At 68.4% G+C, this 51,784-nt stretch carries 67 protein-coding genes (1 of these 67 cut by a window edge); 38 read left to right on the forward strand and 29 right to left on the reverse strand.

The features are described 5' to 3' along the window. Window positions 1–124 precede the first annotated feature (124 nt). On the reverse strand, window positions 125–328 hold the full coding sequence (locus tag Q8N10_RS07770) for a hypothetical protein (protein WP_304782425.1): 204 nt from the start codon (window positions 326–328) through the stop codon (window positions 125–127). Between the two features lie 154 nt (window positions 329–482). Here Q8N10_RS07770 and Q8N10_RS07775 point away from each other — a divergent pair, with 154 nt between their 5' ends. From Q8N10_RS07775 to Q8N10_RS07790, 4 genes are all read left to right on the forward strand, one after another. Next, window positions 483–917, forward strand: a complete 435-nt coding sequence (locus Q8N10_RS07775) for a hypothetical protein (protein ID WP_304782422.1) — start codon at window positions 483–485, stop codon at window positions 915–917. Window positions 918–1,108: 191 nt separating this feature from the next. Next, window positions 1,109–2,221, forward strand: a complete 1,113-nt coding sequence (locus Q8N10_RS07780) for a Fic family protein (RefSeq protein WP_304782420.1) — start codon at window positions 1,109–1,111, stop codon at window positions 2,219–2,221. A 161-nt stretch (window positions 2,222–2,382) separates the two neighbouring features. After that, window positions 2,383–3,708 carry a sodium:proton antiporter gene (locus Q8N10_RS07785; protein WP_304782417.1) on the forward strand — a complete coding sequence of 442 codons (1,326 nt, stop codon included), beginning with the start codon at window positions 2,383–2,385 and terminating at the stop codon, window positions 3,706–3,708. Between the two features lie 75 nt (window positions 3,709–3,783). Beyond that, window positions 3,784–5,235, forward strand: coding sequence for a hypothetical protein (locus Q8N10_RS07790; protein ID WP_304782414.1), 1,452 nt, complete (start codon window positions 3,784–3,786; stop codon window positions 5,233–5,235). Window positions 5,236–5,249: 14 nt separating this feature from the next. On the opposite strand, the gene Q8N10_RS07795 is transcribed toward Q8N10_RS07790, so the two are convergent. Continuing rightward, entirely contained in the window at window positions 5,250–5,609 is a 360-nt protein-coding gene (locus Q8N10_RS07795) for a hypothetical protein (protein WP_304782411.1), read from the reverse strand. Window positions 5,610–5,745: 136 nt separating this feature from the next. Between Q8N10_RS07795 and Q8N10_RS07800 the strand changes: the two genes are divergently transcribed. Next, entirely contained in the window at window positions 5,746–6,249 is a 504-nt protein-coding gene (locus Q8N10_RS07800; protein ID WP_304782408.1) for a GFA family protein, read from the forward strand. Window positions 6,250–6,268: 19 nt separating this feature from the next. After that, window positions 6,269–6,727 (forward strand): Rrf2 family transcriptional regulator, encoded by a 459-nt coding sequence (locus tag Q8N10_RS07805; protein ID WP_304782403.1) that lies wholly within the window; start codon window positions 6,269–6,271, stop codon window positions 6,725–6,727. 108 nt (window positions 6,728–6,835) lie between these two features. On the opposite strand, the gene Q8N10_RS07810 is transcribed toward Q8N10_RS07805, so the two are convergent. Continuing rightward, window positions 6,836–7,510 (reverse strand): NifU family protein, encoded by a 675-nt coding sequence (locus Q8N10_RS07810; RefSeq protein ID WP_304782400.1) that lies wholly within the window; start codon window positions 7,508–7,510, stop codon window positions 6,836–6,838. Between the two features lie 107 nt (window positions 7,511–7,617). Between Q8N10_RS07810 and Q8N10_RS07815 the strand changes: the two genes are divergently transcribed. Genes Q8N10_RS07815 through Q8N10_RS07825 form a run of 3 tightly spaced genes read left to right on the forward strand, consistent with a single transcriptional unit; the run spans window position 7,618 to window position 8,601 of the window. Next, entirely contained in the window at window positions 7,618–8,067 is a 450-nt protein-coding gene (locus Q8N10_RS07815) for a group III truncated hemoglobin (RefSeq protein WP_304782397.1), read from the forward strand. A 31-nt stretch (window positions 8,068–8,098) separates the two neighbouring features. Beyond that, window positions 8,099–8,257: a hypothetical protein gene (locus Q8N10_RS07820; RefSeq protein WP_304700797.1), complete on the forward strand. Its 159-nt coding sequence runs from the start codon at window positions 8,099–8,101 to the stop codon at window positions 8,255–8,257. Between the two features lie 29 nt (window positions 8,258–8,286). Then, complete coding sequence (locus tag Q8N10_RS07825) at window positions 8,287–8,601, forward strand: 2Fe-2S iron-sulfur cluster-binding protein (protein WP_371133896.1); 315 nt, start codon at window positions 8,287–8,289, stop codon at window positions 8,599–8,601. Between the two features lie 3 nt (window positions 8,602–8,604). Here the strand turns inward: Q8N10_RS07825 and Q8N10_RS07830 are convergent, their stop codons facing one another. From Q8N10_RS07830 to Q8N10_RS07840, 3 genes are read right to left on the reverse strand one after another with little or no spacing between them, the layout of a single operon-like run. Beyond that, window positions 8,605–9,762, reverse strand: a complete 1,158-nt coding sequence (locus Q8N10_RS07830) for a glutathionylspermidine synthase family protein (protein WP_304782394.1) — start codon at window positions 9,760–9,762, stop codon at window positions 8,605–8,607. Next, window positions 9,759–10,499 carry a PspA/IM30 family protein gene (locus Q8N10_RS07835; protein WP_304782391.1) on the reverse strand — a complete coding sequence of 247 codons (741 nt, stop codon included), beginning with the start codon at window positions 10,497–10,499 and terminating at the stop codon, window positions 9,759–9,761. The genes Q8N10_RS07830 and Q8N10_RS07835 overlap by 4 nt, the downstream gene beginning before the upstream one ends. 24 nt (window positions 10,500–10,523) lie before the next feature. After that, a complete protein-coding gene (locus Q8N10_RS07840; protein ID WP_304782388.1) occupies window positions 10,524–10,958 on the reverse strand; it encodes a YjfI family protein in 435 nt (144 codons plus the stop codon). Window positions 10,959–11,092: 134 nt separating this feature from the next. On the opposite strand from Q8N10_RS07840, the gene Q8N10_RS07845 reads away from it, so the two are divergent. From Q8N10_RS07845 to Q8N10_RS07855, 3 genes are read left to right on the forward strand one after another with little or no spacing between them, the layout of a single operon-like run. Next, entirely contained in the window at window positions 11,093–11,731 is a 639-nt protein-coding gene (locus Q8N10_RS07845) for a DUF2491 family protein (RefSeq protein WP_304782385.1), read from the forward strand. Window positions 11,732–11,749: 18 nt separating this feature from the next. Next, complete coding sequence (locus tag Q8N10_RS07850) at window positions 11,750–12,163, forward strand: DUF350 domain-containing protein (RefSeq protein ID WP_304782381.1); 414 nt, start codon at window positions 11,750–11,752, stop codon at window positions 12,161–12,163. A 7-nt stretch (window positions 12,164–12,170) separates the two neighbouring features. After that, on the forward strand, window positions 12,171–12,788 hold the full coding sequence (locus tag Q8N10_RS07855; RefSeq protein ID WP_304782378.1) for a DUF1190 domain-containing protein: 618 nt from the start codon (window positions 12,171–12,173) through the stop codon (window positions 12,786–12,788). A gap of 35 nt (window positions 12,789–12,823) precedes the next feature. Here Q8N10_RS07855 and Q8N10_RS07860 read toward each other — a convergent pair whose 3' ends face one another. The 3 genes from Q8N10_RS07860 to Q8N10_RS07870 are packed head-to-tail and all read right to left on the reverse strand — an operon-like array spanning window position 12,824 to window position 14,886. Beyond that, window positions 12,824–13,066: a type II toxin-antitoxin system prevent-host-death family antitoxin gene (locus tag Q8N10_RS07860; protein ID WP_304782375.1), complete on the reverse strand. Its 243-nt coding sequence runs from the start codon at window positions 13,064–13,066 to the stop codon at window positions 12,824–12,826. 59 nt (window positions 13,067–13,125) lie between these two features. Then, entirely contained in the window at window positions 13,126–13,932 is an 807-nt protein-coding gene (locus Q8N10_RS07865) for a transglutaminase family protein (protein WP_304782371.1), read from the reverse strand. A gap of 18 nt (window positions 13,933–13,950) precedes the next feature. Next, the gene (locus tag Q8N10_RS07870; protein WP_304782368.1) at window positions 13,951–14,886 is read right to left on the reverse strand and encodes a transglutaminase family protein; all 936 of its coding nucleotides are present in this window, start codon (window positions 14,884–14,886) and stop codon (window positions 13,951–13,953) included. Between the two features lie 44 nt (window positions 14,887–14,930). Between Q8N10_RS07870 and Q8N10_RS07875 the strand changes: the two genes are divergently transcribed. From Q8N10_RS07875 to Q8N10_RS07900, 6 genes are all read left to right on the forward strand, one after another. Continuing rightward, complete coding sequence (locus tag Q8N10_RS07875; protein ID WP_304782366.1) at window positions 14,931–15,671, forward strand: N-formylglutamate amidohydrolase; 741 nt, start codon at window positions 14,931–14,933, stop codon at window positions 15,669–15,671. Between the two features lie 170 nt (window positions 15,672–15,841). Beyond that, complete coding sequence (locus Q8N10_RS07880) at window positions 15,842–16,531, forward strand: alternative oxidase (protein ID WP_304782363.1); 690 nt, start codon at window positions 15,842–15,844, stop codon at window positions 16,529–16,531. A 38-nt stretch (window positions 16,532–16,569) separates the two neighbouring features. Continuing rightward, window positions 16,570–16,938: a response regulator transcription factor gene (locus tag Q8N10_RS07885; protein WP_304782360.1), complete on the forward strand. Its 369-nt coding sequence runs from the start codon at window positions 16,570–16,572 to the stop codon at window positions 16,936–16,938. After that, the gene (locus Q8N10_RS07890; protein WP_304782358.1) at window positions 16,935–17,360 is read left to right on the forward strand and encodes a group III truncated hemoglobin; all 426 of its coding nucleotides are present in this window, start codon (window positions 16,935–16,937) and stop codon (window positions 17,358–17,360) included. Before Q8N10_RS07885 ends, Q8N10_RS07890 begins: the two co-directional genes overlap by 4 nt. After that, window positions 17,357–17,512: a hypothetical protein gene (locus Q8N10_RS07895; protein ID WP_304782355.1), complete on the forward strand. Its 156-nt coding sequence runs from the start codon at window positions 17,357–17,359 to the stop codon at window positions 17,510–17,512. Before Q8N10_RS07890 ends, Q8N10_RS07895 begins: the two co-directional genes overlap by 4 nt. A gap of 108 nt (window positions 17,513–17,620) precedes the next feature. After that, window positions 17,621–18,307, forward strand: coding sequence for an MgtC/SapB family protein (locus Q8N10_RS07900; protein ID WP_304782352.1), 687 nt, complete (start codon window positions 17,621–17,623; stop codon window positions 18,305–18,307). A 17-nt stretch (window positions 18,308–18,324) separates the two neighbouring features. On the opposite strand, the gene Q8N10_RS07905 is transcribed toward Q8N10_RS07900, so the two are convergent. Next, on the reverse strand, window positions 18,325–18,948 hold the full coding sequence (locus Q8N10_RS07905; protein WP_304782349.1) for a glutathione S-transferase family protein: 624 nt from the start codon (window positions 18,946–18,948) through the stop codon (window positions 18,325–18,327). Between the two features lie 100 nt (window positions 18,949–19,048). Between Q8N10_RS07905 and Q8N10_RS07910 the strand changes: the two genes are divergently transcribed. The 5 genes from Q8N10_RS07910 (at window position 19,049) to trxC (ending at window position 23,463) form a co-directional block, all read left to right on the forward strand. Continuing rightward, complete coding sequence (locus Q8N10_RS07910) at window positions 19,049–20,422, forward strand: MFS transporter (protein WP_304782347.1); 1,374 nt, start codon at window positions 19,049–19,051, stop codon at window positions 20,420–20,422. Between the two features lie 108 nt (window positions 20,423–20,530). Next, entirely contained in the window at window positions 20,531–20,887 is a 357-nt protein-coding gene (locus Q8N10_RS07915) for a hypothetical protein (protein WP_304782344.1), read from the forward strand. Next, window positions 20,887–21,495 (forward strand): SOS response-associated peptidase family protein, encoded by a 609-nt coding sequence (locus Q8N10_RS07920; protein WP_304782341.1) that lies wholly within the window; start codon window positions 20,887–20,889, stop codon window positions 21,493–21,495. The genes Q8N10_RS07915 and Q8N10_RS07920 overlap by 1 nt, the downstream gene beginning before the upstream one ends. Window positions 21,496–21,602: 107 nt before the next feature. Next, window positions 21,603–22,949 (forward strand): hypothetical protein, encoded by a 1,347-nt coding sequence (locus Q8N10_RS07925; RefSeq protein WP_304782339.1) that lies wholly within the window; start codon window positions 21,603–21,605, stop codon window positions 22,947–22,949. 70 nt (window positions 22,950–23,019) lie between these two features. Further along, a complete protein-coding gene (gene trxC / locus Q8N10_RS07930; protein WP_304782337.1) occupies window positions 23,020–23,463 on the forward strand; it encodes a thioredoxin TrxC in 444 nt (147 codons plus the stop codon). Between the two features lie 109 nt (window positions 23,464–23,572). On the opposite strand, the gene Q8N10_RS07935 is transcribed toward trxC, so the two are convergent. The 3 genes from Q8N10_RS07935 to Q8N10_RS07945 all read right to left on the reverse strand — a co-directional run bounded on the left by Q8N10_RS07935 (window position 23,573) and on the right by Q8N10_RS07945 (window position 24,841). Beyond that, entirely contained in the window at window positions 23,573–24,025 is a 453-nt protein-coding gene (locus Q8N10_RS07935; RefSeq protein ID WP_304782335.1) for an Hpt domain-containing protein, read from the reverse strand. 69 nt (window positions 24,026–24,094) lie between these two features. Continuing rightward, a complete protein-coding gene (locus tag Q8N10_RS07940; RefSeq protein WP_304782333.1) occupies window positions 24,095–24,454 on the reverse strand; it encodes a cytochrome c in 360 nt (119 codons plus the stop codon). A 24-nt stretch (window positions 24,455–24,478) separates the two neighbouring features. Next, window positions 24,479–24,841, reverse strand: a complete 363-nt coding sequence (locus Q8N10_RS07945) for a DUF983 domain-containing protein (protein ID WP_304782331.1) — start codon at window positions 24,839–24,841, stop codon at window positions 24,479–24,481. Window positions 24,842–25,026: 185 nt separating this feature from the next. Here Q8N10_RS07945 and Q8N10_RS07950 point away from each other — a divergent pair, with 185 nt between their 5' ends. Beyond that, on the forward strand, window positions 25,027–26,400 hold the full coding sequence (locus Q8N10_RS07950; RefSeq protein WP_304782329.1) for a PLP-dependent aminotransferase family protein: 1,374 nt from the start codon (window positions 25,027–25,029) through the stop codon (window positions 26,398–26,400). Here Q8N10_RS07950 and Q8N10_RS07955 read toward each other — a convergent pair. Further along, window positions 26,397–27,314 carry a hypothetical protein gene (locus tag Q8N10_RS07955; RefSeq protein ID WP_304782326.1) on the reverse strand — a complete coding sequence of 306 codons (918 nt, stop codon included), beginning with the start codon at window positions 27,312–27,314 and terminating at the stop codon, window positions 26,397–26,399. The two genes, Q8N10_RS07950 and Q8N10_RS07955, sit on opposite strands and share 4 nt — an antisense overlap. Before the next feature lie 102 nt (window positions 27,315–27,416). Here Q8N10_RS07955 and Q8N10_RS07960 point away from each other — a divergent pair, with 102 nt between their 5' ends. After that, window positions 27,417–27,665 (forward strand): GlsB/YeaQ/YmgE family stress response membrane protein, encoded by a 249-nt coding sequence (locus tag Q8N10_RS07960; protein WP_304782323.1) that lies wholly within the window; start codon window positions 27,417–27,419, stop codon window positions 27,663–27,665. 42 nt (window positions 27,666–27,707) lie between these two features. On the opposite strand, the gene Q8N10_RS07965 is transcribed toward Q8N10_RS07960, so the two are convergent. Further along, window positions 27,708–27,992, reverse strand: a complete 285-nt coding sequence (locus Q8N10_RS07965) for a hypothetical protein (protein WP_304782321.1) — start codon at window positions 27,990–27,992, stop codon at window positions 27,708–27,710. 227 nt (window positions 27,993–28,219) lie between these two features. On the opposite strand from Q8N10_RS07965, the gene Q8N10_RS07970 reads away from it, so the two are divergent. The 7 genes from Q8N10_RS07970 to Q8N10_RS08000 all read left to right on the forward strand — a co-directional run bounded on the left by Q8N10_RS07970 (window position 28,220) and on the right by Q8N10_RS08000 (window position 36,138). Beyond that, the gene (locus tag Q8N10_RS07970; protein WP_304782318.1) at window positions 28,220–29,566 is read left to right on the forward strand and encodes an MFS transporter; all 1,347 of its coding nucleotides are present in this window, start codon (window positions 28,220–28,222) and stop codon (window positions 29,564–29,566) included. A 124-nt stretch (window positions 29,567–29,690) separates the two neighbouring features. Further along, entirely contained in the window at window positions 29,691–32,111 is a 2,421-nt protein-coding gene (locus tag Q8N10_RS07975) for a hypothetical protein (protein ID WP_304782315.1), read from the forward strand. 98 nt (window positions 32,112–32,209) lie between these two features. Next, on the forward strand, window positions 32,210–33,619 hold the full coding sequence (locus Q8N10_RS07980) for an alkaline phosphatase PhoX (protein ID WP_304782313.1): 1,410 nt from the start codon (window positions 32,210–32,212) through the stop codon (window positions 33,617–33,619). Window positions 33,620–33,764: 145 nt separating this feature from the next. Beyond that, window positions 33,765–34,037 carry a hypothetical protein gene (locus Q8N10_RS07985; RefSeq protein WP_304782310.1) on the forward strand — a complete coding sequence of 91 codons (273 nt, stop codon included), beginning with the start codon at window positions 33,765–33,767 and terminating at the stop codon, window positions 34,035–34,037. Window positions 34,038–34,105: 68 nt separating this feature from the next. Next, complete coding sequence (locus tag Q8N10_RS07990; protein WP_304782307.1) at window positions 34,106–34,300, forward strand: hypothetical protein; 195 nt, start codon at window positions 34,106–34,108, stop codon at window positions 34,298–34,300. Window positions 34,301–34,479: 179 nt separating this feature from the next. After that, window positions 34,480–35,025, forward strand: coding sequence for a hemerythrin domain-containing protein (locus Q8N10_RS07995; protein ID WP_304782304.1), 546 nt, complete (start codon window positions 34,480–34,482; stop codon window positions 35,023–35,025). Window positions 35,026–35,484: 459 nt separating this feature from the next. After that, a complete protein-coding gene (locus Q8N10_RS08000) occupies window positions 35,485–36,138 on the forward strand; it encodes a Crp/Fnr family transcriptional regulator (protein WP_304782300.1) in 654 nt (217 codons plus the stop codon). Between the two features lie 9 nt (window positions 36,139–36,147). Here Q8N10_RS08000 and Q8N10_RS08005 read toward each other — a convergent pair whose 3' ends face one another. The 3 genes from Q8N10_RS08005 to Q8N10_RS08015 all read right to left on the reverse strand — a co-directional run bounded on the left by Q8N10_RS08005 (window position 36,148) and on the right by Q8N10_RS08015 (window position 37,912). Next, entirely contained in the window at window positions 36,148–36,357 is a 210-nt protein-coding gene (locus tag Q8N10_RS08005; protein WP_304782297.1) for a hypothetical protein, read from the reverse strand. 105 nt (window positions 36,358–36,462) lie between these two features. Then, window positions 36,463–36,687, reverse strand: a complete 225-nt coding sequence (locus Q8N10_RS08010; RefSeq protein WP_304782294.1) for a hypothetical protein — start codon at window positions 36,685–36,687, stop codon at window positions 36,463–36,465. A 751-nt stretch (window positions 36,688–37,438) separates the two neighbouring features. After that, on the reverse strand, window positions 37,439–37,912 hold the full coding sequence (locus Q8N10_RS08015; protein ID WP_304782291.1) for a thermonuclease family protein: 474 nt from the start codon (window positions 37,910–37,912) through the stop codon (window positions 37,439–37,441). A gap of 281 nt (window positions 37,913–38,193) precedes the next feature. On the opposite strand from Q8N10_RS08015, the gene Q8N10_RS08020 reads away from it, so the two are divergent. Both Q8N10_RS08020 and purB read left to right on the forward strand, forming a co-directional pair. Next, window positions 38,194–39,702: an MFS transporter gene (locus Q8N10_RS08020; protein ID WP_304782288.1), complete on the forward strand. Its 1,509-nt coding sequence runs from the start codon at window positions 38,194–38,196 to the stop codon at window positions 39,700–39,702. 66 nt (window positions 39,703–39,768) lie between these two features. Beyond that, on the forward strand, window positions 39,769–41,097 hold the full coding sequence (gene purB, locus Q8N10_RS08025) for an adenylosuccinate lyase (protein ID WP_304782285.1): 1,329 nt from the start codon (window positions 39,769–39,771) through the stop codon (window positions 41,095–41,097). A gap of 6 nt (window positions 41,098–41,103) precedes the next feature. Here purB and Q8N10_RS08030 read toward each other — a convergent pair whose 3' ends face one another. The 10 genes from Q8N10_RS08030 to Q8N10_RS08075 form a co-directional block, all read right to left on the reverse strand. Next, entirely contained in the window at window positions 41,104–41,844 is a 741-nt protein-coding gene (locus Q8N10_RS08030; protein ID WP_304782282.1) for an ABC transporter ATP-binding protein, read from the reverse strand. Then, entirely contained in the window at window positions 41,841–42,632 is a 792-nt protein-coding gene (locus tag Q8N10_RS08035) for an ABC transporter permease (RefSeq protein WP_304782279.1), read from the reverse strand. Before Q8N10_RS08035 ends, Q8N10_RS08030 begins: the two co-directional genes overlap by 4 nt. A gap of 1 nt (window position 42,633) precedes the next feature. Beyond that, window positions 42,634–43,095 carry an outer membrane lipid asymmetry maintenance protein MlaD gene (mlaD, locus tag Q8N10_RS08040; protein WP_304782276.1) on the reverse strand — a complete coding sequence of 154 codons (462 nt, stop codon included), beginning with the start codon at window positions 43,093–43,095 and terminating at the stop codon, window positions 42,634–42,636. Window positions 43,096–43,104: 9 nt separating this feature from the next. Further along, the gene (locus tag Q8N10_RS08045) at window positions 43,105–43,743 is read right to left on the reverse strand and encodes a phospholipid-binding protein MlaC (protein WP_304782273.1); all 639 of its coding nucleotides are present in this window, start codon (window positions 43,741–43,743) and stop codon (window positions 43,105–43,107) included. 39 nt (window positions 43,744–43,782) lie between these two features. Continuing rightward, window positions 43,783–44,724 carry a VacJ family lipoprotein gene (locus Q8N10_RS08050; protein WP_304782269.1) on the reverse strand — a complete coding sequence of 314 codons (942 nt, stop codon included), beginning with the start codon at window positions 44,722–44,724 and terminating at the stop codon, window positions 43,783–43,785. A 131-nt stretch (window positions 44,725–44,855) separates the two neighbouring features. Beyond that, on the reverse strand, window positions 44,856–46,058 hold the full coding sequence (locus Q8N10_RS08055) for an ABC transporter permease (protein WP_304782266.1): 1,203 nt from the start codon (window positions 46,056–46,058) through the stop codon (window positions 44,856–44,858). Beyond that, on the reverse strand, window positions 46,058–46,768 hold the full coding sequence (locus Q8N10_RS08060; RefSeq protein ID WP_304782263.1) for an ABC transporter ATP-binding protein: 711 nt from the start codon (window positions 46,766–46,768) through the stop codon (window positions 46,058–46,060). Before Q8N10_RS08060 ends, Q8N10_RS08055 begins: the two co-directional genes overlap by 1 nt. Further along, window positions 46,765–48,066, reverse strand: a complete 1,302-nt coding sequence (locus tag Q8N10_RS08065) for an efflux RND transporter periplasmic adaptor subunit (RefSeq protein WP_304782261.1) — start codon at window positions 48,064–48,066, stop codon at window positions 46,765–46,767. Before Q8N10_RS08065 ends, Q8N10_RS08060 begins: the two co-directional genes overlap by 4 nt. Window positions 48,067–48,337: 271 nt before the next feature. Further along, window positions 48,338–48,766, reverse strand: a complete 429-nt coding sequence (locus tag Q8N10_RS08070) for a cupin domain-containing protein (RefSeq protein WP_304782258.1) — start codon at window positions 48,764–48,766, stop codon at window positions 48,338–48,340. Between the two features lie 71 nt (window positions 48,767–48,837). Continuing rightward, on the reverse strand, window positions 48,838–49,161 hold the full coding sequence (locus Q8N10_RS08075; RefSeq protein ID WP_304782254.1) for a DUF1476 domain-containing protein: 324 nt from the start codon (window positions 49,159–49,161) through the stop codon (window positions 48,838–48,840). Window positions 49,162–49,398: 237 nt separating this feature from the next. Here Q8N10_RS08075 and purC point away from each other — a divergent pair, with 237 nt between their 5' ends. Genes purC through purQ form a run of 4 tightly spaced genes read left to right on the forward strand, consistent with a single transcriptional unit; the run spans window position 49,399 to window position 51,478 of the window. Continuing rightward, window positions 49,399–50,157 carry a phosphoribosylaminoimidazolesuccinocarboxamide synthase gene (purC, locus tag Q8N10_RS08080; protein ID WP_304782251.1) on the forward strand — a complete coding sequence of 253 codons (759 nt, stop codon included), beginning with the start codon at window positions 49,399–49,401 and terminating at the stop codon, window positions 50,155–50,157. Then, complete coding sequence (gene purS / locus Q8N10_RS08085; protein ID WP_215339286.1) at window positions 50,157–50,396, forward strand: phosphoribosylformylglycinamidine synthase subunit PurS; 240 nt, start codon at window positions 50,157–50,159, stop codon at window positions 50,394–50,396. The genes purC and purS overlap by 1 nt, the downstream gene beginning before the upstream one ends. After that, a complete protein-coding gene (locus tag Q8N10_RS08090) occupies window positions 50,393–50,767 on the forward strand; it encodes a hypothetical protein (protein WP_305663888.1) in 375 nt (124 codons plus the stop codon). Before purS ends, Q8N10_RS08090 begins: the two co-directional genes overlap by 4 nt. 48 nt (window positions 50,768–50,815) lie before the next feature. Further along, on the forward strand, window positions 50,816–51,478 hold the full coding sequence (purQ, locus tag Q8N10_RS08095; RefSeq protein WP_304782242.1) for a phosphoribosylformylglycinamidine synthase subunit PurQ: 663 nt from the start codon (window positions 50,816–50,818) through the stop codon (window positions 51,476–51,478). Here the strand turns inward: purQ and Q8N10_RS08100 are convergent. Next, on the reverse strand, window positions 51,475–51,784 hold the 3' portion of the coding sequence (locus Q8N10_RS08100; protein WP_304782239.1) for a methylated-DNA--[protein]-cysteine S-methyltransferase. It continues 239 nt past the right edge of the window; only the last 310 of its 549 coding nucleotides appear in the window; its start codon lies beyond the right edge, outside the window; the stop codon is at window positions 51,475–51,477. The genes purQ and Q8N10_RS08100 overlap by 4 nt on opposite strands.

Below are 51,784 nucleotides of genomic sequence, written 5' to 3' on the forward strand. Positions count from 1 at the left end.
GGAAGGCTGCGTCCGCGCCCGGCGCCGTCTATGGGCCACCCTGGCCGCAACTCGCGGTGGCGGTCTCACGGTCGCACCAGAAGATTCCGAAATGCGAGGTCAGCGTCTATCGAGCGCCCCTGCTCTAGCGCCTCGATCCCGCCCAACCATTGCCCGGGAAATCATACGAAGCGACGACCTTTCGCTTCTTGTCCAGGATGCGGGCCGAGGTGGCTCCGAAAGGCTGAGCCATGACAAGCGCGTGCTGTTTGGCGGCTTCCAGCCCCAAGTCCGTCTTCTTCAATTGGCAGAGTTGCTCACCCTTGTAGAACTCGACCCAGTAGATCATGCCCAATAATATCGAGGGCGATTGCTGGAGCCAAGCCTGCTTGCGAGCGTCGAGATGACCCGATGGACGCCCTCCCAGGCCCCTCGCGCCGGGTGGACTTCGAGACCCTCCCAGCTCGCCGCCTCGACCAGGAGGCACAGGGCGATTTGGCCCGATGTCCAACGAATATCAGCTCCGGGTCCGCCGCGGCGACTTTGACTGGCAGTTCTCGGAACTGAACGTGCCGATCCGTTGGGCCGACGCCGAACCCAACCGCCCTCTCGACAGGCCGTTCAAGCCCACCAACAGGGCAACCATAATCCGCGCCATCGATCCGTCAGATCCGATGGCCGGGGTCGAGGGCCTGGAGGCCCGCTGGTGGATGGCGCATTTCTTCCACAAGGGGCCGGTCTCGGCCTGGAAGGCGATGTGCACCAACGCGCGCCTGGAGACCGTCGACACGACGGCCGTGTTCCGCGAGCCCTATAAGCGCGGGCGCGCGCTCATGTCGTTCTCCCAGCTTCATCGAATACGACGAGCCCCCAGGCTGGAAGAAGGGCGAGCCGAAGCGCCGCTAGCAAGTCAGTTGGACGCCGAAGGACGTGCATGATCGTGTCTAGTACTTCGCCGGCCTCTGGGACACTGCACATCGGGCTGGCTTTAGCGCTAACGATGATCGCTAAGGCGTCTAGGTCGTTGTTTGCGGAGAATGTGGGAATTAATCCCCGCAAAAGATGCGGCGATTAAGATTGAAGCTTGCGGTGAATATCAGTTATAATCTCCGCAAAAGACGCGGTGATTATGGCGACCTATATCCACGAACGAACTGACTGGCCAAACCTGACTTGGCGCAACGACGCGCTTGAAGAGCAGCTTGGCGCCGTTCGTCACCGCCAAGGCCGGCTAATCGGCAGAATGGAATCCTTAGGGCTAAGCCTGCGCCAAGAAGCCCATTTAAGGGCGCTAACCGAAGAGGTCACGAAGTCCAGTGAGATTGAAGGCGAGCATCTGGATCAAAAGCAGGTTCGCTCTTCGATCGCTCGCAAACTCGGAATGGATATCGCCGGGCTGACGCCGAGCGATCGAAACGTCGATGGCGTTGTCGAGATGCTCGTTGATGCGACGACCAACTTCGACAAATCGCTCACGAAGAAACGTCTCTTCACCTGGCACTCAGCGCTGTTTCCAACCGGCCGCAGCGGTCTCGAGAAAATCATCGTCGGCAAATGGCGCAATGACACAACAGGGCCGATGCAGGTTGTCTCAGGCGCGCGCAGTCAGCGCATTCATTTCGAAGCGCCGGCCGCGGAACGTCTCGACGACGAGATGGCCGCCTTCCTGAAATGGGTCGACGCAAAGCCTGACACGGATGCCGTCATCAAGGCCGGCATCGCCCATCTATGGTTCGTCACTATTCACCCGTTCCAAGATGGTAACGGCCGGATCGCGCGCGCCATCGCCGACATGTGCCTCGCGCGCTCGGAAAACAGCGGGCAGCGTTTCTACAGCATGTCCTCGCAGATCCGCGCGGACTCGAAGGCCTACTATGAAATCCTTGAAGCGACGCAGCGCGGCGACTGCGACGTCACCGGTTGGCTGACGTGGTTTCTGGAATGCCTGAACCGCGCGTTCGATCGAGCTGAAGGGATCCTGGGCGACGTTCTCGACAAGGCGGCTTTCTGGGAGGAGTTCGGGGACATCAAGATCAACGACCGCCAGCGCATCGTACTCAACCGGCTGCTCGACGGCTTCGAAGGCAAGCTCACCAGCTCAAAATATGCGACGCTCGCCAAGACATCGCCCGACACGGCGCTGCGCGACATCGAGGCGCTTATCAAGGAAGGCATGCTCTTCAAACAGCCAGGCGGCGGGCGCAGCACGAGCTATGCGATCGTCGAAATCGCTTGCAGATAAAATCAGCTCTCCAGGCGGCTATCACCCCGAGGCGCATTCCCCACGTACCAGGCGGCCTCCCAAACGCATCGGTTCACCTGCCACCTCATCGCCCGCCCTCAAGCGGCAGCGTTATCTTCGGAATTTCTGCAACAGACACTGCCCAGGCGGGTTAGGGCTGGATGCCAGCAGTTGAACCCAGCCTCTACATCCTTGCCTTGACAGGACTGGGTCTGCTGATCGCGCTTGTCGCGTGGCTGCCCCTGGCGTTGAAGCGCCTGCCCCTGTCGCTGCCGATCATTTGCATCGCCTTGGGCGCTGGCCTGTTCAGCCTGCCGCAGGTCGGCCTGCGCCCCCTGCCCTTCAGCTATCCGGAGATCACCGAGCGGTTCACCGAATTCGTGGTGATCATCGCCCTGATGGGGGCGGGCCTGAAGATTGATCGTGTCTTCCACGTCCGCCGCTGGGCCGTGACCTGGCGGCTCCTGGCCATCACCATGCCGCTCTCCATCGCCGCGATCGCCCTGCTAGGCGTTTGGGCCGGCCTGCCCTGGCTGGTCGCCCTGCTGCTTGGTGCAAGTCTCGCCCCCACCGACCCCGTGCTGGCAGCCGACGTCCAGGTGGGACCGCCCAAGACAGGTGAGGAGGACGAGGTTCGGTTCGGCCTGACGTCAGAAGCGGGCCTCAATGACGGCCTGGCCTTCCCCTTCGTCCACCTGGCCATCGTGCTGGCGCTTTCCAGCCAGACCGGAGAGCCCTGGCTGGTCGACTGGCTGAGCTACAACCTCGCCTGGAAGCTCGCCGCCGGGGTGCTGGGCGGTTGGGTCATCGGCAGGCTGTTCGGTTGGCTGACCTTCCGCATCCCGTCGGAGAGCAAGCTCGCCCGCACCGGCGACGGCCTGATCGCCATCGCCGCGACCTTCGTGTCCTACGGCGCAACGGAGATGCTGCACGGCTATGGGTTCCTGGCGGTGTTCGTGACCGCCCTGACCTTGCGCCACTCCCACCGCCAGCACGAATTCCACCGGGAAATGCACGACGTCACCGAACAGGTTGAGCGCCTGGCGATGATGGTGCTGCTGCTGCTGTTTGGCGGCGCGCTGGTGAGCGGACTGCTCAGGCCCCTGACCCTGGTCGATGTGGGGCTCGCCATCGCGGTGCTGCTCGTGGTCCGGCCGGCCGCCGGCCTGATCGGCATGATCGGCCTGAAGGCTGATCGGGGCGAAAAGCTCACCCTGGCCTTCTTCGGCATCCGTGGGGTCGGCTCGATCTACTATGTGGCCTACGCGCTCAACCACGCCGCCTTCCCGGACGCCGAGCGGCTGTGGGCCATCGTGGGCCTGATCATCCTGTTGTCGATCCTGATCCACGGCCTGACCGTCACGCCCATCATGCGCAAGCTCGACCGCAGCCAAGGCCGCGACCCGGACGCGCCCGAGCGCCCTGATGAGGAGCCCCCACCCGTCCTGGCCGATGCGCCCCCTGAAGGCCAGACCCGCGAAGCCTGACGCCGGCGTAACAGGTTCTGGCGCACGGCCAAGCTCCTGGCTATCGTGGCCCGGTATCTGTTGGGGGACAGAGTGATGGGAAATGCAGGCGAACGCCTGTCGGGGCGCCGAGGGTTGTTCGTCCTGGGTCTGGCCGCCTTCAGCATCGTGGCGACATCGGCCGACGCCGCCGCCAAGCGCCGGCGTCCCGCCGCCAAGCCTGCCCCCGCGCCGGCGGCGCCCATCGATCCCCACGCCACTGAGCGCGCGCAGATCGCCGGATGGCGTGACCGCCTGTTGTCCTCGACCTTCGCTCCGGAGCGCACCCTGGCCATCCTCGCTGACGGGACCATGCCGAGGTTCGGTCAGAAGGCCTGCGACAAGGAGGCGGCCCCCGCCACCGTGGCGCTGGAGATCAAGCCCAAGGCCGGGAAAGGCCGCCCCGGCGAAGACCATCGGATGATCGGCTACCGGGGCGACAGCGGCGCCTGGTGCATGGCCGCCGGCGTCGGGGTCATAACCTTCGCCGATGGGTCGCGCTGGCTGGGCCAGGTGTCGACGGTGGGCGACGGCGGCGGCGGCCGCAACTTCCTGCCGCGCCCCGACGGGCTGGGGGAGCTGATCGCCCAGGATGGCGCCCGAACGCCCCAGAAGGTGGCCGCCCGCGCGGACATCCTGTGGGGCTTTGATGTGCGCGAAGCCCTGCCTCCGCCCCCGCCGGGAGCCATACCCATCTCGCTGGCAGCCACGCCTCCGGCCTCGACAGCCATCGCCAAACCCCCGGCGAAGCCCGTCGAGAAGACTCCGGCCAAGCCCGTCGTGAAGCTCACGGCCAAGGCCCCGCCCGCTCCGGCTCCAGTTCCGGCTCCGACTCCGCCCGCCGCCGCGAAGTCGCCCATGGGTCTGCTGGCGGGCCTTGCGGCCGCAAAGTCCGCCGCGCCGCCTGCGGCGGGCCAGGACAAGCCGGCGATGGCCGGCATGTTTGGCCTGGTGGGGGGTGCGCCCTCGCGCGCCGCCGCGCCAAGTCCAGTCACCCCGGTGAAGCTGACGGCCGCCCCGCCTCCGGTCAGGGTTTCGCCGTCCCCGGCGGCCGCCAAGGCCGGCCCGGCGCAGGCGCGCCAGGCCTTTGACGTCGTCGACGGGACCACCGGCCTCTACATGTCCCCTTTCACCTCAGACGGCGTCACCTCGGCCTGGATCACCAAGTCCATGCAGGTGAAGGCCGCGGGGCAGATCGGCTCGATGGCCGGCAACTATCTTGGTCAGAAGGCGATGGAGCAGGTGCCCTTCGTCGGCGGTTTCCTGGGCAAGAAGGCGGGCGCGGCGGTCGGCCGCCAGGTGGCGCTCAGCGCCATCGGCGGCGAGGCGTTCCTGCGCTCATCGACCGACCTCTCCTTCAACAGCGCCGAGGCCCTGGTGGGCTGGACCCTGGCCAACCACGGGTCGCGCGAAGACATCGGTCAGGTCATGCAGGCGGTGATCGCCATCTATCCGGATGTCCAGACACCCTATCTGGTGGCGGCCCAGCAGATGAAGAAGAAGCCCTGAGACCGTGCCGTGGGCTAAGCTCGAGCTTCGGCCTCGGACCTGGCGCCGGCGACAGCAGCGAGGGCGCAGAGGGTCAGGATCGCGAACAGAACAAGGCCAAACAGTACCTGTCCGGCCGGGTGCAGCCAGTAGAGCAAAGTCATGAAGATCGTGGTCATCACGTTCGTCGCCAGGGCGAGACCCCGGCCAAGTCCAGTTGGCTCTCGCACGGCCAGCAGGTTGAGCAGGCCTATGGCGAACAGTCCTAATCCTGTTCCCGCGAACCAGAGCGCAGGGACAGTCAGGTCTGCATAGAGACGAGTTGTCATATAGATGTGACCAACAGCAAGCAGAAGCGCCGCCCAGGTTCCAATCCAATGCATCCGCGCGAACATGGCGTCATCCCTCTACCTTAGCCACCCACTGCGCCGCGTCCGACTGACTGGCCGCAGCAAGGGATTGTCTTGGACACGACTTGCGCAACGGCGCAATGACGGCGTGTTCCGCGCCGCCTGAAATTGAAAGACGCAAATGGCTCCCAATCCCACCAAAGACACCCGTCTCGCCTGTGAATGCGGCGCCGTGGAGTTCAGGGTGTCTGGGTCGCCGATTCTCGGGGCCGCGTGTCATTGCGGAGATTGCACCGCGGCGGCTGCGCAGTTTGAAGCCCTTGGGGGAGCCCAGTCCCTGCGCGACAGCGAAGGCGGCACGCCGTGCATCCTGTTTCGCAAGGATCAGGTCACCTGCCTGAAGGGCCACGACCATCTGCGCGACCATCGGCTTGACCCCCAATCGCTGACGCGGAGGGTCGTCGCCACCTGCTGTGAAAGCCCGATGTTCCTGGACTACGAGAAGGGGCACTGGTTCTCGGTGTACCGCGCCCGGCTGGGGCCGGACGCCCCGCAGCTTCAGATGCGCATACAGACCGGCAAGATGTCACGGCCCGCGGGACCCTTGCCGAGCTACACGGGCTATCCGCCCAGATTCGTGCTCAAGCTGATGGCCGCCCGTCTCGCCATGATGATGGGCCGGTGAACGCGAGCGCCCTTCGTCCATGCGACTGACCGTCTATACCGACTTCTCGCTGCGGGTGCTGATGTACGTGGCCCTGCATCGCGACCGCCTACCCACCATCGCCGAGATCGCCGCCAGCTACGGCATCTCCAGGAACCACCTCATGAAGGTGGTCTATGAGCTCGGCCTGGCCGGCTACATCGAGACGGTGCGGGGCAAGAACGGCGGCCTGCGCCTGGCCCGCGAGCCCGAGGCGATCATCCTGGGGGAGGTGGTGCGCCGCACCGAGCCCGACATGGCCCTGGTCCCCTGCTTCGATCCCGTCAATGGCGCCTGCGTCATCACCCCGGCCTGCAAGCTCCGCCGCGCCCTGCACGAGGCGCGCGCCGCCTTCCTCCAGGTCCTGGATGGCTACAGCCTGGCCGACCTGGTGGAGAACCAGGGCGCCCTGCAGGCCCTGTTGGCCCGGGGCCCGCCCGCCGAGATCTCCGACCCCTAGAGCATGTGAGGCGCAAGGCGCCGGTTCGCCGCCCGGACATGCTCTAGATTCAAGAAGTTAGACCCCTTTTTGTCCGATCAGGTTGATTCAACCTGATCCGGAAAGGGTCTAGACGCGCTCGGGCGTGATCGGCCGGCCCTGGTGGCTGAAGGCCGTGCGGGCTGGCGGTCCCGGTCGGCCGTCGAGGCGCGCGGGCCAGGCCTTCAGACGCTCGCCCACCGAGACGGTCGCCGACGGCTCGGCCTCGACCTCCTCCACCCCGGCCACCTCGGGCACGTAATACTGGACGATCCGCTGCACCCCGCCCTTCAGGGTCAGGCGCGCCGACGGGCAACCGCCGCAGGCGCCGCGCATGTGGATCCAGAGCACGCCGGCCTGGGAGTCAAAGCGATCGAACTCGATATCTCCGCCGTCGCGCGCCACGCCGGGCCGCACATGCCGGTCCAGCACGCCGCGGATCTCCGCCTCCAGATCGGTGTCGCCGGAGGTCTCGGACGCGCCCGCCGGCGCGGCGCCCCGTGGCGGCGCGCGGACCTCCCGTTCCAGGACGACGCTCAGGGCGGCGACGACCTCCGGGCCCAGCCGGGCCCAGGGCCGACCCTGGACCCGGGTCACAGTCACGAAGCCTGGCGCGACAAAGACCCCGCCGACCCCCGGAAGCGCCAAGAGCGCGACGGTCAGGACGCTTTCCAGAGCCTGGAGCCCCTCCCCGCCCCCGGCGTCCGCCGAGGGTGAGAACTTCATGGCGTCCGGATTGGGCGTCGGTTCGGTGGTGATGAACACGGTCGCTCCTGCCCGCAGGCGCGCGCGGCCGATCCGCGCGAGGCCTAGCCAGGGTTAAACCAGTATTGTAGATACATGTTCAAATCGCAACCTGAACAGATGCCCCCATGAGCTCCCCGTCCATTTCCGCGTCCTCTCCCCGCCACGGCCCCGGCGTGGCCGTGGGGGTCACCGAGGCGATGATCGGCGACCTGGTCCACGGCTTCTACGCCACGGTCCGGACCGACCCCACCCTGGGCCCGATCTTCAACCGGATCATCGGCGACGAGTGGGACGCCCACCTGGCCAAGCTCTGCGATTTCTGGTCCTCGGTGATGCTGATGACGGGCCGCTTCAGGGGCTCGCCCATGGTCGCCCACAGCAAGATCCCCGAGATCGCGCCGGCCCACTTCGTCCGCTGGCTGCACCTGTTCCGCCAGAGCGCTGAACGGCTGTGTCCGCCGCAGGCTGCAGCTCTGTTCGTCGCCAAGTCGGAGATGATCGCCCAGAGCCTGCAGTACGGGCTCGAGGCTGCCCGCGGCGAGCTTCCGCCCCTTACCGGCGCGACCCGATCATGACGCCCGCCCCCGCCCCATGGAAGGACTGACCATGCTCCATTTCCTGATGCTGCCCGCCAACGCCGTCTGCGACGCGCTTGGCGTCGTCGACGAGCACGAGCGCGGCATGATCCGCATGCTCATCAACATGCTGCTCTGGACCACCCTGGGCGCCGTGGTCTTTATGGTGGCCTGGGTGCTGGTGGTCTGATCCCCTCGACCGCTCACGGCGTCACCTTCATCACCCACCAGGGCGAAGCCTATCGCCTCCCCCTGCGTCCGGGATGGACGCTGATGAACCTGGCGCGGCTGGGCAAGGTCCCCGGCATCGACGGGGTCTGCGGCGGCAATTGCTGCTGCGTCACCTGCCATGTCCATGTCGACCCGGCCTGGCGCGCCCATGCGGGCGAGCCGTCGGCCATGGAGGAGTCCATGCTGGACTTCGCCAGCGACGTCGACGCCGGCTCGCGCCTGGCCTGCCAGATCAGGATCACCGAGGACCTGGCCGGCCTCGTGGTCCGCCTGCCGGAGCAGCAGTTGGTCCTGGGCCTCTGAGCCTCAGGCTTCGATGATGTGCGGGACGAACCGGGCCAGGTTCTTGGTGATCACGCTGTCGTCCTCCCGCACGCCCACCCCAGCCGGCTCGGCGCCGACGATCCAGGCCCCCACCACCGGCCGCTTGCCGTCGAAGTCCGGCGGCGGGTGATAGGCCTGCAGGATCGCCCCCTCGGCGCCATAGCCCTGGTCCAGCACCGGCTCATCACCGCCGACGACCTCGACATTGGCGCCCTCGCGGGAGAACAGCGGCTTGCGCACGTACCGGGGCCCAAGCGCGCTCGCGCCGGCGTCCCCCTCGAAATAGGCCTCCAGCAGATTGGGATGGCCCGGGTGGCGTTCCCAGAGCAGGGGCAGGATCCCCTTGTTGGACAGGATCGCCTTCCACGGCGGCTCCAGCCAGCTGACCTTGGCGGTGGCCAGGTGGGCGGCGTAGGGCTCCCGCAGCATATGCTCCCAGGGATAGAGCTTGAAGGCCGCCTGCAGCAGCAGCCCCTCGCGGTCGGCGAACTGTCCCTCGGCGTTCACCCCGATATCGGTCATGGCCACGAACTTCGGATCGAGCCCGGCCTGGCTGGCCAGGTCCTCGAAGAACCTTACCGTCTGACGATCCTCGATGGCCTCGGCGTCGCTCGCGAAGTGGACGAACCCGCCGGTGGGAAACAGGGTCGCGAACCGGTCGCGCAGGGCTTCGAACAGGCTGTTGAACTGGTCGGTGCCGGGCGCCAGGGCGCCGGAGGCCAGCAGCTCCTCGAGCCAGAGCCACTGGAAGGTCGCCGCCTCGAACACGCTGGTGGGGGTGTCGGCGTTGTACTCATAGAGCTTGGGTTTGGCGGTTCCGTCATAGCCGAAGTCGAAGCGGCCATAGAGGGACGGCTCCTTGGCGCGCCACGAGCCGGCGATGAAGTCCCGATGCTCCGCCGGGATCGCCAGGCGGCCCATCAGTTCGTCGCTTCGCGAGGCCTCATCCACCAGGTCGAGACACAGCTCATGCAGTTCGGTGGCCGCCGGTTCCAGATCCTCCTCGACCTCCGCCAGGGTGAAGGCGTAGGCCGCGCTTTCGTCCCAATAGGCCCGGCCGTCGGTGTGGTGGTAGACGAACCCCACCGCGTCGGCCTTTTCCCGCCAGTCGGGGCGGGGCTCCAGGGTCAGGCGTCTCACCCTTGGTCGTCACCGGTCTTGGCGGCGCTCTTCTGCTCGATCTGCAGGACGGGCGCCGGAGCCGACAGGCGCGCCAGGATGTCGTCGGCCGAGGACTGGCCAGGACCGATGCCGGCCAGCCGCAGCTTTTCGTCCAGGTCCGCGCCGGTGCGCATGTCTTCCAGTTCGCCGGCGGCCTTGATCCGCTCGCCGCGCACGGCCTGGCGTTCCTTGATCCGCGCCAGGCTGTCGGCCGCCGACCCCAGGGACGATCCGGCGCCGGCCCCGCGGGCGGCCACCGAGGCCTGGGCGCGCTGCACAGACTCGTTGACCTTCACCACCTCCACCTCCCGGCGCAGGGTCTCGATCCGGCGGTCGGTGGCGGCGATGGCGGTGTGCAGCTGCTCCTCGGCGGCGCGCATGTCGGCGATCTGCGGCTCCTTCACCGACACCTGCTGCTCCAGGTCGGCGATCCGCTGGGCCACCTGGCGGGCCAGGTCCATGTCGCCCTTGCCCACGGCGGCGCGGGCCGAGTTCTCATACTTGATGGCCTGCTCGCGGAAGCTGGCCACCTCCTTCTCCAGGATGCGCCGGCGGGCCACCAGGCCGGCCATGTCGTCGCGGGCCTTGCCCTGGGCGGTGTCGGCGTCGCGGATCTCCTGATCCAGGATCTTGATGGCGTTGGCGTCGACGACGCCGGCCGCGGCGTCGTGCGCGCCCGCGCGGCCCAGGGTGAACAGCTTGCGCCAGATGGTCATGGGAGAGGCTCCAGAGGCTCGGGTTTAGGCGGCGGGGGCGAAGGAGGTGCGCAGGTCGGAGGCCGCCTCGAGGGCGTTCTCAGCCAGCATGCGCAGCTCGACGAGGATGTCCTCCAGGGAGGAGGTCGTGGCCAACTCGCCGAACAGTTCATAGAAGTCGCGGTCGGCCACGGTGGTGATGCCGAAGTTCGACAGCGGCACCAGCTTCTGCGCCTTCAGGAGGAACTCGTTGAAGGCGTGGCGGTCTTCCTGCTCGTCCACCGGCCACAGCAGGACCGAGGCGGCGATCTGCTGGTCGCTGACGCTGACGAAGATCTCCAGGTCGCCGGCGTCGGGCATGGTCACCAGCAGCACCGGGTCGGCGCCTTCCACCACGCGGGCGGCGAGGGCTTCCCCCTCCCCGCTGGCCGCGTCCAGGGCGGTCTTCAGGGAGCGAACAGTCCAGGCGGTCTGCGTCATCAGGCGATCCTTCGGTGGTGACAGGTTCATACAAGATGGGTGGCCGGGCGCCAGCCGTCGAGAGCCACCTTCACCCTTTTGCGCGCAAGCACGCCGTCCTAGATAGGAGATCGGTCTTACCTCGGGTCCAGGTCATGTTCAGTAAGCTCTTCGGTCGCAAAGAGGCCGCCCCCGTCTCGGCCCTGCCAGAGATCCGCAACGTGACGCTGGGCCGGACGCTGTGGGTCGATCCCCTGGCCTGGCGCCGCCTGGGGTCGGAGCGCCGCTTCCCCCTGGACCAGGACACCCTGGAGATCACCGCCCAGGGGCTCGTGGACCTGAAGGAGGGCGGGTTCGTCCACCGGTTCTACACCGACGACCACGCCATGTTCCAGGCGGTCTCCGACGACCGCGAGGGCCAGAGGGTCACCGACTTCACCATCTTTGTGCCCTGGGAAAGCACCTATCCGGGCGGTCGAGCCGACCGGGACGCCTGGGCCCAGCGGCTGCGGGCGCGGACCTTCACCGCCGCCGGTCTCCCTGACTACACCCGCTTCTGGTTCGGCGAGGAGGCGGAGAGCCAGGATCCGGTGACCTTCTGGGAAGACCTGCACGACGACCGGGATGGGGTTCCCGATCGCCGGATTTTCCAGACCTGCATGCTGTTTTCGCGAGAATTGCCGGGCGACGCGCGCGAGCTTCTGCTAGCCATTGAGCAGGAGACCGAAGACGGCGAGGTGTCGTTCGAGGTCATGCTCGGCGTGCCTCTCGAGGTCGGCGAGTTCAAGGCCTGACGCTGGAGATTTGCTGAGATGTTCGACCTCTACGGCTTCACCGCCAGCGCCCTCGCCTTCCTGGTGGCCTTCGTCGCCGCCGGACTGTTCACCGTAGCCTTCAAGGTCCTCTACCAGTGGGCGACGCCCTATCATGAGGCCAAGCTGATCCGGGAGGGCAACACCGCCGCGGCCCTCGCCCTGGGCGGCGCCCTGCTCGGCTACGTCATTCCCCTCGCCTCGGCCCTGTCCCACACCATCAGCCTGATCGAATTCTGCGCCTGGGCGGCCCTGGCCGGCGTCATCCAGATCGCCGCCTTCACCCTGGTCCGGATGATCGTGATGAAGGATGTCACCGCCCGCATCGAACGCGGCGAGATGGCCGCCGGCGTCTATCTGGCCAGCATCTCCCTGGCGGTGGGCATGCTCAACGCCGCCTGCATGACCTCCTGAATCGCCCATGTCCGATCCCCGCCCCCGCAAGCGCTCCGGCGCCGTCACCCTCACCAGCCTGATGGCCGGATCGGCCATCTCGATCTCCGCCTGCGACAGCGCGCCCCCCGCCACCCAGTGGGGCGATCCCCCCGCGGCAAGCTCGGGCCGAACCGTGGAGGCCTCCAGCTTCACCTCGCTGGCCGACTGCACCGCGTCCGGCAGCTTCACCGCCGAGCAGTGCTCCACCGCCCTGGCCCAGGCCCAGAAGGACAGCGCCGAGAACGCGCCCAAGTTCGGGGACCAGAAGAGCTGCGAGGAACGCTACGGCGTCGACCAGTGCGTGCCCCGCTCCAGCCAGGGCGGCGGCAGCTTCTTCACCCCCCTGCTCACCGGCTTCATTATCGGCCAGGCCATGAACAACCTCGGCGGTTATCGCGGCGCGCCGATGTATCGCGACCGCAACGGCGGCTTCACGGGCGGTTCGGGCTATCCGGTGTCACGCGACTACCTCACCGGCCGCACGCGGGTGAATTCCGACAGCTTCGACGCCCCCCGGGCCAACGCCCCCACCCGCGTCCAGAGCCGCAGCTCCATCATCTCCCGCGGCGGATTCGGCGGCGGGTCCCGGTCCTACGGCGGTTAGGGACGGGAGCCGCGCTCTTGGCCGCCCGCCTCAGCCTAAATCGGCAGGCCTGATGAGAAGTCGCGAAGCATCATAGGTTCAAAGTCAAAGTCCGTCGCCTGGGCGAGCGCATCCGCGAGACTGACAGTGCGCGCCGACAATTCCTGATAGTGGTCGATGCTCAGCAATACGTAAGTCGGCCGTCCGTCATCGACAACGAAGACAGGTCCGCCGTGGGCCGCCGCCATCGCGGCGTCGGGGTCTCGATTGAAGGCCAGGCTTGAGAGAACTGTGACCACGCGCGTCCACCCTTCGAGCATCCGTAGCGAGGCCACAGAAGTTCAACCTCGCCGTCAAGCTAGTCCGGCAGGTCGTAGCTGACGACCTTGAAGCTGCTGAGGATCGCGGTCCCGAAGGTGTTGGCGATGGCCACGTCGGTGGCGTCACGGCCCCGCGCGATCAGCACCCGGCCGATGCGGGGCATGTTGTTGCGGGCGTCGAAGGCGTGCCACTGCCCGCCCAGATAGACTTCGAACCAGGCGCTGAAGTCCATTTCGCCCACGACGGGCACGCCGATGTCGCCCAGATAGCCCGTGCAGTATCGCGCCGGGATGTTCATGCAGCGGCAGAAAGCGACCGCCAGATGGGCATAGTCGCGGCAGACGCCGCGGCCTTCGCAATAGGCCTCGAAAGCGGTCATGGTCGGCCGGGCGTGCTCGTAGCCGAACTTGATGTGGTTGTGCACCCAGTCGACGATGGCCTGGACGCGGGGCCAGCCCGGCTCGGTGTGCTGGAACATCGACCAGGCGATGTCGCTCAGCCGGTCGGTCTCGCAATAGCGGCTGCCCAGCAGGAAGATCAGCACCTCGTCCGGCAGGTCCTCCACCCGGGCCTGCGGCGCGAGGGGCGAGATCACGTCGGGCTGGCCGTTGTCGGCGATGATGAAGTCGGCCGACAGGGTCAGGCGGCCCGCGGGCGCCAGGACCCGGCTGCAGATATTGCCCCATCCGTCCAGGTACTGGCGCACGTCCAGCATCGGGTCGGTGCGCAGCCAATCGGGGGTTTCCAGGTCGTGCCGCCGCGTCGGGTGGACGCTCAGCATCAGCAGCATCGGGACCGGTGCCGGGCAGTCGTAGATGATCTCAAAGCCCGTCTGAATGCGCATCAGTTCCCTGGGTCGTCGTTAGCCTTCCGCGCCAATGGCTCGGAACGGCATAGGTTGCACATCGAGCTCTCCTTCGTCGCGGACATCAACCTCGACCTCCATGCCGAGATAGTCCGCGGCCTGACCTGACCAGCTTCCGTGCAGCGGCACCGCCTGGCGGGGATCGCGGGCTATCGCGACGCGCACCAGATCGGCGTTGCCGACGATGCCGTTGGTGGGATCGAACTCCACCCAGCCACAGGCTGGCAGGTAGACCCGCACCCAGGCGTGGGTATGCCCGGCGCTGGCGCGGCTGAGGCCCGCACCCACCATGGGACTGTAGATGTAGCCGGAGACGAACCGGGCCGCGAGGCCGAGGCTGCGGGCCGCCTCGATCATCAGGATGGCGTAGTCGCGGCAGGTCCCGCTGCGGAGGGCCAGGGTTTCAAGGGGATCCTGGATGCCGCGCGCCAGGCGGGAATTGTACTTGAACTCCGCATAGATGGCCTGGGTCATGTCGCTGAGCAGGGTCTGCAGGCTGGTCTTCCCCACCGGCTTCACAAACCGCCGGGCCCAGGCGTCGATCAGGCCCTCGGGGTCGGGATAGTGCCGCTGCATGGACTGCTCGAGATCGGGCAGGTCCTCGGGGCTGTAGTCGAAGGGCATGGCCCCGGTATAGACCTCCACCTCCCCCTCGACGTCGGCGAAGGCCGGGAGGGGCGTGTGGTCCAGACGAACCCGACTGTCGAAGATCAGCTCCTCTGTGCGGCCGGTGAAGCCCGCGATGCTGACGCAGTTGCCGAACACGTCGTGCACCGAACGCATGCGTTCCGGTGTGGGCGTGATGGTCAGGTCGCAGGACAGGATGCGCTGGTCATAGCTCTCGCGCGGCCGCAGCATCATGCGGTGCTCGCCCAGCGCCACCGGAGTGCGGTAGCGGTAGCGGGTGACGTGGCGGATCGAAAGGATCGGCATTGGGTGAGCGTGAGGCCGATTTGTCGCCAAGTTCTAAACGAATCTTGCACCGCGACGATCCGTCCCCGGTGCATGTCACCAATCCGGGCGGAGCCTGCCCGCTGCTGCTCATCGGCGACCATGCCGGGCGGGCGATCCCGAAGCGTCTGGGCGGCCTGGGCCTGACAGCCGCCGACATGGACAGCCACATCGCCTGGGACATCGGGATCGGCGGCCTGGGGGACCGGCTCGCCGAGCGCCTGGACGCCTGCTTCATCCGCCAGACCTATTCGCGCCTGGTGATCGACTGCAACCGCAGGCCCGGCGCGCCGGCCGCCATGCCCGAGGTCAGCGACGGGGTGACCATCCCCGGCAATCTCGGCCTGGACGCCCAGACCATGGCCGGGCGGCGGGCGGAGATCTACCAGCCCTATCAGGACGCCATCGCCGCCGAGCTGGACCGCCGGGCGGACCGGCCAACGATCCTGGTCTCCCTGCACAGCTTCACCCCGGTCATGCAGGGCCACGTGCGGCCCTGGCGCATGGGAGTCCTGCACCGCGACGACTCCGCCTTCTCGAGCCGGGTGCTGGCCCTCCTTCAGCGGGAGCTGGGCGACGCCGCCGGCGACAACGAACCCTATCGCATGGACGAGACCGACAACACGGTCCCCCTGCACGCCGACCCTCGCGGCCTGGACTATCTGGAGCTGGAGGTGCGCCAGGACCTTCTCGCGGAGCCTTCCGGCCAGGCGGCGATGGCGGAGGTCCTCGAGCGGATCCTGACCGAGGCGCTCAGGCCTGGTTGATGGTGTCGCCCTTGACCTGGGCGCGGCCGTCGGCGGCCAGGCCGGTGCGGTCCCGGTCAGGATCAGGCCTCCCAAAACCCCACCTCCGGAGAACTGCGTAGGGGAAAGCCCCGAATGTCGCCGTCTCCCCCCCTTGGGTACACCCCGCTGGTAAGCCCAAGGAGTTTCCCATGACCGCGCCGCTTGTCGATCTCTCGATCCACCACACCCCCAAGGGTGTCTCTGACCGGGTGGCGTTCGGCTTCACCAAGCTGCTGCGTTTCTGCGCCGACACCTTCTTCGCCAAGCGCTACGGCCACCGGGCCATCGTGCTGGAAACCGTGGCCGCCGTGCCCGGCATGGTCGGCGCCACCCTGAACCACCTGAAGTGCCTGCGCCGTATGTGCGACGACAACGGCTGGATCAAGACCCTGATGGACGAGGCCGAGAACGAGCGGATGCACCTGATGACCTTCATCGAGGTGGCCAAGCCGACGGCCTTCGAGCGCTTCGTCGTGGTGGCCGTGCAGTGGGTCTTCTACCTCTGCTTCTTCGGCCTCTACCTGGTGTCGGCCAAGACCGCGCACCGCGTCGTCGGCTACTTCGAGGAAGAGGCGGTGATCAGCTACACCCACTACCTGGCCGAGATCGACGAGGGCCGGTCGCCCAACGTGGCCGCCCCCGAGCTCGCCAAGCGCTACTGGGGTCTGGCCGATGATGCGACGCTGCGCGATGTCGTCGAGGTTGTGAGGGCCGACGAGGCCCACCACCGTGACGTCAACCACGGCTTCGCCAACCAACTGGCCAACCTGCCGCAAGGCGCCGTGGCGCCGTGCCCGCCGCACATCGAGTTGCAGCCCACCTGGAAAACCGCTGCGTAACGAGGCCTCCGGTGATCCCTTCTTCTCAAGAGGGCACGGTGTTCATCGTCGATGACGATGAGGCGGTGCGCGCCGCGCTGAAGTTCTCGCTGGAAATCGACGGCCACACTGTCGAGGTCCACGAGAACGGCAAGGCCCTCTTCCAACGGGCCGAGAGCCCCATGACCGGGTGCCTGGTCCTCGAACAGGCGCTCCCGGACATAAACGGGCTGCAACTCGTCCAGGAGCTCAGGCGGCGGCACGTCGACCTGCCGGCCATCCTCGTCACCACCCAACCCTCGAGGGACGTCCGCACCGAGGCCGCCGCCGCCGGGGTTCCGATCGTGGAGAAGCCGCTCTTGACCGACACCCTGCTCGTGACCGTCGAGGAGGCCCTGGCTCTTCACGCCAACGGACCGGCCTCATGACCCCTCGCGAGGGACCGGGCGCGGCGGCCGGTGCCACCGAGCCGATGATCGCCGACCTGGTGCACGCCTTCTACGCCAAGGCCCGCCTTGATCCGGAGCTCGGCCCCATCTTCAACCGCGTCATCGGCGACGGATGGGACGAGCACCTCGCCAAGCTGTGCGACTTCTGGTCATCGGTGCTGCTGGCCACCGGGCGTTTCAAGGGCTCGCCGATGCAGGCTCATGTCCGCATACCCGACCTGGATCGCCGCCACTTCACCCGGTGGCTGACCCTCTTTTCCGAGACCGCGCAGGAGGTGTGCCCTGCGGCGGCGGCGGACCTGTTCATGGCCAAGGCCGCGATGATCGCCGAGAGCCTGCAACTGGGCATGGCCACCTCCCGCGGCGAACTCCCCGAACTCCTCCGGACTCCAACCTCATGAAACTGCTGAAAATCCTGATGTCGCCCGCCAACGGCGTCTGCGACCGACTCGGCATCGCCAACGAGCATGAGCGCGGGATGATGCGCATGCTGGTGAACATGTGCCTCTGCACCGTCATCGCCGGTTTGTTGACCTGGGCCGCCTTCGCCTAGACACGCGTTCGCGCAACCGCCCCGCGGGTCGAGCACGCGATGTTGCTCTGATCACGGACGAACCGGCGCGCCAGCTGCGCGTTCGCACTCCGGAATGTCGGAGGTGAAATGGACTGGTTTGACCCGGACTTCGTGTGGCCCGTCGTGGGATCGGTGGTCGCCGGCGCCCTGATCGGGCTGGAACGCCAGTACCGGGGCGCGCCGGCGGGGTTCCGCACCCACATCCTGGTGTCCCTGGCCTCTGGCCTGCTGATGCTGGCGGCTGTCCACCAGGTCCGTTGGCTCAGTGACACCCCCAGCGAAATCATCCGGATCGACCCGGTCCGGATGGCTCATGGCATCCTCACCGGCATCGGTTTCCTCGGGGCCGGCGTGATCTTCCGCGAGGGGATGACGATCCGCGGCCTGACCACCGCGGCCTCGCTGTGGATCACCTCGGCGATCGGCACCCTTTACGGCATCGGCTTCTATGGTCTGGCCGTCGGCGGCACCGTCGTCACCCTGCTGGTGCTGGCCGCTGTCACCGTCACCGAGAGCCGGCTCCCCCAGCGCGCCTATGTCGATATCACAATCCGCTACCGGCGAGGGTCAGCCCTGGGCGAGGCATGGTTCCGAGACACCCTCAAGGCGCACGGCGCGCACGCCTCGAAGGTGGCCATCTCAGCCGACCAGGAGGTTGCGTCTTTCGAGACCACCGTCCAGACCCACAGGGCGCTGAGCACAGAGGGCCTGGCGGCCGCCCTGTCAGAGGACGCCGAGGTGGTGGGCTTCACCATCCGCCCCCACGCGACCTGAGCACTTAACTCTCTGAGTCAGGACTGTTCGGCGCGCGCCGCGGCTTCCCATTCCAGGAACTCCGGCGTCTCCAGGATCGTGGCCACATAGGCGCCGGCCGCGCCCGTCGGCTTGATCCCGTAGGTGCGGAAGCGGCTGGCGACCGGGGCGTAGAAGGCGTCGGCGATGGACCAGTCGCCCAGCAGGTACGGGCCGCCGAACCTGCCGAGCAGCTCGTTCCAGAGTTCGGTGATGCGGGCGACGTTCCTGGCTGTCGCCTCGGAGAGGTCGGCCTGGCGCGGCTCTAGGTCGATGGCCATGGGGCATTCCTGCCGCAGAGCCTGGAATCCGGAGTGCATCTCGGCGGACGCCGAACGGCCCATGGCGCGGGCGACCGGGTCGTCTGGCCACAGCTTGGCGGCCGGAAACCCCTCGGCCAGGTACTCGCAGATGGCCAGTGAGTCCCAGACCACCAGCTCTCCGTCCTTCAAGGCGGGCACCAGGCCGGACCTGGAGACCGGGCGGATCGCCTCATAGGTGGCGTTGTTCTCCTGGCGCAGCGCGATCAGGGTTTCGGTGAACGGCGTTCCGGTCCGCTTGAGGGCCAGCCATGGCCGCAGCGACCAGCTGGACCACCTGCGGGTTCCGATCAGCAATTCCATGACTTACCTCCGCTAAAATCACGCAGCCGCTATTGGCGTGAGCGCTCGGGCGCCGTCTAGTGTCGCCAACAATCAAAAGCCATCCGAGGAAACCCCCATCATGACCGAGGCTTCCGCCCCGGCCCCTATCGGCGCCAGCATCTCCGACGGCACGGGTCCCGCCGTTCCCCTGGTCTCCGACGCCTACCGCCGTTACGCCCTCGTCATCCTGATGTTGGTCTACACGCTCAACTTCCTCGACCGGCAGATCGTCACGATCCTGGCTGAGCCGATCAAGAACGACCTGGGCCTCGCCGACTGGCAGCTGGGCCTGATGACCGGCCTGGCCTTCGCCGTCTTCTATACGGTGCTGGGCCTGCCGATCGCCCGCCTCGCCGAGAGCTTCAACCGGGTCTGGATCATCGGCGGCTCGCTGGCGGTCTGGTCAGGCTTCACCGTGCTTTGCGGCCAGGCCGGCAACTTCGCCCAGCTGGTGGGCGCGCGTATCGGGGTCGGTATCGGCGAGGCGGGCTGCACGCCCACCGCCCACTCCCTGATCGCCGACTATGCGCCCAAGGAAAAACGCGCCTCGGCCCTGGCCTTCTTCTCCATCGGCACCCCGCTGGGGGGCCTGCTGGGCCTGGCCATGGGCGGGCTGATCGCCGACGCCTACGGCTGGCGCACCGCCTTCCTGCTGGCCGGTGTGCCCGGCCTGGTGTTCACCATCGTGGTCATGCTGACCCTGAAGGAGCCGCGCAAGGCCATGAGCGCTGCGGCCGCCGCAGCCCATGCCCCGGGCAAGGGCCACTTCGCCGCCACCCTGAAGTACCTGCGCGGCAAGCCGGTGTTCTGGCTGATCGCCTTCGCCGCCGCCGTGAAGGCCTTCATCGGCTACGGCCACGCCCCCTTCACCGCCTCCTTCTTCCTGCGCAACCACGCTGAGGAAGTGGCCCAGATGGCCGACCGGTTCGGCCTGGGCTCCGTGGGCTTCCTGGGCCTGGCGCTCGGCCTGATGGGCGGCACCGCGGGGATCATCTCCTCCTGGGCCGGCGGCGCCATCGCCGACTGGGCCGCCAAGCGCGACATCCGCGCCTATATGAGCGTCCCGGCCGTCGCCTCGCTGATCTCGCCGTTCATCTACGCCACCGCCATCCTGCTGCCCTCGGCCTTCTGGGCCCTGTGGCTGCTGATCCTCCCGGGCCTGCTGGGCTCGCTCTGGTACGGACCGGTCTACGCCAGCGCCCAGAGCCTGGTGCCGCCGCAGATGCGCGCCACCTCGGCCTCGATCCTGATCTTCATCATCAACCTGGTGGGCTTGGGCCTGGGGCCGTTGTTCGTCGGCATCCTCTCCGACGTCCTGGCCAACGGGCCGCTGGCGCTGGGCTCGGCGGAGGGCGTCCGCTGGGCGCTGATCCTCTCGGCCTTCCTGGGCGTTATCGCCACCGTCCTCTTCTGGCTGGCGCGCCGCTCCATCCGCGAAGAGATCGTCTCCTGACACCGAGACACTGACTGGCCTGCGCCGCCTGCCTTATCCCGGCGGGCGGCGCGGGCCAGATCGACTCCGGCTGTTGGCCTGGGTCGGCGCGCGTGGTCTAGTCGAGCTATGTTCAAGTCGATCTTCGCCGCCGCCCTCGCGCTCGTGATGGTCTCGTGCGCGCCCGCGCCAACCCCGGCCGTGGTCGCCTCGGCCAGTCCCGATGTCGCCGCCTGCACCGCCAAGGGCGGCACGGTCCGCCCCGTCTGCCGCATGCAGCGGCCGGCCTGCGTCATCGCCTATTCCGACGCCGGCAAGACCTGCTCCGACAAGTCCGACTGCCAGGGCCGCTGCCTGTATGAAGGCGAGGCGCCCACCGATCCCGCCGCCGCCGTCACCGGTCAGTGCCAGGCCACATCGGACCCCTGCGGCTGCTTCACCACTGTGGTGCAGGGCAGGATGGGCCCCGGGCTCTGCGTCGACTGATGTGTAACGAATACGCGCGCAAGAAGTCCCTGGACGAGCTGCTCGCCGAGTTCGCCAGCGTCTTCGACGCCCCGCCCCTGTTCGAATGGGAGAACGACCACACCCCCAACGATCTGTCGGGCAAGGCCAGCGTGAAGATCCGCGACACCGCTCCGATCTTCCGGCTGCGGGATGACAGGCTGGTCGCCTCCATGACCCCCTGGGCCTGGCCCGGACCGGGCGGCAAGCCGGTGTTCAACTTCAAGTCCGAGGGCCGCGACTTCAGCCGCAACGACCGCGTGCTGATCTTCGCCGACGCCTTCTTCGAATATACGGCGCCCCTGGCTCCGAAGGTGAAGCTGAAGGACAAGCACCAGTTCACCATGGCGGGGCAGGACTGGTTCTGGATCGCCGGCATCGTCAAGGAGGGCTGCTTCTCGATGCTCACCGCCAGCCCTGGCCCCGACGTCGCCCCCTACCACGACCGCGGGATCATCCCCCTGGCGCCCAAGGCCGGCCTGGACTGGCTGACCCTGGCCCGCCCGCAGGCCGCGCTTCTCGCCCCCCCGCCCGCCGGGAGCCTGACCCACACCCTGCTGCGCAGGGACGGAACAGACCTGGCGGCTTGATCTAGATCGTGGGCGGCGCTCGCTAGTGGGATAGGGTGCTCGCTCTTCCGCCCCCGATTGCGTCCCCCATATGAGTGTCAGTCCCGCAGACCGAAACGGCCGACCCGATGACCGATGACCTGACGTCGAACTGCTCGCCGGGCCCAGGGCTCCTGCAGGATCGGCTCAATCGCGACTGTTTCTGCATCGATGTCGACGAGGCCAGCGTCTGGCGCGCTGTCGATGCGGCGGCCGGGGGCGTGATCTCCGGTCAGGCCCTGGCCCAGGAACGCCCCCACCTCTTCTCCACCGGCCCGGCCTTCATCTCCCAGGACGAGGTCGCGGCCATGGAGGCGGTGGCCGGCGCCATCGAGACGGTGGCGGAGCTTCCGGCCTTCCAGGCGGCCGTCCTGGCCTGGGGCCCCGCGAGCGCCCGGACCGCCCTGGGCCCGCGCGGCGCCCTGATGGGCTACGACTTCCACCTGACCCCCGAGGGGCCCAAGCTCATCGAGGTCAACACCAACGCCGGCGGGGCCTTCCTCAACGCCCTCCTGGCCCAGGCCCTGGCAGCCTGCTGTCCGGAGGTGGCGGCGGTGACGGCGCCCCGCTCCCTGGCCGAATTCGAGGACGCGGTCTGGGCGATGTTCCAGGCCGAATGGCGGCTGCAGGGCAAAACCGGCAAGCCGGCCCTGGCGGCGATCGTCGACGACGCCCCCCAGGGCCAGTACCTCTATCCGGAGTTCCTGCTGGCCCAGGCCTTCCTGGAGCGGCGCGGGGTCGAGACCCTGATCGTCGATCCCGCCGACCTGCGGATGGTCGACGGCCGCCTCACCACCACCGACGGCCTGGCCATCGACCTGGTCTACAACCGTCACTGCGACTTCGGGCTGGAAACCCCGCAGACCGCGGCCCTTCGGGAGGCCTACCTCTCCGGCGGCGCGGTGGTGACCCCCAATCCGCGCAACCACGCCCTGCTGGCCGACAAGCGCAATCTCACCCTGCTGTCGGACCCCGAGGCCCTGGCCCGCCTCGGCGTCGCACCCCACCTGATCACCGCCCTGCGGGGCCTGCCCCGCGCCCGCCTGGTGACCCCGGCCAACGCCGAGGCCCTGTGGGCGCAGCGCAAGTCGCTGTTCTTCAAGCCCGCCGCCGGCCACGCGGGCAAGGCGGTCTATCGCGGCGACAAGATCACCCGAGGCGCCTGGGCCACGGTGACGGCGGGCGACTACATCGCCCAGGACTTCGCCGCCCCCAGCGAGAGGCGGGTGCGCATCGCGGGCGATGCGCAGGTGCGCAAGATGGACGTGCGGCTCTACACCTATGCCGGCAAGACCCTGATGACGGCGGCCCGTCTCTACAGCGGCCAGACCACCAACTTCCGCACCCCCGGCGGCGGCTTCGCCCCCGTCGTGGTGGTCGCCTCGGACGCGGTGGCCTGGACGGACGGGAACGGACAGCTGTGCGCGCCGACTTGACCTGGCGCATGGCGCGCGAGCCTGGGGCGCCTATCTAAGGTTCCGCGCATTAGCCGCGAAGGAGGCCGCCATGTCCGTTCAGATCGTCTGCGTCCACTGCGACGCCGTGAACCGCCTCCCGCCCGAGCGCGACCCCAAGGCCGGCAAGTGCGGCAAGTGCCACAAGGCCCTGTTCGACGGCCATCCCGCGGCGCTCACCACCGCCCGGTTCCAGAAGCATGTGGCGGGCAGCGGCGTTCCGATCATCGTGGACTTCTGGGCGGCCTGGTGCGGGCCCTGCAAGGCCATGGCCCCGATCTTCGAACGCGCCGCCGCCGAGCTGGAGCCCCGCGCCCGCTTCGTGAAGATCGACGTGGACGCCGAACCCCAGCTCTCGGCGCGGTATGGGATCAAGGGCATCCCGGCCCTCTTTGTCTTCCAGGACGGCAAGATCGTCGCCAACCAGTCGGGCCTCGCCGACCTCAACCTCCTGCGCCGCTGGGTTGAGACCTATGGGGCGAAGGCGGCGGTCTGAGCATTTTCCGATAAGTGTGAAACGGTTATCGGATCGAAAAGTGCTCTAACATTTTGAATTAGAGCCCTTTTCTCTCCGATCTGATTGAAGCGATCAGATCGAAAGGGCTCTAAGCTCTCTGTTCCATCAGCTGGCGCAGATCGCCCTCCAGCTGGGCCACCAGCTTGCGGCCGAAGAGGTCGGCCTGGCTACGGACCTTCTTGCTGGCCAGGGTGCGGATGGCGTCGATGTGGTCGTCGATCAGCGGCAGGCGGGACTCAAAGGGCAGGTTGTCGTCGTCGATCAGGACGCAGAGGCCGGCGGCCAGCTGGTGGATCAGGGGATAGCCGAAGGTGGGGGCCAGGCCCTTCATGTCGTGGGCGCGCATATAGAGCACGCTGACCGCCTCGATGCCGTAGCCGTCCCTGGGCAGGGCCTCGCGCGCAGCGTCGAGCTTGGCCACTTCCTCGTGCATCCAGCCGTCGAAATTGTCGGCCAGCGCCTGCACAGCCGCCTGCGCCTTGGCGACGCTCCCCAGCGCCTGGGTGAGGGATTGCCGTGATGAGGTTGCGTTTCCCGCCATTCTTCCCTCCGCCGTGTAACCCTGTTCTATCCGCCGAGAGACAAACAAACGGTTATGCGCATTTTGGGGTCAGGGGTTCGGCTTGGCGGTCCCCGACTGGATGCGGTTGAGGTAGTCGATCACGGCGGTGACATCGTCGGGTCCGAACCTGAACTCCGGCATCTGCGGGTGTCCCACCAGGATACCTTCGGCCAGGGCCTCCCCCAGGTTCTCGACAGGATATCTCTTGTGCAGGTCGCGGAACGGTGGCGCGGAGGGCTCGGAACTCGGCCCGGTCGGCGCCAGGGAATGGCAGCGGCTGCAGTGCTTCAGCACCAGGTCCCGGCCCCGATCGGCCGAGGCGTCGGTGGCCGCGTCCTGCGCTGAGGCCTGTGCGGCGATCAGGGCGCCGCCCAGCAGGGCTGCGAGAATCAGGACAGGTCGGGCCATCAAAGTCTCCAGGCCCGGCCGCGACTACTGGGTCGCTGTCGCCCGGGCGCTCCACTGTACCCCGATGAAGGCCCCCTTCACCACCGGCAGCAGCGCCAGGGTGGTGGCGGCCACCAGGGAGAGGGTGAAGGGCAGGACGAAGGCCACCGGCGCCTGCCAGATGAACGGGAAGCAGAGCAACGGCGCGACCACCAGGTGGCCCACCAGCATGATCGTGAAATAGGCCGGGCCGTCGTCGGCGCGATAGGCGCCGTTGTCGTGGCCGCACGCCTCACAGGTGGACCGCACCGCGAGATAGCCACGGAACAGAGCGCCCTCGCCGCAATTGGGACAGCGGCGTTGCAGGCCCCGTTTGAAGCCTTCGCCGGCCGACCGCTTGGCGTCCATGTCGCTTGTTCCCTCAAAGGTCGCGTCGCTTCAGGACGCAAGATGAATATAGGGCGCCATCAATCTCCACTCAATAAATATTGCATGCATAGAGGCGGGCGTCGTCACACCAAAGCACCGCTGTGAGCCAACTCTTGCGGGCCCCCGCTATGACCCATACAATATCTAAGTGTATGGAGATCTCCATGAGCGATAGCTGGCGCCCCGACCTCGGCCGCGCGGCGGGGCCGGTCTATCTGGCGATCGCCGAGGCCATCGCCGCTGACCTCGCGGCGGGCCGGCTGGCCCCTGGCGAGCGCCTGCCGCCGCAGCGGACCCTGGCCCAACATCTGGGCATCGACTTCACCACCGTCAGCCGCGCCTATGCCGAGGCGCGCCGCCGGGGCCTGGTGGAGGGCCGGGTCGGCCAGGGCACCTATGTCCGCGCCGCTGAGCCCCCCGCCCCCCGCGCGGGCCCGGTGGATCTCAGCATGAACCTGCCGCCCCATTTCGAGGACGCCGCGCTGACCGCCCGCATGTGGCGCGAGGCGGGTGAACTCCAGGCGACGGGTCTCGACCTGCTGCTACGCTACCAGGAAGCCGGCGGGGCCCTGGCCGACCGGGAGGCCGGCGCGCTCTGGCTGCGGGACCGCCTGCCGGGTCTGGATCCTGAGCGGATCACCGTCTGTCCCGGCGCCCAGAGCGCCCTGCTGGCGGTGATCGGTACGCTCGCGGCGCCCGGCGAGATCATCTGCGCCGAGGCCCTGACCTATCCGGGACTGAAGGCCCTGGCGGCCCAGCTCCGCCTCACCGTCATCGGCCTGGCCATGGACGCCGAAGGGGTCCTGCCCGAGGCCTTCGCGGCGGCCTGCCGCGACCACGCGGTCAAGGCCTTGTGCTGCACGCCCACCCTGCAAAACCCGACGACGGCCACCATGTCCCTGGCCCGCCGCGAGGCCCTGGTCGCCATCGCCCGCGACCATGCCGTACCCATCGTCGAGGACGACGCCTACGGACTGCTGCCGCAGGACAGCCCGCCGCCGCTGGCCGCCCTGGCGCCGGAGCTGACCTTCCATATCGCGGGCCTGGCCAAGCACGTCTCCCCGGCCCTGCGCATCGCCTACCTCATCGCGCCCGACAGCCGGTCGGGCGCCCGCGTGCGCGCCGCGATCCGCGCCACCGCCGCCATGGCCTCCCCCCTGACCGCCGCCATCGCCACCGGCTGGATCACCAGCGGCGTGGCCCACCAGGTGCGCGACGCCATCCGCGCCGAGGCCCGCGCCCGCCAGCGCCTGGCCGCCCGCCTGCTGCCGGCCGGCAGCTTCGCCGCCCATCCTGACGGCTTCCATCTGTGGCTGACCCTGCCCACGGCCTGGACGCGCGGCGAGTTCGCCATCCAGCTGCGCGCCAGCGGCATGGGGGTGGTGGTCTCCGACGCCTTCGCCACGGTGGCCGGTCCGCCGGAAGCCGTCCGCATCGGCCTGGGCGGCCCAGGCTCCCGCGCCCAGATCGAGCGCGCGCTCGCCGCCATCGCAGACACCCTGGACGGCGCCCCGGTGATGACCTCCGCGGCGGTCTAGGCGAGCCGCGTCACCACCGTCGAACTCTCGATGGGCAGGCCGCCGCCGTAGCCGTCGAAGGTGCGGCTCTCGACGCGGTAGTTGTCTCCCAGCACCGCCTCCAGGAACGGCAGGGCCGGGGCGTAGGCGAACCGGCCGCCGACCCTCAGCGACGCAAGAATCCGCATGTAGGCCCGGGCATAGTCGAAGGCCAGTTCGTGGTCCGACAGGTGGTGATGCAGGAAGTGCAGGGAGAAGCCGAGGTGGGAGATCACCGTCCCCCAGATCCCCCGCCCATAGTCCTGGGTCAGCCAGTCGGCCTGGACCACCCCCGGCGCCTGGGCGTCGCGGTCCATGCCGACGCCTTCGATCCCGGCATCGCGCAGATAGTCCACCAGGGCGGCGGTGGCGCCACAGCCGACGTCCAGCACCGGCGTCTCGACCTGACTCAGGCCGAGCACCGCAATCTGCAGCCCCGGGGAATACTCAGCCTGCACCGTGTCGCGAAGCCGCGCCCCGAAGGCCACCTTCAGGGCCAGGGCCAGCCTCTGGTGGTGTTCGGCCAGCAGTTGCGGCAGGCCGTCCTCAACCTCCTGCTCGGTCCGCGCCTCGGCCAGCAGTTCGGCGGTATCAGCCAGTGTCTGGGCGTAGACCTGGCCAAGCTCGGCGCGGGTCTGCGCCGTGGCGTAGAGGAACTGGTTGTGGCGATGCAGCCAGCGGACCAGCTGGTCAGCCAGGTCGCTCGCCGCGGCGGCCGAGGCGAGCCATGGCCCCAGCACCTCGCGATAGACCCACAGATAGGCCGGCAGGTCGGCCTCGACGGTGGTCAGCTCGGCTTCGCCGGCCGTCACCGTGTCGAGGCTCAGACCGGTTCGGGCGATGCGGCGGCGGATGCGCCGCCATAGGCCAAGGACCAGGGCTTGGTTGCTGTTCATGTCGCTCGCCTCTCACCTCGCGGGCGATGTTGCAAGCGCGACTGAACCTTGGCCCTCTCAACGCGTTTCCACCCCGTCACGAAATCAGAGAGGGCTAACATCATGAGCGGCGTAGGAATTATCGGCGCGATCATCATCGGCATCCTGGCCGGCTGGATCGCGGAGAAGGTCATGGGCCGCAGTCATGGCCTGCTGACCAACCTCATCGTGGGCGTGGTCGGGGCCCTGCTGGGCGGCTTCCTCGCCGGCGTCATGGGGATCAACTTCGGCGGCGTCATCGGCAGCCTGGTCATCGCCACCCTCGGCGCGATCCTGCTGCTCTTCCTGCTGGGTCTTGTCCGCAGGCGCTAAGCGACCAGGGCCTCCTCCCAACGGGAGGAGGCCCTCACCGTTCTAGATCTTCGACAAACGGCGGCGGTTGGCTCGCACCTTGCGGCGATAGTGCGCCACCGTCCTGGACGCCGCCCCGTGGGGCGTGGTCCCCAAGCCTCCCGTCGCGGCCCGCATCTGCAGGGCCAGGGTCGAGGCGATCTTCTCATTGAGCATCAGGGCCGCCTCTGTCTGGGCGGCCGGTCCGCCGGCGGCCATCTTCAGGGCGCGCAGGCCGATCACCGAGGACGCCTCCATCCCCAGGATCCAGGTGTCCATCGTCAGCTTCATCCAGGGATTGGTGCGCATGGCTTAGTCCTTCGTCAGGACGGCGGGCCGCGCCGTACGGTCTTCGATCTCGCAGGCCTCGCGGCCATGGGGCCGCCTGTGATGGCCCGGCAGGCGGAACGCGCCGGACGTCCAAGGGGTGCGTCACTTCGAGGCGTCCAGGGCCGACAGGTCAAGCGGCGGTGGCGCACGGCCCTCAACTGAGCCAACCTGACACCAACGATAAAAGAGTCAGGGAGCCCAAGACCATGGTCGACGCCGCCACGCCCGCCGTGCCCGCCGCGGAGGAGGCCTCCCCCTTCAACGCCCGCTACCGCGCCTTCGCCCTGACCATTCTGCTGGGCGCCTACATCCTGTCGTTCCTCGACCGGCAGGTAGTCTCGATCCTGGCCGAGCCCATCAAGAAGGACCTTGGCCTCGCCGACTGGCAACTGGGCATGCTGACGGGCCTGGCTTTCGCGCTCTTCTATACGACCCTGGGCATTCCCATCGCCCGCCTGGCAGAGCGGTTCTCGCGGCCCTGGATCATCGCGGCCTCCATGGCGCTGTGGAGCGGCTTCACCGTGTTGAGCGGCCGGGCCCAGACCTTCCCGCAGATGCTGATCGCCCGCATGGGGGTCGGCTTCGGCGAGGCCGGCTGCAACCCCTGCGCCCATTCCCTGATCGCCGACTACACCCCCAAGGAGAAGCGCGCCTCGGCGCTGGCCACCTATTCCCTGGGCATCCCCATCGGCACCCTGCTGGGCCTGGTGATGGGCGGTCTGATCGCCGACGCCTATGGCTGGCGCGTGGCCTTCTATGTGGCCGGCGCGCCGGGCCTCGCCCTGGCCCTGGTGGCCGGCTTCTGCCTCAAGGAGCCCCGCAAATACATGTCGGCGCTCGCCACCAGCCAGGCCGAGGCCGCACCGCCGCTGTCGGTCGCCTTCAAGGTGCTGGGGGGCAAGCCCACCTTCTGGCTGATGGCGGTGGCCGCCGGGCTGATGGCCTTCGTGGGCTATGGCCAGGGCGCCTTCAACGCCGCCTTCTTCATGCGCCTGCACGGGGATGAGCTGGCCCTGCTGGCCGCGCCCTATGGTCTGAAGTCCGCCGGCTTCCTGGGCCTGGCCCTGGGTCTCATCGGCGGCGCGGCCGGTATCGTCGGCACCCTGCTGGGGGGCTGGTTCGCCGACATCGCCGCGCGCCGGGACGCCCGCGGCTACGCCGTGGTCCCGGCCCTGGCCGCGGTCCTGGCCCTGCCCTCCTACTACTTCATCTACACCGTCGAAAATCCGATGACGGCGCTCTGGCTGACCATCATCCCCAGCATCCTCGGCTCCCTCTGGTACGGCCCGGTGTTCGCCACCGCTCAGAGCGTGGTGCCCGCCCACACCCGGGCCACGGCGGCGGCCCTGCTGCTGCTGGTGCTGAACCTGATCGGTCTGGGGTTCGGCCCCCTGTTCGTCGGCCTGCTCAGCGACGCCCTGGCGACCCTGGGAGGTCTTGGCGCGGCCGAGGGCCTGCGCTGGTCCATGGTCCTGACCTCGCTGTTCACCCTGATCAGCGCCGCCATCTTCTGGATCGCCCGCAAGACAATGGTGCGCGACCTGGTGAGTTGAGGCCTGTTCCTTCCTCCCCCGTTCACCGGGGGAGGAAGAGCTCACCACCTGGACTGGCTGTTCTGCGCGAGAAATCGCCCGGCGGTTGATCATCGCTTAAGCGTGAACGCCTAAGCTCGGCGTCATGCCGATCTCGTACCTCTCGGTTGCGCAGATCTCCGCCCTCTCGGCGACGGTCTTGCAGCCGCTCTCGACCACGAAGATGCAGCAGCTCACCTCGACCCAGATGGGCGCGCTCAGCGTGACCGGGATCGGGACCCTCTCGGTGACCCAGGTCGGGGCCCTGTCGGCCAGCCAGGTCAAGGGCCTGAAGGCGACCCAGATCGCCCACTTCTCCAGCGCGGTGGTGTTCGACACCGCCCAGCTCACCGCCCTGAACGCCAGCCAGCTGGGCGGCCTCAGCTCCAGCCAGCTCGGCGCCCTGGACACCACGCGCCTGGCCGCCCTGGCCGGGACCCAGCTCGCCGGCCTCTCGGCCACCAACCTCTCGGGCCTCACCGCCACCCAGATCGGCGCCCTGTCGGCCACCCAGGTGAAGGGTCTCACCACCAGCCAAATCAAGGGCCTCAGCGCCGCCGACATCGACGAGTTCAACCTGACCCAGCTGGGGGGCTTCACCGCCACCCAGATCGGGGTGATGGCCACCACCCACCTGGCCCAGTTCGACGCCACCGAGATGGCCTCCCTTTCCACCACCCAGGTGAAGGGCCTCAACACCCTGCAGCTGCGGGACCTGGACGCCACGACTCTCGGCAAGCTGACCGCCACCCAGGTGGGCGCGCTATCGGCCAGCCAGGTCGGCGCCATCGCCGCCACCAATCTCTCAGCCCTGGCGCCCGGCGTCATCGCGGCCCTGTCGTCGACCCAGATCTCCGGCCTCAGCAACACGGCTCTCGCCGCCTTCGACGCCACCCAGGTCGCGGCCCTGACCACCACCCAGGTCAAGGGCCTCACCGCCACCCAGGTGCGCAGCCTGGAAGCCGCCGACTTCGACAAGTTCACCTCGGGCCAGATCGGCGCCCTCACCGCCGCTCAGCTCGGCGCGCTCTCGAGCACCAACCTGGCCAGCCTGGACGAGACCGAGATCCAGGGCCTGGCCACCACCCAGACGGCGGGCTTCACCGCCACCCAGATGGCCAGCCTCTCGACGACCGACTTCGCCGAGCTCGCCACCACCCAGATCGCCGCCCTCACCGCCAGCCAGGTCGGCGGCCTTTCCGTCACCAACCTAACCTCGCTCTCGGCCACCCAGTTCGCGGCCCTGGATCCGGCCCGGATCAGGGGCCTGACCGCCAGTCAGCTCGGCGGCCTGGAGGCGGCCGACTTCGCCCGCTTCACCCCGACCCAGATCGTCAGCCTCACCGCCGCCCAGATCGGCGCCCTGTCGGCCACCAATATCGGCGCACTGAACGCCACGGTGATCCAGCAGCTCAGCAACACCCAGCTCCAGGGGCTCACCGCCTTCCAGGTCCGCGCGCTGACCGCCACCGATGTGCGCGAGTTCACCGCCACCCAGATCCAGGGCTTCACCCCCGGCCAGTTCGGCTCGCTCTCGGCCAGCGCCCTGCCGGCCCTGTTCAACACCCAGTTCGAGGGGCTCAGCGCCCTGCAGCTCGGCGGCCTGTCGGCCTCCGGGGTCGCGGCGCTCAACGACACCCAGATCGGCTGGCTCTCCACCACCCAGCTCCGCGGCATCAGCGCCGCGGCCCTGGGAGGCCTGTCGGCCACCGACTTTAGCCGCTTCAGCCCGACCCAGATCGACGACCTGGCCCCCGCCCAATTGGCCGGCCTGTCCTCGACCAATCTCTCGTCCCTCGACGCCACCCAGATCACCGGCCTCACCACCAGCCAGGTGCGGGCCCTGACCGCCACCCAGATCGGGGGTCTCTCGGCCACCGACATCGGCGAGTTCGACCTCACCCAGCTCGGCGCCATGACCAGCGTCCAGATCAACGCCATCGGCCCGGCCACCCTGGCCTCGCTGGACGAGACGCGGCTTGGCGCCCTGGCGGCCACCCAGATCGCGGGCCTGACCGCCACCAACTTCTCAGCCCTGACGCAGACCCAGGTCGCCGGCCTGTCAGCCACCCAGATCCAGGGCGTCAGCGCAGCCAATATCCGTAGCCTCAGCGCCACCGACTTCGGCGAACTGACCGCCACCCAGCTCGTGAGGCTGACGGCCGGCCAGGTGGGTGCCCTGACCACCACCAATCTCTTCGGCCTCTCGGCCACCCAGTTTGGAACCCTGGCGGCGACCCAGATCGCCGGCCTGACCGCCAGCCAGCTCTCGGCCCTTGAGCCGCCCCAGTTCGAGGCCTTCACCGCGACCCAGATCGCGGCCCTGCCCGGCGCCCAGATCGCCGCCCTCAGCACCACCCTGATCGGCGCCCTGACCACCACCCAGGTCGCCGCCTTCGAGGCGACCCAGATCCCCAGGCTCACCGTGACCCAGGTGCGCCAGCTCTCCACGACCCTGGTGGCGGCCATGAGCCCGGCCCAGGTCAACGCCTTCACGGCGATCCAAATCCAGAACCTGCCGGCCTGAACCGTTGGCCGATCCGGGGAAGGTGTGTCGCCGCGCCGCGGTGAATCTCGGATGGCTCGCCCTAGGCGCCCTCCATTTCCGTTGATACAGGCTCGCGAATGATGACCTCGCGTCGCACCGTCCTTTCCACCGCCGCAGCGGGACTGGCGTTCCTCGGCTGTGCGCGGCACGCAAGCGCTCAGACGGGCGCCGCGACCGAGACCTACGCCAACGAGGTCGCGGGTTATGGCCCGCTGGTCGCCGACCCCTACGGCATTCTCGACCTGCCCGCCGGGTTCGCTTACCGGGTGGTGTCGCGGTTCGGCGAGACGATGAGCGACGGCCTGGAGGTTCCTTACAAGGCCGACGGCATGGGCTGTATTCCGCTCGGCGGCTCGCGGGTGGCGCTGGTCCGCAATCACGAACTCAAGAGCAACGACCTCAACTACGGCCCGGCCGGCCTGGCGCGGCGCCTGGCCCCGCGGGTCGACCTGTCGCGGGCCTACGATGTCGGGGCCGACGGCCACGCCTTGCCCGGCGGAACCACCACGCTCATCTACGATGTCGCCCGGCAGAAACTGATCAGCCAACACCTCAGCCTGACCGGAACCGCCGTGAACTGCGCCGGCGGCGTGACCCCGTGGGGATCGTGGCTGAGCTGCGAGGAGAACACCCAGAAGGCCGGCGGAAACCTCTCCAAGGACCATGGCTGGGTGTTCGAGGTGCCGGCCAGGTCCAAGGGCCTGGTCCAGGCCGTGCCGCTCAAGGCCATGGGACGGTTCCAGCACGAGGCCGCCTGCGTCGACCCCCGCACCGGCGTCGTCTACATGACCGAGGACAGCTTCGCCGGCCCGGGCCTGTTCTACCGCTTCCTCCCGAACGCCCGCGGTGAGCTCCACATGGGCGGCAAGCTGCAGGCGCTTGGGTTCCGCGACGCCCCCGGCGGCGTGAGCACCGCCAACCAGGGTCAGGTCATCTGGAGCCAGGGCGACTGGAAGCAGGTCGTCTGGATCGACCTCGACGGCGTGGAAAGCCCGGATGACGACCTGCGCCTGCGCGGCGCCAAGGCCGGCGCGGCGACCTTCGCCCGGGGCGAGGGCATCCACTTCGGCGCGGGCGAGATGTATTTCACCTGCACCAGCGGGGGCCCGGCCAAACATGGCCAGATCATGCGCTACGTTCCCAGCGCCAGCGAAGGCCAAGCCGGCGAGCGCGATACGCCCGGCCGGCTGCAGCTGTTTCTGGAGTCGTCCGACGAGAAGGTCTTCGACTACGGCGACAACCTGACCGTGGCGCCATGGGGTCACCTGATCGTCTGCGAGGATCGCTACTCCAACACCAAGCGCAACCACATCCGCGGCGTCACCCCGGAGGGCAAGGTCTATACGATCGCCCGCAACGTCTTCCGCGAGAACGCAGAACTGGCCGGCGCCTGTTTCTCGCCCGACGGCTCGACCCTCTTCGTGAACATCTACTGGCCGGGTATCACCCTGGCGATCACGGGCCCGTGGCGCTCCCCCCAGGGCTGATGGAAGCCTGATGGCAGGAACGCCTTGAGCGTCCTGACCGTTGAGATCCGCCGGATCGGGCGGCCGCTCAAAGCTGCGTGACCAGGTGCGGTGGCGGACTAGCGCGCCACCATTTCGGGTATAGTGCGCTTAGGAGGAGAAGGTCATGACCCAGACACCGCAGACTGATCACAGCATCTTGGTCGTCCCGGTTGAGGGCGGCTGGAGGGTGCACTCCCCCTTCGATGACACGCCCTTGATGTTCCTCTCCGGCGCCAAGGCCGAGGAGAAGGCCAAGGCCCTGGCCGAGCGCCTGGCCGCCGCCGGCCGTGACGCCCGCGTCCTGATCCACGACCGCACCCAGGCCCTGGTCGGCACCTGGCGCTACTTCGCCTACGAAGCGCCCCTCGCCGAACTGCCGGTGCGCCGCGAGGCCTAGCGCCACCGTCGGAACACCTGGCCCGGTCTCCCTGTTGATAGGCTGTACGCCACACACAGGAGCATCCCATGGCCGAGAACCGCACCCCGCAGGACCAGAGCGCAACCCCGCAACAGCCGGCCCCGAGCCAGCAACAGCGTCAGGACGAGACCACCAACACCAACGGCGGTGAGCAGTCCAAGACCGGCACGGGCCTCGGAACCGGCGTCGAGACCGGCGCCATCGAACCCGGCAACAGCCAGGGCGCCAACAACGCCCGTTGAAGCCGCCACACGGACAGGAACGCCCGCGCGCCTCGTGCGCCGCGGGCGTTTTCGCGACCGGTTCGCAAGCGCTGCAATTCGTGACCGTCTGTCGGATATCCGCCGGAACTCCGTCAGCGCCAGGTTGTTTTCCGACTCAGGGCGACAGCGCCCGCAAATTCAGATGAACGAGGGACGTTATGGCGACTGCCGCGAAGGCCGACACGGCCAAGAAGACCGATTCCAAGAAGACCGCGCCGCGCCGCACGCGCCGCACCAACCGCCGCGATCCGCTGGCCATCAGCCTGCTCAAGAAGGACCACCGCGAGGTGGACGCCATGTTCGACGAGTACGAGCAGCTGGAAAAGGACGCCGAGAAGCTGGCCCTGTTCAACAAGATCGCCCTGGCGCTCAAGGTGCACACCCAGATCGAGGAGGAAATCTTCTATCCGGAGGAGCGCGGCGAGGTGGAAGATGACCTCATGGATGAGGCCTATGTCGAACACGACAGCGCCAAGAAGCTGATCGCCGAGATCGAGGCGATGAAGCCGTCCGACCAGTTCTACGACGCCAAGGTCAAGGTGCTGGGCGAATACATCAAGCACCACGTCAAGGAAGAGGAAGAGCCCGGCGGGATGTTCTCGCAAGCCAAGAAGGGCGACGAAGACCTCGACGAAATGGGCGAGCGCATGGCCGCCCGGAAGAAAGAACTGATGGCTGAGCTGGCCCCGGCCCAAGCCAACTGATCCGGCCGCCGCGCGCGCTTTCCCGCGCGCGGCGCGCCTGCCCTTCACACGACTGATGAGATCGCGCCGCCCCAGCATCGTCTGGGGCGGTTTGCTGTGTGACGTACCCCAGCGGCCAGGCCATCCCCCACAGGGACCACGTTCCTTCACAGATTGATCGACCGGCCTCGCGTGACTTCGAGGGGGCCCAAAAGACAGGCGCCTAGACCCAAAGTTTGAAATCTATCATTTCATGTATTGAAAAGCACATAGTCCGTATTCGAAAATACTTATTACCCCCCACTTCGTCTTATTCTGTTTTTCGAAATACATTCCGTAAATACGGTCGAACAATTATATGATCACGCGCTGCAGCATCTGTGACACACTCGACCGGTTGCGATGTTTTTAGTTGACCGATTGGTCTGGACCTCAGTGAATTTTAGAAACTATCTTCTGTCCGCCTTAGAGCCCGAAGACATGGCCGTGCTTGGCCCCTTTCTGACCGAAACCGCCCTGTCCGCGGGCGAGGTGCTGCACGAGGTCGATCAGCCCATCGAGGCGATCTTCTTCCCCTCCAGCGCCGTGGTCTCGGTGGTCACCCCCACCCGGGACGGACGCAGCGTGGAAAGCGCCACCATCGGGTTTGAGAGCGTCAGCGGCCTGCCCTCGGCGTTGAGCGGCGAGCCCAGCTCCAGCCGCGTCTTCGCCCAGGTCGCAGGCGGCGCCATCCGTCTCCCGGCCGCCCAACTGCGCGACCGGGCGTTCCAGAGCGCGCCGCTCCTCCACCTGCTGCTGCGGCACATCGAGGCCAATATCAGCCAGGCCCAGCAGTCAGTGGCCTGCAACGCCCTGCATGAGGCCGGCCAACGTCTGGCGCGATGGCTGCTGATGACCCAGGACCGGGTGTCAGGCCCCGTCGTGCCCCTGACCCAGGAGTATCTGGCGATCATGCTCGGCGTGCAGCGCACCACCGTCACCCTGGTGGCCAGCGCCTTCAAGCGCGAAGGCCTGATCGACTACCGGCGCGGGGCCATCACCATCCTCGACCGGACCGGGCTCGAACGGGAGGCCTGCGAATGCTACGGCCTCGGCAAGATCCGCTTCGACCGCCTGCTGAAGGTCGCGGCCTGAGGCCTGGGCTCAAGTCGCCAGCGGCCCGCCGCCGGCGTCCCGCCGTTCGCGATGGATCAACTCATCGTCGCGCCAGATCTCGACCTCGGCGGCGCTGCCGTGCTCGGCCAGGATCTGCAGCCCCTTGGTCAGGGCCGCCGCGTCATCCGTAAGCTCGACGGCTTCGAACGTCAGGCCGGAACCACCGGCGAGATAGGGATAGAAGATGTAGGCGGGCACTGAGGATATCCCTGGGGGAAGCGACACCACACCACCAACCCTGACCGCCCGTCTATCCGATACCCGACTTATTGACCCGCGGAGAAGTCGCCTGGGTGACGCGGCTCAGCGCAACACTTCAAACACCAACGCACCAAGAGCGGCGGCAAGCAGTGTTCCGCCCTGGCGCAGAGCCGTGATCTGGCTGGCGCCCACGCGCGCGCCGTCGAGGAAGTCAGTGAGCGCAGCATCGAGCTGGGCCGCCATGTCCAGGTCGGCGATTTCGAGCGGGGGCGCCGCGTTCGGCCTGATTCCACGATTGAGAATGACGGCCGCGAGGCCAGCCAGCACCGCGGCTCCCGCGCTTAGCCCAGACGCGTCTCGCACAGCTCCGACCGCCGCGAAACAGCACAATAGAGCGCCGGTGATCATGAGCAGAGTCAGCGCCCAATTCCTCCGCTGGCGGCGTTCCGGCCCTCTCGCCCCACACAGCCGAACGTAGGCCAGCTCCTCTTCGAGAGTGAGGCCGCCCACGTCCAGCATTGTGTCTGGTTTCATTCTTCGGCTCATTGGTGAGCAAGGCAGCGCGCCTCAAACTATAATGGCGGCCCTGGCTTGCAAGTCGGGGATGTTGCGCGACAAGGGATATGAGAGTCACGAGCCTGCGTTTGCTGGGTCGACCGCCGCCTGGGCGGCTCCTATGGTCTTTGCGGCCGCCGATGGGGCTTGCTGATGGTACGAAATCTGCGGGTGTTGATTGCGGCGACGGCGATGGCTGGGTTTTCCCATCTCGGGGCCTCGGCGGCGAGGCTGTCCAATGCGCAGCCTGTTCCGGCAGCTCTGGTGTCCGAAGTGCGCCGAGCCTTGGCCGCCGAGCCCTATAACCGTGAACTCTACGCCCCGTCCCTCAGCTTCGGGGGCAATGACAGGGCGCTCTGTGGGCTGGTGGATGCGCAGCGCCGCGGGATGCCTCTTCGGTTCATCTACCTCAGGCCCGAGGCTGGACCCGTCGCCGTCGAAATAGACGACGGGATCGATGCCGCCGGGTTCGCTGAAGTCTGGCGAGTGGCGGGATGTGGCCTGCGAGGCGCCCCCAGCAGCCTTACTCCCTAGACGGCGGGATTTGGCGCCACAGACCTGTGGCGCCACGCCGGGCCGCTTCTTCCGTCGCATCGTAGCGTCCCGCGCTTTCGTCGCGATTTTGGATGACCACTCCGGCCTCGATGAGTTCCTCGGAGAGATCTCTCCAGTACGGTTTGCAACTGACCCCGTAGCAGGCGTCGTAGCGGACCTCGCAGACGCCCGCTCGGGGGCGCTCATCGGCCCCGCCAACCAACCGGCACGTGACGTCGTGGTCCAGGATGATGTGCTCAAGCTCCCAGACTGCGCCGGCGGCGCAGGTCGCGGCTGACCCGTAGTCAGGGCACGGTCGTTCCGAGAGCGCCAGGCTCACCCCCAACAGCCTGACCTTCGCGCCGTCGAGTTCAATCGTATCGGGCGCGACAACCGCTGCCTTTGCTGGACCGATGGTCGGGCCGTGCGGATGCGGCGCCGCCAGGCCGATGCTGGCCGCCACGAGAGCGCCAAGGCCCACAATCGCCCCCAGGATTCTTGCCATCGCCCACCCCGTCAAAGTCACAATCGCGCCGGTCGCATCCGCTCCGAGGCGACGAACTCTGCAGTCCGGGCTCAGCCAGAGCAACCAGCTCTCCCTGGCGCGAGGCCGGCACACCCGCCCCCGCCGGGCTTGGTCACCCGCACACCACCGATGTCGGTCGGGAACGTGTCGGGCCCCTTCCCCTTCCCCACCGGCTCCGCCTAAAGTCCGCGCCAGAGAGTGCATGGGGGGATGTGCGTATGACTGCGGCGGCGGACGCCGGCGGCAAGCCGGTCTATTCGGACAGCTATAAGGGCGTGGTGCTGGGCCTGCTGGTCACGGCCTACACGCTCAACTTCATCGACCGGACCATCATCTCCACCATCGGCCAGGCCATCAAGGATGACCTGAAGATCACCGACACCCAGCTGGGCCTGCTGGGGGGGCTCTATTTCGCCCTGCTCTACACCCTGCTGGGCATCCCGATCGCCCGCCTCGCCGAGCGGTTCAACCGCGTCAACATCATCTCCGCCGCCATCCTGATCTGGTCGGGCTTCACCGCGCTCTGCGGGACGGCCACCAGCTTCGCCCAGCTGGCCGCCTACCGCTTCGGCGTCGGGTTCGGCGAGGCGGGCCTCTCCCCGCCCGCACACTCCCTAATCAGCGACTATTACGAGCCCAAGCGGCGGGCGAGCGCGCTCTCCATCTATTCCTTCGGCATCCCGCTCGGCACCATGCTAGGCGCCGTGGCCGGCGGCTGGCTGGCGCAGAACTTCTCCTGGCGCATCGCCTTCCTGATCGTCGGCGCGCCGGGCATCATCATCGCCATCATCATGAAAATGGTGATCAAGGAGCCGCCGCGCGGCCACTCCGAGCCTGAACAGGCACCGGCCTCGCCCGAGGATGTCGCGCCGCCGGCTCCCAAATTCTCCTTGGCCGGCGAGTTCAAGGAACTGGCCGCCGTCTCGGCGACCCTGTTTGGCAAGTGGCCGGTCCTGCACATGGTGCTGGGCGTCACCATCGCCTCCTTCGGTTCCTACGGCTCGGGCCAGTTCGTGCCGCCCTACTTCACCCGCGCCTTTGGCCTGGACTACGCCCAGGTCGGGCTGATCACCGGCCTGGTGGGAGGCTTCTCCGCCGGCATCGGCACCCTGCTGGGGGGCTTCATCACCGACCGTCTCAGCAAGCGCTCGCCGCGTTGGTACGCCCTGACGCCGGCCATCGGCCTGGCCATCGCCACGCCCATCTATATCGCAGCCTATCTGCAGCCCTCATGGCAGAGCGCGGCCCTGATCCTGCTGATCCCCGGCATCTTCCACTACACCTATCTGGGCCCCACCTTCGGGGTGGTGCAGAACATGGTGCCGACCCACCGCCGGGCCACGGCCACGGCCCTGCTGTTCTTCTTCCTCAACCTGCTGGCGCTCGGCGGCGGCCCGCCCTTCACCGGCTGGATCATCGACCAGTTCGCCCAGTTCAACTTCAACCACCTCGGCGCGGGCGGGACGCTCGCGGGCCTCGGCGGCCTGTTCGGCGGCGACCTGGGCGCCGTCAGCTTCGCCACCGCCTGCCCGGGCGGCAAGGCCCCCGACGGGGCCAGCCTCGCCCTCGTCGGCCAGTGCAAGGCAAGCCTGGTGGAGGCCACCCGCTCGGGCGTCATCGTCTCCATCTGCTTCTACCTCTGGGCCGCCTTCCACTACCTGCTGGGCTCCATCGGCCTCACCAAGGCGCTGGCCAAGGCCCGCACCGACCGCGGCGAAGCGGCTTAAACGGCACATCCGGGGTGGTGAAATCGGCCCGGTGGCGCTATCCACCGGGCCGTAAGGAGCCTTCGCATGATCCCCCGCTACGCCCGCAAGGAAGCCGCTGACATCTGGTCGCCCCAGACCCGCTTCAAGATCATGTTCGAGATCGAGGCCCACGCCGCCGACAAGATGGCCGAGCTGGGGGTCATCCCCAAGCTGGCCGCTCAGACCATCTGGGAAAAGGGCCGCGACGCTATCTGGGACGCTGACCGCATCGACGAGATCGAGCGCGAGGTGAAGCACGACGTCATCGCCTTCCTGACCCACGTCACCGAGGTCGTCGGCCCGGAAGCCCGCTTCCTGCACCAGGGCATGACCAGCTCCGACGTCAACGACACGGCGCTGGCCGTCCAGCTCAGCCGCGCCACCGACCTGCTGATCGACGACGTGGACATGGTGCTGACCGCCCTGAAGCGCCGCGCCTTCGAGCACCGCCTGACGCCGACCGTCGGCCGCAGCCACGCCATCCACGCCGAGCCCACCACCTTCGGCCTCAAGCTCGCCGGCCACTACGCCGAGTTCCAGCGCGCCAAGGAGCGCCTGGCGATGGCCAAGTTCGAGATCGCCACCTGCGCCATCTCCGGGGCCGTCGGCACCTTCGCCAATGTCGCCCCCGAGGTTGAGGCCCACGTCGCGCAGCAGCTGGGCCTGGCCGTGGAGCCGGTCTCCACCCAGGTGATCCCTCGTGACCGTCACGCCGCCTATTTCGCGGCGCTGGGCGTCGTCGCCTCCTCCATCGAGCGCCTGGCCACCGAGATCCGCCACCTGCAGCGCACCGAGGTGCTGGAGGCCGAGGAGCCCTTCGAGGTCGGCCAGAAGGGGTCCAGCGCCATGCCGCACAAGCGCAACCCGATCCTCACCGAGAACCTGACGGGCCTCGCCCGCCTGATCCGCTCGGCCGTGGTGCCGGCCATGGAGAACGTCACCCTCTGGCATGAGCGCGACATCAGCCACTCGTCGGTCGAGCGCGGCATCGCCCCGGACGCCACCGTCCACCTGGACTTCGCCCTGCGCCGCCTGGCCGGCGTGGTGGAGCGGCTGGTGATCTATCCGGAGAACATGCTCAAGAACATGGACCGGCTCGGCGGCCTGGTGCACTCCCAGCGCGTCATGCTGGCCCTGACCCAGAAGGGCGTGGCCCGCGAGACCGCCTACGCCTCGGTCCAGGGCGCGGCCATGAAGGTCTGGCGCGGCGAAGGCCTGTTCATCGACCTGTTGCTGGCCGACGAAACCGTCACCCTCTCCGAGGCCGAGATCCGCGACCTCTTCGACCTCGGCTACCACTTCAAGAACGTCGACGTGATCTTCGCCCGGGTGTTCGGGCAGGAGGCCATGGCGATGGCGAAGGCAGCGGAATAGCCCAGCCTACCCGGCGACAAAGGCCCGGACATGGGGGTTGCTCGTCTGGTCTAGCTCCCCCGGGGCGCCCTGCCAGACGATCTGCCCCTCGTGCAGCATGGCGATCTCGTCGCCGATCCTGCGGGCCGAGGCGAGATCGTGGGTGATCGACACCGCGGTGCAGCCCAGCCGCCTCACCTGGTCGACGATCAGGTCGTTGATCACCGCGGCGGTGACCGGGTCCAGGCCGGTGGTCGGCTCATCGAAGAACAGCACCTCCGGATCGGCGGCGATGGCGCGGGCCAGCCCGACGCGCTTCTGCATCCCACCCGAAAGCTCCGACGGGAAGACATCGGCGACGGCCTCCTCGAGGCGCACCCTGGCCAGGGCGTCGAGCGCCCGACGCCTTGCGGCCTTGCGCGACACCCCGTCGGCGTTGATCAGCCGGAAGGCGACGTTCTCCCAGACCGTCAGGCTGTCGAACAGCGCCGCGCTCTGGAACAGCACGCCGGAGCGGGCCAGCAGCCGCCGCTGCAGCCGGCCGCCGAACCCCGGAAGCCCCCGGCCGTCCAGCACGACCCGCCCCCCGTCGGGCGCCACGAGGCCGAGCGCCAGCTTGATCATCACCGACTTGCCCTGCCCTGAACCGCCGATGATCACCATCGAGCGCCCGGTCTCGACGCTGAGAGTCAGCCGGTCGAGGACGGTGACGTCCCCGAACCGCTTGGTGACGTTGCGCCATTCCAGCTTGGGCCGCGCGCCACTCATCGGCGGGTGAACAGGGTGGTGAGCAGGTAGTCGGAGGCGAAGATCAGGATCGCGGCCGAGACCACGGCGTTGGTGGTGGCCCGCCCGACCCCGCGCGCCCCGCCGGTGGCGCGGTAGCCGTGATAGCAGCCCATCAGGGCGACGATGAGCCCGAACACCATGGCCTTCAGCAGGCCGGTTCCCACGTCGCCCGCCTGTACGAAGTCCACCGTGGCGCGGATATAGACCGTGGGATTGAAGTCCAGGAACCCGACCGCGACAGCCCATCCCCCTCCGATCCCGATGATGTCGGCCACCACGGTGAGGATCGGCAGGGCGATCACCGCGGCCACGATCCGCGGCGCCACTAGGTAGCCGAAGGGGTCGGTGGACAGGGTCCTCATCGCGTCGATCTGCTCGGTGGTGCGCATGGCCCCGATCTCCGCGGCGATGGTGGCCGAGACGCGGCCGGCCAGCATCAGGGCGGCCAGCACCGGACCAAGTTCGCGGGTGATCCCCAGGGCGACGATCTGCGGCATGATCTGCTCTGCGTTGAACCGTCCGCCGCCGGTGTAGATGTTCAGCGCCAGGGCCGCGCCCGTGAACACCGCCGTCAGCCCGACCACAGGCAGGGAGAAGAAGCCGATCGCGGCCAGCTGGCGCAGGATCTGACCGGGGAACCACGGCCCCAGCAGGATGGCCCGCAGGCTGCGCAGGGCGAACAGGGTCACCGCCCCCAGCGTCTGCAGGCAGAGCAGCGTCAGGCGTCCGACGGCCCGCACTGGGGTCAAGGCCGCGGCGGGCGCCATGTCACTGGCTCTCCGGCGCCGGGGCGGGCGGCCGCACCACCTGACCGATCAGGCCAAACAGGTCCACGGCGCCCTGGGTGTTCTCGATCTCCCCGCCGGGCTTGAGGTCCTCCGCCGCCCCCCCGGCCCCGATGGCGACGTGCACGCCGCCAAGCAGGCTGTCGCTGGTGATCTTGGCGGTGGAATCGGCGGGCAGCCGGACCTTGGGGTCGATGGCCATCTCCACCTTGGCCAGGTAGGTGTCACGCTCCAGGGTGACCTTCGAGACCGTGCCGATCTTGACCCCGGCCACGCTGACGACAGCGCCCGGCGTCAGGGAGCCCACCTCGCCGAACTTGGCGGTGACCTCGTATCCCGCCGGGGTCAGCCCTCCCCGGCCGGCCCACAGCGCGTAGACCAGGAACGCCGCGGCCACGCCCAGCACCAGAAAGCCCATCAAGGTCTCAGCCCATTGTCCCCGCACGGTCGGCCTTCAAGTCCTGGAGTTGCGCTGAAGCTGGGCGATCAGCACGCTGATGTCGCCGCCGGCGTTGTCGATGGTGGAGACGAAGTCCTGCTGCTGGGTGATGGCCAGCCAGACCCCCCGGATCTGGACGTCGACGACCTTCCAGGCCACGCCGCCCCCCAGCACCCGCCAGGACACCGGGATCGGGTCGCGGCCGCCCCCCAGCACCAGGCTCGCCACCACCACGTCCCCCGCCGTCCGGGCCACCGAGCCCGTGACCTTCAGGGTCTCGCCCCGGAACTCGGAGATCCGGCTCTGATAGACGTTCTCGGCATAGGCCCGGAACACCGGGTTGAACCGCGCCCGCTCGGCTGGGGTGATGGTGCGCGCGTACTTGCCCAACACGAAGTTGGTGATCTTCGGCACGTCGGCGATCTGGTCGATCAGGCGGCGGAAGGCCTGCTGCTTCTGCGCCACGCTCAGGCTGCGGTCGGCCAGGACCGAGAGCACCTTCTGGGCCTGGACCTCGACGAAGGCCTCGGCCTGCGGATTGCGCGCGCTGCGCCGGGCCGCTGGCTGGGCCGCGGCGGCGGCGGCCAGCCCGGCGAGCGCCATGGCGCCGCCCAGGCGCGTAAGGACGTGGCGGCGGGCTGGGGCGGGTCGCATGGTGTCTTTCCTCGGGTGGCGGACGGGCGCGCGATGACGCTAGTAGATCGGCTCTGAGACGCCGTAGGCCGCCAAGGCGACCGTCTCGGCGACCGTCTCGGCGACCGTCTCGGCGGGCGCCGGGATGTCGGGCGGGGTCTCGAAGTCCGGCAGGATCTCCACCGCTCCGGTGGCCTCGCGCACCACCGACTCCCGGTTTTGCAGATAGGCCGACTGGATCGTCGCATAGGGGTCGGTGGCGTCCTGGGCGATCGCCTCCAGGGTGGCGTCGGCGCTGGACCTGTAGTCCAGGGCGGTCACCCCCAGGCGCCCGGCCCCGAAGTCGCTGCCAAGTCCGCCCGTGGCCAGGGATATGGGATCGGTCAGGGCGTCCACCACCTGCCCGAGGCCGTCACGCAGGGTCAGCGGCCCCACCAGCGGCAGGTAGAGATAGGGCCCGGCGTCCAGGCCGTATCGGCCCAGGGTCTGACCAAAGTCGGCGCGGCTGCGCTCCAGACCCACCCGGCTCGCGACGTCGAACACCCCAAGCACGCCCACGGTGGAATTGATGACGAAGCGGGCGCCGGCCGCCACAGCGCGCTTGGGACGACCCTGCAGACCCGCATTGAGCACCGTCGAGGGCTCCCGCAGGTTATCCACCACCCGCGCCAGGCCCCTGCGGACCGGCGAGGGCGTGATCTTCATGTAGGCTCGGGCGATCGGGCCGACCAGCGCCCGGTCCAGGAACCCGTTGAAGGCGTAGGATCCGCGATTGAACCCCCGCCAGGGGTCCTTCTGCGCCGCCGTCGGCGCCAGCGGGGCGGCCGCTGCTTCGAGCGCCATGCTGTCCTCCACGGCGGCGCTCTCCTCCACCGCCTGGGTCCAGGCCGCCCCGCCTAGCGCCACCGAAAGCGTCAGCCCCAACGCCAAGATCAGGGCCGCCCCCGCGCGCGGACGGTCCCCGCTGGGCCTTGCTTCGACGATGTCTCGTGTGGCGACCATGGACGTGGTCCCCCCAGACCACGGTGAAGCTTAGCGCCACCGCTCAGCGCCTTGAAACCTCCTTCGCGTGAAGGAAGAAGTCACTCAACCCAGGACCTGACCTCCGCAATCCTGGGAATACCCATGCCCCCCTATTCGTGCCGCAGGGCCTCGATGGGATCGAGGCGGGCCGCGCGCCGCGCCGGGAAATAGCCGAACACCACCCCGATCAGGGCCGCCACCGTGAAGGCCAGCAGGTTGACCGCCGGATCGAAGACGTAAGGCACCTTCATCCACCCCGCCAGGCCCGCCGAGGCCGCCGCGGCCAGCACCACGCCCACCAGGCCGCCGAAGGCCGACAGCACCACCGCCTCGATCAGGAACTGCAGCAGCACGTCGCGCTCCAGGGCGCCGATGGCCAGGCGGATGCCGATCTCCCGGGTCCGCTCGGTGACCGAGACCAGCATGATGTTCATGATCCCGATGCCCCCCACCAGCAGGCTGACGGCCGCCACCGCCCCCAGCAGCAGGGTCAGAACCCGGGTCGTCCCCGACATCGCCTGGGCGATCTGGCGGGTGTCCATGATGCTGAAATTGTCGTCCTCGTTGCTGGCCACCTTGCGCCGCTCGCGCAGGATGTCGGTGACCTGGCTCTTCACCCGGTCGGTGTCGTCGCTGGCCTTCACCGAGATCACCAGGGACCCGATGTCCTGGTCGCCGGTCAGCCTGCGCTGCACGGCCCGCAGGGGCATGATCACCACATCATCGGGGTCGCTTCCCATCGAGACCTGGCCGCTGGTCTTCAGCAGCCCCACGACGTCGCAGGCGAAACCCTTCACCCGGATGCGCGATCCCACCGGGTCGCCGGTCGCAAACAGCTCCTTGCGCACCGTCTCCCCGATCACGCAGACCGGCCGCCCGGCGCGGGCCTCGGCGTCGTTGAACACCCGGCCCTGGGCCAGGACCAGGTTGCGGGCGACGAAATAGGCCGGTTCGGCCCCGGTCACGCTGGTCGACCAGTTCTGCGCCCGATAGACGATCACCGCGCCGACGCTCTCCACCCCGGAGATCGCGCCGATGCCGCTGACCCCGGCCTCGATGGCGGCGACGTCAGCGTCGCGGAAGCGCGGCGCGCGGCCCGCCTCCGGCCCCATCCTCTGACCGGGGCGCACCATCAGCAGGTTGGAGCCCAGGCTGGAGATCTGGTTGGTGACCGCGAGCGTCGCCCCATTGCCCAGGGTCACCATGGTGATCACCGCGGCCACCCCGATCACCACCCCCAGCACGGTCAGGATCGAGCGCACCAGGTTGCGGCGGATGGCGCCCAGGGCCAGTTTCAGCGCGCTCCACAGCATCAGATGTCCCCCGCGCCGTCGGAGGCGATCACACCGTCGACGAAGCGCACATGGCGCGGCGCATAGGCGGCCATGTCCGGCTCATGGGTGACCATCAGCACCGCGATCCCCTGGTCGCGGTTGAGGCCGGTGATCAGGTCCATGATCCCGCGCCCCATCTCGCTGTCCAGGTTGCCGGTGGGCTCGTCGGCCAGCAGGACGGTGGGCCGGGTGACGATGGCGCGCGCGATGGCCACCCGCTGCTGCTGTCCTCCGGAGAGTTCGGCCGGGGTGTGGGTCCCCCAGCCCTCCAGCCCGACTATGGCCAGGGCCTGGGCCGCCAGCCGCCGGCGCTCAGGCGTCGAGACCCCGCGGTACATGAGCGGGAGCTCGACATTCTCGATGGCGCTGGTGCGGGCCAGCAGGTTGTAGCCCTGGAACACGAAGCCCAGGTGGCGGCGGCGCAGCAGGGCCCGCTGGCTGCGGTCCAGGCGCTCCACCGCCACGCCGCGGAACCGGTAGGAGCCGGCGCTGGGCACGTCCAGGCAGCCGATGATGTTCATCGCCGTCGACTTGCCCGAGCCGCTGGGCCCCATGATGGCGACGAACTCGCCCTCCCGCACGCTCAGGTTCACCCCTCGCAGGGCCTGGAAGGCGCCGGGGCCGGACCCGAACACCTTGGTGACGCCCTCCAGCTCGATCAGCGGGGGCCCGCCGGCCGCGGCGGTCATTTGGCGGCGGCGGCGGTTTCGGTGATCACCGCCATCCCCGCCTTCAGGTCGCCGCCGGTGACCTCGGTGTCGCGCCCGTCCGAGGCGCCCACCCGCACGGCCACCCGCACCGGAACACCCTCACGCAGCACCCAGACCTGCTGGGCCGCGGAGTCGGTGGAGCGCCGCGTCGGCCGCCCCCCCATCCGGGGCATGCGCGGCACGAGCGCGCTGGTGACGCTGGCGGCGCCCTTGGCCCGGGTCTCGGGCGGGGTGAAGCGCAGGGCCGCGTCGGGAACCAGCAGCACGCCGGTGCGCCGCGAGGTGGTCATCTCGGCGGCCGCCGTCATGCCCGGCCGCAGCGACAGGTCGGCGTTGGTCACCGCCAGCACGCCGGTATAGGTCACCACCCCCTCGGTGGTCTTGGAGCCCAGCCCCACCCGCGTCACCCGCGCCGGATAGCTCCGCCCCGGATAGGCGTCGACGGTGAACACCGCGGCCTGGCCGTCGGCGACCTTGCCGACATCGGCCTCGTCGATGTCCACCAGCAGCTCCATCCGCGTCATGTCTTCGGCGAGCGTGAACAACACCGGCGCCTGCAGGGCGGCGGCCACGGTCTGGCCCGGCTCGATCTTGCGGGTCAGCACCACGCCGCTGATGGGGGAGCGGATGGTGGCCTTGCTGAGGTTGGTGCGGCTGGTGTTGAGGTTGGCGCGGGCCTGGGCCACTCCCGCCGAAGACGCCGCCGCCGCCGCGCGCGCGCGCGCCAGGGCCGCGTCGGCCGCGTCGACATCGGCCCTGGCCGGATAGCCGCCCTTGGAGATCTGGTAGAGCCGGTTCAGCCGCCCGGCCCGCAAGCCCGTCTCGGTCACGGTGGCCTGGCTCTGGCGAAGATTGGCCTGGGCCGCCGCCACCGCCCCCTCCCCCAGCGCGATCTGGTCGCGCAGTCGCGAGGTGTCCAGGGTGGCCAGCACCTGGCCCTTGCGCACCTTGTCATTGTCATCGGCCAGCACGCTGTCGACGGTGCCGGAGACCTCCGAGCCCACATCCACCTGGTTCACCGGCGTCAGCGACCCCGTCGCCAGCACCGAGACCACCAGGTCCCCGCGCCGCGCCGGCGTGGTCACGAACTGCGCCGGCGGCGGCGGCGCCATCGACCGAAACAGCAGCACCGCGGCCACCAGGGCCACGATCCCCAGCCCCACCCCGCGGGCCACCACCCACCGCCGCCGCGACGGCCCGGCCTTGGCGCTCGGGCCCAGCAGCGCCTCGAGATCGGCGGCGGAACTGGCCGGGGAATTGGCGGTGTCTTGCGGCATGGGGACGTCCTCTAGCCCCCAACCTACCGCGCCCGCCCCCCCGATCCTTGAGCCTGCTCAATTGGCGCGGCGTTTCCGCGCGCCACCCCCCCGCTCAACAAACCCCACCCCCCGACATCCTAGGAACACGGCCTTGGATGACGGGGGGAGGGGCGACGGCCGGCGCAGGTTCGTGTGGTTCGTGTGGTTCGTGGTCAACCTTCTTCCACCCAGCGGGCCTGCCCCGGCCTCGAAGGTGTTCCCGCTTCCCGCCACGACATCGCCGAGCTCCCTACCCCGGCGCCCACCCCGCCGCCGCCAGCTCGAAGCCCGCGAACTCGAAGCCCGGAACCACCACGCAGGCCACCAGCGCCCAGCCGTCGGCGCTGGCCTGGGCCGCCTGCCATTCCCCCGGCGCCACCACCGCCTGCGGCGCGTCGCCGGCCAGGGGCCCAAGTCGCATCGTGCTGATGGGACCGTTGTCATGGGCCGCGGTCTGCAGGGTGAGCGCCGTTCCCGCCTGGAACAGCCACAGCTCGGTGGCGTCGATACGGTGCCAGTGGGAGGCCTGGCCGGCCTCCAGCAGGAAGAGGATGGCGGTGCCGGGGCTGCGGGCGCCGGGCTCGGCGGGCGCGCGCCAGGTCTCACGGTACCAGCCGCCCTCCGGGTGGGGGGCGAGGTCCAGGCGGGCGATCACGGCGGCGGCCGATTCGGCGGTCATCGCGGGAGCAGACACAAAAAACGCCGCCCTTGCGAGGCGGCGTCCTTGCCGTGCGAAATCGCGGGGTGGCCCTAGGCGCCGGTGCGGATGGCTTCGCGGGCCTGGGCCAGCAGTTCATCCATCTTCATGCGCACGTCGCCCTCGCTGACATTGACGCCCGAGCCCTTGAGGTCCTCGAACACCTTGCGCAGCACGTCGTCGTCGCCGGGCAGCTCGAAGTCGGACTTGATCACCGCCTTGGCGTATTCGGCGACGCGCTCGCCCTCCAGGCCCATAAGGCCCGCGGCCCATTCGCCCAGCAGGCGGTTGCGGCGGGCCCCAGCCTTGAATTCCTGGTCCTGATCCAGGGCGAACTTGTTCTCAAAACCGCGTTCGCGGTCGTTGAAGGTGGTCATGCGGTCTCCGGGATGCGGCCTTAACGAGGCTGCATATCCCCTGGCGCGCGCGCTCGCAACGCAAAGGCGCGTGTGCGGGGCCGATGGTCGTTTGCGAAGCGCAGGCCGATCGTCTATTTTTCGCCAGCCTCAGATCGGCGAGAGGCTTGGAGTCGGGATCGCGCGCGTTGGGACCAACGGCGCGCGTTTTTCGTTTCGACTCCGGCCAGAACCCTCGCCCCGTGGAGAAGGCTGCGTATGACCACCCGCCGCAAGAAGATCTTCGAAGGCAAGGGCAAGATTCTCTACGAGGGGCCGGAGCCCGGGACCCTCATACAATACTTCAAAGATGACGCTACGGCGTTCAATTCACAGAAGAAAGCTGTCCTCGAGGGTAAGGGCGTCATCAACAATCGCATCAGCGAATATGTGATGACCCGGCTCAATTCCATCGGGGTGCAGAACCACTTTATCCGGCGCCTGAACCTGCGCGAGCAGCTGATCCGCGAGCTGGAGATCATCCCGCTGGAGGTGGTCTGCCGCAATGTGGCGGCCGGCTCGCTGTCGCAGCGCTTCGGCCTGCCCGAGGGCCAGGCCCTGCCGCGCTCGATCATCGAGTTCTATCTGAAGGACGACAAGCTGGGCGACCCGATGGTCACCGAGGAGCACATCACCGCCTTCAACTGGGCCTCGACCCAGGAGATCGACGACATGATGGCCCTGACCCTGCGGGTGAACGACTTCCTCACCGGCACCTTCGGCGCGGTCGGCATCACCCTGGTGGACTTCAAGGTGGAGTTCGGCCGGCTGTGGGAGAACGACTTCGCCCGGGTCATCCTGGCCGATGAGATCAGCCCCGACAGCTGCCGGCTCTGGGACGCCCAGACCAACGAGAAGCTGGACAAGGACCGATTCCGCCGCGATTTGGGCGACGTGATCGAGAGCTATACCGAAGTCGCCCGGCGGCTGGGGATCATGAAAGAGATGCCCACCGTGATCCAAGGAGGCCTGCACTAGTGCGCGCGAAAGTTCATGTGTTCCTGAAACCCGGCGTGCTGGACGTCCAGGGCAAGGCGGTCGAGGCCGCCCTGCACGGCCTCGGCTGGGGTCATGTCGAAGGCGTTCGCGTCGGCAAGACCATCGAGTTCGATCTCAAGGGCAAGGACGCCGCCGAGACCGAGAGCGAGGTCAAGGACATGTGCGAGAAGCTGCTCGCCAATACGGTCATCGAAAGCTACCGGGTCGAGGTGGCGTGAGGCCCTGGGCGCTCCCGCTGATGGGGGCGCTCCTGCTGTCGGCCTGCGCCGAGCCTGAGGCGCCCGCGCCACCGCCGCTGAAACTGGACTGCGCCCTGGGCTTCGAGTCTCTGAGCGCCCAGATCGTGGCCGCGCCGGGCATGAAGCCGGCGGTCAAGGAGCGAGGCGAGCCCTTCCGGTACTACAACGCCGACGGCGGCCAGAGCTCCTACATGATCACCGAGCCCGGGGCGCCCGGACACCCGGCCATCCTGAAGCAGCAAGTCACCCCCGCAGGCGTCACCAACTCCGGCTGCGCCTATGGCGACGAGAAGGGTTACGCCGAACTGGTCGCCTATCTCGAGGCGCTCGCCAAGGCGCGCGCCAAATGACCCCGCTCCGCCTGGAAATATCGCTCAAACCGGTCTAGGAACCCCGCCATGAAAGCCGCTGTCATCGTCTTCCCGGGATCCAACTGCGACCGCGACTGCAAGGTCGCCATCGAACGCTCCACGGGCGCGACGGTCGACATGGTCTGGCACGGCGACACCGCCCTGCCCCACGGACTGGACCTGATCGTCCTGCCGGGCGGCTTCTCCTACGGCGACTATCTGCGCTGTGGGGCCATGGCCTCGCTGTCGCCGATCATGAGCGATGTGAAGCTGGCCGCCGAGCGCGGCGTGGCCACCGTCGGGATCTGCAACGGCTTCCAGGTGCTTTGCGAGGCCGGCATGCTGCCCGGCGCCCTGCTGCGCAACGAGGCGCTGAAGTACGTCTGCAAGCCGGTCGAGCTGGAGGTCACCAACGCCCAGACCCGCTTCACCGCCGGCTATGCCGGTCGTCGCCAGGTGACCATGACGGTGGGCAATGGCGAGGGGAACTTCTTCGCCGACGCCGAAACCCTGGCGCGCATCGAGGGTGAGGGCCAGGTGGTGTTCCGCTATCAGGACAATCCCAACGGCTCGGCCAACGCCATCGCCGGCGTGGTCAATGCGCGGGGCAATGTGCTCGGCCTGATGCCCCACCCCGACCGCGCCTTCGAGGCCGAACTGGGCTCCGCCGACGGCGCGATCCTGTTCCAGAGCGCCCTGGCCAGCGCCTAGCGGCCCGCGAACAACGGCAGGGCCTCGACCGACGTCGCGCCCTCGATCTCCAGCAGCTTCAGCTTCGTCACCCCGCCGCCCGGCGCGGAGAAGCCGCCCAGCTTGCCGTCGGCCCCCTGGACGCGGTGGCAGGGCATGATGATCGGGAACGGGTTCTTGCCCATGGCCTCGCCGACCGCCCGCGAGGCGGTGGGATCGCCCAGGCGCCTGGCGACCTCGCCATAGGTCAGGGTCTGCCCCGGCGGGATGGCGCGGCCGATGGCGTAGACCGCCCGCTGGAAGTCGCTCATCGCGCCCATGTCCAGC

This window comes from Phenylobacterium sp. (assembly GCF_030693625.1).
In the GTDB taxonomy this organism is placed as follows: domain Bacteria; phylum Pseudomonadota; class Alphaproteobacteria; order Caulobacterales; family Caulobacteraceae; genus Phenylobacterium; species Phenylobacterium ferrooxidans.

Coding starts and splice junctions, on each gene's coding strand:
- Q8N10_RS07780 (WP_304782420.1), top strand. CDS start 1,109: ATGGCGACCTATATCCACGAACGAACTGACTGGCCAAACCTGACTTGG.
- Q8N10_RS07895 (WP_304782355.1), top strand. CDS start 17,357: ATGAAACTGCTGAAAATCCTGATGTCGCCCGCCAACGGCGTCTGCGAC.
- Q8N10_RS07920 (WP_304782341.1), top strand. CDS start 20,887: ATGTGTAACGAATACGCGCGCAAGAAGTCCCTGGACGAGCTGCTCGCC.
- Q8N10_RS08070 (WP_304782258.1), bottom strand. CDS start 48,766: ATGACCGCCGAATCGGCCGCCGCCGTGATCGCCCGCCTGGACCTCGCC.
- trxC (WP_304782337.1), top strand. CDS start 23,020: ATGTCCGTTCAGATCGTCTGCGTCCACTGCGACGCCGTGAACCGCCTC.
- Q8N10_RS07845 (WP_304782385.1), top strand. CDS start 11,093: ATGTTCAGTAAGCTCTTCGGTCGCAAAGAGGCCGCCCCCGTCTCGGCC.
- Q8N10_RS08060 (WP_304782263.1), bottom strand. CDS start 46,768: ATGACCGCCGCGGCCGGCGGGCCCCCGCTGATCGAGCTGGAGGGCGTC.
- purC (WP_304782251.1), top strand. CDS start 49,399: ATGACCACCCGCCGCAAGAAGATCTTCGAAGGCAAGGGCAAGATTCTC.
- Q8N10_RS07840 (WP_304782388.1), bottom strand. CDS start 10,958: ATGACGCAGACCGCCTGGACTGTTCGCTCCCTGAAGACCGCCCTGGAC.
- Q8N10_RS07985 (WP_304782310.1), top strand. CDS start 33,765: ATGACCCAGACACCGCAGACTGATCACAGCATCTTGGTCGTCCCGGTT.
- Q8N10_RS08030 (WP_304782282.1), bottom strand. CDS start 41,844: ATGAGTGGCGCGCGGCCCAAGCTGGAATGGCGCAACGTCACCAAGCGG.
- Q8N10_RS07770 (WP_304782425.1), bottom strand. CDS start 328: ATGATCTACTGGGTCGAGTTCTACAAGGGTGAGCAACTCTGCCAATTG.
- Q8N10_RS07775 (WP_304782422.1), top strand. CDS start 483: ATGTCCAACGAATATCAGCTCCGGGTCCGCCGCGGCGACTTTGACTGG.
- Q8N10_RS07785 (WP_304782417.1), top strand. CDS start 2,383: ATGCCAGCAGTTGAACCCAGCCTCTACATCCTTGCCTTGACAGGACTG.
- Q8N10_RS07880 (WP_304782363.1), top strand. CDS start 15,842: ATGACCGCGCCGCTTGTCGATCTCTCGATCCACCACACCCCCAAGGGT.
- Q8N10_RS07940 (WP_304782333.1), bottom strand. CDS start 24,454: ATGGCCCGACCTGTCCTGATTCTCGCAGCCCTGCTGGGCGGCGCCCTG.
- Q8N10_RS07935 (WP_304782335.1), bottom strand. CDS start 24,025: ATGGCGGGAAACGCAACCTCATCACGGCAATCCCTCACCCAGGCGCTG.
- Q8N10_RS07950 (WP_304782329.1), top strand. CDS start 25,027: ATGAGCGATAGCTGGCGCCCCGACCTCGGCCGCGCGGCGGGGCCGGTC.
- Q8N10_RS07835 (WP_304782391.1), bottom strand. CDS start 10,499: ATGACCATCTGGCGCAAGCTGTTCACCCTGGGCCGCGCGGGCGCGCAC.
- Q8N10_RS07915 (WP_304782344.1), top strand. CDS start 20,531: ATGTTCAAGTCGATCTTCGCCGCCGCCCTCGCGCTCGTGATGGTCTCG.
- Q8N10_RS07865 (WP_304782371.1), bottom strand. CDS start 13,932: ATGCGCATTCAGACGGGCTTTGAGATCATCTACGACTGCCCGGCACCG.
- Q8N10_RS07820 (WP_304700797.1), top strand. CDS start 8,099: ATGCTCCATTTCCTGATGCTGCCCGCCAACGCCGTCTGCGACGCGCTT.
- Q8N10_RS07900 (WP_304782352.1), top strand. CDS start 17,621: ATGGACTGGTTTGACCCGGACTTCGTGTGGCCCGTCGTGGGATCGGTG.
- Q8N10_RS07970 (WP_304782318.1), top strand. CDS start 28,220: ATGGTCGACGCCGCCACGCCCGCCGTGCCCGCCGCGGAGGAGGCCTCC.
- Q8N10_RS07870 (WP_304782368.1), bottom strand. CDS start 14,886: ATGCCGATCCTTTCGATCCGCCACGTCACCCGCTACCGCTACCGCACT.
- Q8N10_RS07850 (WP_304782381.1), top strand. CDS start 11,750: ATGTTCGACCTCTACGGCTTCACCGCCAGCGCCCTCGCCTTCCTGGTG.
- Q8N10_RS08065 (WP_304782261.1), bottom strand. CDS start 48,066: ATGCCGCAAGACACCGCCAATTCCCCGGCCAGTTCCGCCGCCGATCTC.
- purB (WP_304782285.1), top strand. CDS start 39,769: ATGATCCCCCGCTACGCCCGCAAGGAAGCCGCTGACATCTGGTCGCCC.
- Q8N10_RS07975 (WP_304782315.1), top strand. CDS start 29,691: ATGCCGATCTCGTACCTCTCGGTTGCGCAGATCTCCGCCCTCTCGGCG.
- Q8N10_RS08020 (WP_304782288.1), top strand. CDS start 38,194: ATGACTGCGGCGGCGGACGCCGGCGGCAAGCCGGTCTATTCGGACAGC.
- Q8N10_RS08050 (WP_304782269.1), bottom strand. CDS start 44,724: ATGGTCGCCACACGAGACATCGTCGAAGCAAGGCCCAGCGGGGACCGT.
- Q8N10_RS07910 (WP_304782347.1), top strand. CDS start 19,049: ATGACCGAGGCTTCCGCCCCGGCCCCTATCGGCGCCAGCATCTCCGAC.
- Q8N10_RS07945 (WP_304782331.1), bottom strand. CDS start 24,841: ATGGACGCCAAGCGGTCGGCCGGCGAAGGCTTCAAACGGGGCCTGCAA.
- Q8N10_RS07990 (WP_304782307.1), top strand. CDS start 34,106: ATGGCCGAGAACCGCACCCCGCAGGACCAGAGCGCAACCCCGCAACAG.
- Q8N10_RS07855 (WP_304782378.1), top strand. CDS start 12,171: ATGTCCGATCCCCGCCCCCGCAAGCGCTCCGGCGCCGTCACCCTCACC.
- Q8N10_RS07995 (WP_304782304.1), top strand. CDS start 34,480: ATGGCGACTGCCGCGAAGGCCGACACGGCCAAGAAGACCGATTCCAAG.
- Q8N10_RS08075 (WP_304782254.1), bottom strand. CDS start 49,161: ATGACCACCTTCAACGACCGCGAACGCGGTTTTGAGAACAAGTTCGCC.
- Q8N10_RS07955 (WP_304782326.1), bottom strand. CDS start 27,314: ATGAACAGCAACCAAGCCCTGGTCCTTGGCCTATGGCGGCGCATCCGC.
- Q8N10_RS07905 (WP_304782349.1), bottom strand. CDS start 18,948: ATGGAATTGCTGATCGGAACCCGCAGGTGGTCCAGCTGGTCGCTGCGG.
- Q8N10_RS07980 (WP_304782313.1), top strand. CDS start 32,210: ATGATGACCTCGCGTCGCACCGTCCTTTCCACCGCCGCAGCGGGACTG.
- Q8N10_RS07960 (WP_304782323.1), top strand. CDS start 27,417: ATGAGCGGCGTAGGAATTATCGGCGCGATCATCATCGGCATCCTGGCC.
- Q8N10_RS07925 (WP_304782339.1), top strand. CDS start 21,603: ATGACCGATGACCTGACGTCGAACTGCTCGCCGGGCCCAGGGCTCCTG.
- Q8N10_RS07790 (WP_304782414.1), top strand. CDS start 3,784: ATGGGAAATGCAGGCGAACGCCTGTCGGGGCGCCGAGGGTTGTTCGTC.
- Q8N10_RS07890 (WP_304782358.1), top strand. CDS start 16,935: ATGACCCCTCGCGAGGGACCGGGCGCGGCGGCCGGTGCCACCGAGCCG.
- Q8N10_RS08045 (WP_304782273.1), bottom strand. CDS start 43,743: ATGCGACCCGCCCCAGCCCGCCGCCACGTCCTTACGCGCCTGGGCGGC.
- Q8N10_RS08000 (WP_304782300.1), top strand. CDS start 35,485: ATGGCCGTGCTTGGCCCCTTTCTGACCGAAACCGCCCTGTCCGCGGGC.
- Q8N10_RS07805 (WP_304782403.1), top strand. CDS start 6,269: ATGCGACTGACCGTCTATACCGACTTCTCGCTGCGGGTGCTGATGTAC.
- Q8N10_RS07965 (WP_304782321.1), bottom strand. CDS start 27,992: ATGCGCACCAATCCCTGGATGAAGCTGACGATGGACACCTGGATCCTG.
- Q8N10_RS07800 (WP_304782408.1), top strand. CDS start 5,746: ATGGCTCCCAATCCCACCAAAGACACCCGTCTCGCCTGTGAATGCGGC.
- purQ (WP_304782242.1), top strand. CDS start 50,816: ATGAAAGCCGCTGTCATCGTCTTCCCGGGATCCAACTGCGACCGCGAC.
- Q8N10_RS08035 (WP_304782279.1), bottom strand. CDS start 42,632: ATGGCGCCCGCCGCGGCCTTGACCCCAGTGCGGGCCGTCGGACGCCTG.
- Q8N10_RS07795 (WP_304782411.1), bottom strand. CDS start 5,609: ATGTTCGCGCGGATGCATTGGATTGGAACCTGGGCGGCGCTTCTGCTT.
- Q8N10_RS07815 (WP_304782397.1), top strand. CDS start 7,618: ATGAGCTCCCCGTCCATTTCCGCGTCCTCTCCCCGCCACGGCCCCGGC.
- Q8N10_RS08055 (WP_304782266.1), bottom strand. CDS start 46,058: ATGCTGTGGAGCGCGCTGAAACTGGCCCTGGGCGCCATCCGCCGCAAC.